The 53,849-nt window shown below is 58.3% G+C and carries 52 protein-coding genes, 3 tRNA genes and 1 other RNA gene; 34 read left to right on the top strand and 22 right to left on the bottom strand.

Annotated features, from left to right (window positions below; all coding sequences use genetic code 11):
* The 12 genes from JRJ26_08475 to JRJ26_08420 form a co-directional block, all read left to right on the top strand.
* A partial coding sequence (locus JRJ26_08475; protein ID MBW2057513.1) for an Lrp/AsnC family transcriptional regulator occupies positions 1-417 on the top strand: 417 nt, incomplete at its 5' end.
* A 490-nt stretch (positions 418-907) separates the two neighbouring features.
* Positions 908-2,737 carry an FAD-binding protein gene (locus JRJ26_08470; protein MBW2057512.1) on the top strand — a complete coding sequence of 610 codons (1,830 nt, stop codon included), beginning with the start codon at positions 908-910 and terminating at the stop codon, positions 2,735-2,737.
* The gene (locus JRJ26_08465) at positions 2,697-4,115 is read left to right on the top strand and encodes a 4Fe-4S dicluster domain-containing protein (GenBank protein ID MBW2057511.1); all 1,419 of its coding nucleotides are present in this window, start codon (positions 2,697-2,699) and stop codon (positions 4,113-4,115) included. Before JRJ26_08470 ends, JRJ26_08465 begins: the two co-directional genes overlap by 41 nt.
* Positions 4,112-5,602: an alpha-hydroxy-acid oxidizing protein gene (locus JRJ26_08460; protein ID MBW2057510.1), complete on the top strand. Its 1,491-nt coding sequence runs from the start codon at positions 4,112-4,114 to the stop codon at positions 5,600-5,602. Before JRJ26_08465 ends, JRJ26_08460 begins: the two co-directional genes overlap by 4 nt.
* A 721-nt stretch (positions 5,603-6,323) precedes the next feature.
* Positions 6,324-8,165 carry a hypothetical protein gene (locus tag JRJ26_08455; protein MBW2057509.1) on the top strand — a complete coding sequence of 614 codons (1,842 nt, stop codon included), beginning with the start codon at positions 6,324-6,326 and terminating at the stop codon, positions 8,163-8,165.
* Positions 8,162-8,494 carry a YggU family protein gene (locus JRJ26_08450; GenBank protein MBW2057508.1) on the top strand — a complete coding sequence of 111 codons (333 nt, stop codon included), beginning with the start codon at positions 8,162-8,164 and terminating at the stop codon, positions 8,492-8,494. The genes JRJ26_08455 and JRJ26_08450 overlap by 4 nt, the downstream gene beginning before the upstream one ends.
* A 71-nt stretch (positions 8,495-8,565) precedes the next feature.
* Positions 8,566-8,660, top strand: a tRNA-Sec gene (locus JRJ26_08445).
* A 113-nt stretch (positions 8,661-8,773) separates the two neighbouring features.
* Positions 8,774-8,971: a twin-arginine translocase TatA/TatE family subunit gene (locus tag JRJ26_08440; protein ID MBW2057507.1), complete on the top strand. Its 198-nt coding sequence runs from the start codon at positions 8,774-8,776 to the stop codon at positions 8,969-8,971.
* 16 nt (positions 8,972-8,987) lie between these two features.
* A complete protein-coding gene (folK, locus tag JRJ26_08435; protein MBW2057506.1) occupies positions 8,988-9,548 on the top strand; it encodes a 2-amino-4-hydroxy-6-hydroxymethyldihydropteridine diphosphokinase in 561 nt (186 codons plus the stop codon).
* Between the two features lie 4 nt (positions 9,549-9,552).
* The gene (locus tag JRJ26_08430) at positions 9,553-9,834 is read left to right on the top strand and encodes a hypothetical protein (GenBank protein MBW2057505.1); all 282 of its coding nucleotides are present in this window, start codon (positions 9,553-9,555) and stop codon (positions 9,832-9,834) included.
* A 263-nt stretch (positions 9,835-10,097) separates the two neighbouring features.
* Positions 10,098-10,385, top strand: a complete 288-nt coding sequence (locus JRJ26_08425) for a hypothetical protein (GenBank protein MBW2057504.1) — start codon at positions 10,098-10,100, stop codon at positions 10,383-10,385.
* Positions 10,386-10,404: 19 nt separating this feature from the next.
* Positions 10,405-11,142 (top strand): OmpA family protein, encoded by a 738-nt coding sequence (locus JRJ26_08420; protein MBW2057503.1) that lies wholly within the window; start codon positions 10,405-10,407, stop codon positions 11,140-11,142.
* Between the two features lie 144 nt (positions 11,143-11,286).
* Here JRJ26_08420 and JRJ26_08415 read toward each other — a convergent pair whose 3' ends face one another.
* The 14 genes from JRJ26_08415 to JRJ26_08350 all read right to left on the bottom strand — a co-directional run bounded on the left by JRJ26_08415 (position 11,287) and on the right by JRJ26_08350 (position 25,139).
* Complete coding sequence (locus JRJ26_08415; GenBank protein MBW2057502.1) at positions 11,287-12,288, bottom strand: dihydroorotate dehydrogenase-like protein; 1,002 nt, start codon at positions 12,286-12,288, stop codon at positions 11,287-11,289.
* Between the two features lie 10 nt (positions 12,289-12,298).
* Positions 12,299-15,883, bottom strand: a complete 3,585-nt coding sequence (gene nifJ, locus JRJ26_08410) for a pyruvate:ferredoxin (flavodoxin) oxidoreductase (protein MBW2057501.1) — start codon at positions 15,881-15,883, stop codon at positions 12,299-12,301.
* 187 nt (positions 15,884-16,070) lie between these two features.
* A complete protein-coding gene (recR, locus tag JRJ26_08405; protein ID MBW2057500.1) occupies positions 16,071-16,667 on the bottom strand; it encodes a recombination protein RecR in 597 nt (198 codons plus the stop codon).
* A 57-nt stretch (positions 16,668-16,724) separates the two neighbouring features.
* Positions 16,725-17,039 carry a YbaB/EbfC family nucleoid-associated protein gene (locus tag JRJ26_08400; GenBank protein MBW2057499.1) on the bottom strand — a complete coding sequence of 105 codons (315 nt, stop codon included), beginning with the start codon at positions 17,037-17,039 and terminating at the stop codon, positions 16,725-16,727.
* A 25-nt stretch (positions 17,040-17,064) separates the two neighbouring features.
* Positions 17,065-18,762, bottom strand: a complete 1,698-nt coding sequence (gene dnaX / locus JRJ26_08395) for a DNA polymerase III subunit gamma/tau (GenBank protein ID MBW2057498.1) — start codon at positions 18,760-18,762, stop codon at positions 17,065-17,067.
* 21 nt (positions 18,763-18,783) lie between these two features.
* Positions 18,784-18,882, bottom strand: an RNA gene (gene ffs, locus JRJ26_08390) — signal recognition particle sRNA small type.
* Between the two features lie 159 nt (positions 18,883-19,041).
* Positions 19,042-19,135, bottom strand: a tRNA-Ser gene (locus tag JRJ26_08385).
* 157 nt (positions 19,136-19,292) lie between these two features.
* Positions 19,293-19,382, bottom strand: a tRNA-Ser gene (locus tag JRJ26_08380).
* A gap of 30 nt (positions 19,383-19,412) precedes the next feature.
* On the bottom strand, positions 19,413-19,913 hold the full coding sequence (locus JRJ26_08375; protein ID MBW2057497.1) for a nucleoside deaminase: 501 nt from the start codon (positions 19,911-19,913) through the stop codon (positions 19,413-19,415).
* A gap of 84 nt (positions 19,914-19,997) precedes the next feature.
* A complete protein-coding gene (locus JRJ26_08370; protein ID MBW2057496.1) occupies positions 19,998-20,954 on the bottom strand; it encodes an ABC transporter permease in 957 nt (318 codons plus the stop codon).
* 2 nt (positions 20,955-20,956) lie between these two features.
* Positions 20,957-21,709: an ABC transporter ATP-binding protein gene (locus JRJ26_08365; GenBank protein MBW2057495.1), complete on the bottom strand. Its 753-nt coding sequence runs from the start codon at positions 21,707-21,709 to the stop codon at positions 20,957-20,959.
* A 1-nt stretch (position 21,710) separates the two neighbouring features.
* Positions 21,711-22,928, bottom strand: a complete 1,218-nt coding sequence (locus JRJ26_08360) for a hypothetical protein (GenBank protein MBW2057494.1) — start codon at positions 22,926-22,928, stop codon at positions 21,711-21,713.
* A 273-nt stretch (positions 22,929-23,201) separates the two neighbouring features.
* Positions 23,202-24,824 (bottom strand): chaperonin GroEL, encoded by a 1,623-nt coding sequence (groL, locus tag JRJ26_08355; GenBank protein MBW2057493.1) that lies wholly within the window; start codon positions 24,822-24,824, stop codon positions 23,202-23,204.
* Positions 24,825-24,938: 114 nt separating this feature from the next.
* Positions 24,939-25,139 (bottom strand): hypothetical protein, encoded by a 201-nt coding sequence (locus tag JRJ26_08350; GenBank protein MBW2057492.1) that lies wholly within the window; start codon positions 25,137-25,139, stop codon positions 24,939-24,941.
* 67 nt (positions 25,140-25,206) lie between these two features.
* Between JRJ26_08350 and JRJ26_08345 the strand changes: the two genes are divergently transcribed.
* The 9 genes from JRJ26_08345 to JRJ26_08305 all read left to right on the top strand — a co-directional run bounded on the left by JRJ26_08345 (position 25,207) and on the right by JRJ26_08305 (position 33,919).
* Positions 25,207-26,409, top strand: a complete 1,203-nt coding sequence (locus JRJ26_08345) for a hypothetical protein (GenBank protein ID MBW2057491.1) — start codon at positions 25,207-25,209, stop codon at positions 26,407-26,409.
* A gap of 68 nt (positions 26,410-26,477) precedes the next feature.
* Positions 26,478-27,800 (top strand): hypothetical protein, encoded by a 1,323-nt coding sequence (locus tag JRJ26_08340; GenBank protein ID MBW2057490.1) that lies wholly within the window; start codon positions 26,478-26,480, stop codon positions 27,798-27,800.
* Positions 27,718-28,119 carry a dual specificity protein phosphatase family protein gene (locus tag JRJ26_08335; GenBank protein ID MBW2057489.1) on the top strand — a complete coding sequence of 134 codons (402 nt, stop codon included), beginning with the start codon at positions 27,718-27,720 and terminating at the stop codon, positions 28,117-28,119. The genes JRJ26_08340 and JRJ26_08335 overlap by 83 nt, the downstream gene beginning before the upstream one ends.
* A gap of 5 nt (positions 28,120-28,124) precedes the next feature.
* Positions 28,125-29,180, top strand: a complete 1,056-nt coding sequence (locus tag JRJ26_08330) for a glycosyltransferase (GenBank protein ID MBW2057488.1) — start codon at positions 28,125-28,127, stop codon at positions 29,178-29,180.
* Positions 29,177-30,118: a glycosidase gene (locus JRJ26_08325; GenBank protein MBW2057487.1), complete on the top strand. Its 942-nt coding sequence runs from the start codon at positions 29,177-29,179 to the stop codon at positions 30,116-30,118. The genes JRJ26_08330 and JRJ26_08325 overlap by 4 nt, the downstream gene beginning before the upstream one ends.
* The gene (locus JRJ26_08320) at positions 30,099-30,971 is read left to right on the top strand and encodes a glycosidase (protein ID MBW2057486.1); all 873 of its coding nucleotides are present in this window, start codon (positions 30,099-30,101) and stop codon (positions 30,969-30,971) included. The genes JRJ26_08325 and JRJ26_08320 overlap by 20 nt, the downstream gene beginning before the upstream one ends.
* A 14-nt stretch (positions 30,972-30,985) precedes the next feature.
* Complete coding sequence (locus JRJ26_08315) at positions 30,986-32,173, top strand: hypothetical protein (protein ID MBW2057485.1); 1,188 nt, start codon at positions 30,986-30,988, stop codon at positions 32,171-32,173.
* Positions 32,170-32,580 (top strand): phosphomannose isomerase type II C-terminal cupin domain, encoded by a 411-nt coding sequence (locus tag JRJ26_08310; GenBank protein MBW2057484.1) that lies wholly within the window; start codon positions 32,170-32,172, stop codon positions 32,578-32,580. The genes JRJ26_08315 and JRJ26_08310 overlap by 4 nt, the downstream gene beginning before the upstream one ends.
* Positions 32,581-32,824: 244 nt before the next feature.
* Entirely contained in the window at positions 32,825-33,919 is a 1,095-nt protein-coding gene (locus tag JRJ26_08305; GenBank protein ID MBW2057483.1) for a mannose-1-phosphate guanylyltransferase, read from the top strand.
* Between the two features lie 119 nt (positions 33,920-34,038).
* Here the strand turns inward: JRJ26_08305 and ftsY are convergent, their stop codons facing one another.
* The 6 genes from ftsY to thiL all read right to left on the bottom strand — a co-directional run bounded on the left by ftsY (position 34,039) and on the right by thiL (position 40,913).
* A complete protein-coding gene (ftsY, locus tag JRJ26_08300; GenBank protein MBW2057482.1) occupies positions 34,039-34,971 on the bottom strand; it encodes a signal recognition particle-docking protein FtsY in 933 nt (310 codons plus the stop codon).
* Between the two features lie 69 nt (positions 34,972-35,040).
* On the bottom strand, positions 35,041-36,963 hold the full coding sequence (gene dnaK, locus JRJ26_08295; GenBank protein MBW2057481.1) for a molecular chaperone DnaK: 1,923 nt from the start codon (positions 36,961-36,963) through the stop codon (positions 35,041-35,043).
* Positions 36,964-37,073: 110 nt separating this feature from the next.
* Positions 37,074-37,730, bottom strand: a complete 657-nt coding sequence (grpE, locus tag JRJ26_08290; protein MBW2057480.1) for a nucleotide exchange factor GrpE — start codon at positions 37,728-37,730, stop codon at positions 37,074-37,076.
* An 8-nt stretch (positions 37,731-37,738) separates the two neighbouring features.
* Positions 37,739-38,770: a heat-inducible transcription repressor HrcA gene (gene hrcA, locus JRJ26_08285; GenBank protein MBW2057479.1), complete on the bottom strand. Its 1,032-nt coding sequence runs from the start codon at positions 38,768-38,770 to the stop codon at positions 37,739-37,741.
* Positions 38,771-38,883: 113 nt separating this feature from the next.
* On the bottom strand, positions 38,884-39,849 hold the full coding sequence (locus JRJ26_08280; GenBank protein ID MBW2057478.1) for an HD domain-containing protein: 966 nt from the start codon (positions 39,847-39,849) through the stop codon (positions 38,884-38,886).
* Positions 39,849-40,913 (bottom strand): thiamine-phosphate kinase, encoded by a 1,065-nt coding sequence (gene thiL, locus JRJ26_08275; GenBank protein ID MBW2057477.1) that lies wholly within the window; start codon positions 40,911-40,913, stop codon positions 39,849-39,851. Before thiL ends, JRJ26_08280 begins: the two co-directional genes overlap by 1 nt.
* Positions 40,914-41,553: 640 nt before the next feature.
* Here thiL and JRJ26_08270 point away from each other — a divergent pair.
* From JRJ26_08270 to JRJ26_08260, 3 genes are read left to right on the top strand one after another with little or no spacing between them, the layout of a single operon-like run.
* Positions 41,554-41,958 (top strand): hypothetical protein, encoded by a 405-nt coding sequence (locus JRJ26_08270; protein ID MBW2057476.1) that lies wholly within the window; start codon positions 41,554-41,556, stop codon positions 41,956-41,958.
* Between the two features lie 38 nt (positions 41,959-41,996).
* The gene (locus JRJ26_08265; protein MBW2057475.1) at positions 41,997-43,172 is read left to right on the top strand and encodes an outer membrane beta-barrel protein; all 1,176 of its coding nucleotides are present in this window, start codon (positions 41,997-41,999) and stop codon (positions 43,170-43,172) included.
* Positions 43,173-43,183: 11 nt separating this feature from the next.
* Complete coding sequence (locus tag JRJ26_08260; protein MBW2057474.1) at positions 43,184-44,023, top strand: polysaccharide biosynthesis/export family protein; 840 nt, start codon at positions 43,184-43,186, stop codon at positions 44,021-44,023.
* On the opposite strand, the gene rfaE2 is transcribed toward JRJ26_08260, so the two are convergent.
* Positions 43,998-44,507 (bottom strand): D-glycero-beta-D-manno-heptose 1-phosphate adenylyltransferase, encoded by a 510-nt coding sequence (gene rfaE2, locus JRJ26_08255; GenBank protein MBW2057473.1) that lies wholly within the window; start codon positions 44,505-44,507, stop codon positions 43,998-44,000. The two genes, JRJ26_08260 and rfaE2, sit on opposite strands and share 26 nt — an antisense overlap.
* A 14-nt stretch (positions 44,508-44,521) precedes the next feature.
* On the bottom strand, positions 44,522-45,508 hold the full coding sequence (locus JRJ26_08250) for a transposase (GenBank protein ID MBW2057472.1): 987 nt from the start codon (positions 45,506-45,508) through the stop codon (positions 44,522-44,524).
* A 243-nt stretch (positions 45,509-45,751) separates the two neighbouring features.
* Between JRJ26_08250 and maf the strand changes: the two genes are divergently transcribed.
* From maf to JRJ26_08200, 10 genes are all read left to right on the top strand, one after another.
* Positions 45,752-46,378: a septum formation protein Maf gene (gene maf, locus JRJ26_08245; GenBank protein MBW2057471.1), complete on the top strand. Its 627-nt coding sequence runs from the start codon at positions 45,752-45,754 to the stop codon at positions 46,376-46,378.
* Positions 46,365-47,060, top strand: a complete 696-nt coding sequence (locus tag JRJ26_08240) for a YggS family pyridoxal phosphate-dependent enzyme (GenBank protein MBW2057470.1) — start codon at positions 46,365-46,367, stop codon at positions 47,058-47,060. Before maf ends, JRJ26_08240 begins: the two co-directional genes overlap by 14 nt.
* A 19-nt stretch (positions 47,061-47,079) precedes the next feature.
* Positions 47,080-48,141: a hypothetical protein gene (locus JRJ26_08235; GenBank protein ID MBW2057469.1), complete on the top strand. Its 1,062-nt coding sequence runs from the start codon at positions 47,080-47,082 to the stop codon at positions 48,139-48,141.
* A gap of 44 nt (positions 48,142-48,185) precedes the next feature.
* Positions 48,186-49,442: a diaminopimelate decarboxylase gene (gene lysA, locus JRJ26_08230; protein MBW2057468.1), complete on the top strand. Its 1,257-nt coding sequence runs from the start codon at positions 48,186-48,188 to the stop codon at positions 49,440-49,442.
* A gap of 67 nt (positions 49,443-49,509) precedes the next feature.
* Positions 49,510-50,331 (top strand): 4-hydroxy-tetrahydrodipicolinate reductase, encoded by an 822-nt coding sequence (gene dapB, locus JRJ26_08225; GenBank protein MBW2057467.1) that lies wholly within the window; start codon positions 49,510-49,512, stop codon positions 50,329-50,331.
* Positions 50,328-51,104 (top strand): fumarylacetoacetate hydrolase family protein, encoded by a 777-nt coding sequence (locus tag JRJ26_08220; protein ID MBW2057466.1) that lies wholly within the window; start codon positions 50,328-50,330, stop codon positions 51,102-51,104. The genes dapB and JRJ26_08220 overlap by 4 nt, the downstream gene beginning before the upstream one ends.
* Before the next feature lie 29 nt (positions 51,105-51,133).
* Positions 51,134-52,423 (top strand): glutamate-1-semialdehyde 2,1-aminomutase, encoded by a 1,290-nt coding sequence (hemL, locus tag JRJ26_08215; GenBank protein MBW2057465.1) that lies wholly within the window; start codon positions 51,134-51,136, stop codon positions 52,421-52,423.
* A 118-nt stretch (positions 52,424-52,541) separates the two neighbouring features.
* Positions 52,542-53,171 (top strand): DUF1684 domain-containing protein, encoded by a 630-nt coding sequence (locus tag JRJ26_08210; protein ID MBW2057464.1) that lies wholly within the window; start codon positions 52,542-52,544, stop codon positions 53,169-53,171.
* A gap of 76 nt (positions 53,172-53,247) precedes the next feature.
* Positions 53,248-53,556 (top strand): AtpZ/AtpI family protein, encoded by a 309-nt coding sequence (locus JRJ26_08205; GenBank protein ID MBW2057463.1) that lies wholly within the window; start codon positions 53,248-53,250, stop codon positions 53,554-53,556.
* Positions 53,553-53,849, top strand: a 297-nt coding sequence (locus JRJ26_08200; protein ID MBW2057462.1) for an ATP synthase subunit I, incomplete at its 3' end; no start/stop codon positions are given. The genes JRJ26_08205 and JRJ26_08200, both read left to right, overlap by 4 nt.

Genomic DNA, 53,849 nt, shown 5'->3' with positions numbered 1-53,849 from the left:
CAAGACGGGAGAATTTCCAACATCAGGATCGCCAGGACCCTCGGGGTCTCGGAGGCGACCGTGAGAAACCGCCTCCAGAAGCTGCTGGAGGAAAAAGTAGTTCAAATCGTCGCGGTCTGCGATCCTTTCAAGATCGGTTTCGGCATCGTGGGAAGCATCAGCATCAACATCGACCCAAAGAAGGTGAACACGGTTCTCAACGAACTCAACAAACTCCAAGAGGTCTGGTACATAGCCCTCACCACGGGCAGTACGGATGTCGACATCGACTTCAACGTCAGGTCTCTCGATGACCTCCGCGTTCTACTTTACGACAAAATAACCAGGATAGACGGCATACTCCGTACAGAGACCTCTGTAATCATGGAATTCGTCAAGAGGAGATACGACTGGGGGACCGCCCTCACCACGAAATAGCCTCTTATTCCGCGGCACGGCAGCAAACGGATAGGGGGATTCTCTTGGGACAGAGGGAGAAACGATCACAAAGCCGCCTACTTCCGGGAACTCTCGCAAGAAGAGGGGAAAGGTCGTGTTCGTGATTAGTGTTCGTGATTCGTGACTCGTGTTCGTGAGTCGTGATTCGTGTTCGTGAGTCGTGAGTCGTGTTACCGGGGAAGGGGCAGGAACCGCCCGCCCGCCGACCTCGGTAGGGTCACCGCCCTGATCTCAGGAGCGAGGGGGCATGGGTGTTCTCCTGCCAAAACAGAAAAAATCGCGAAGTCATATACTTGCAAGAATCCTCGGCCGAAAACTCAGGAAACTTCACGGAATTTTCTATTGAAAAAGGACCCTGTTCTCTAATAGAATACGAGGAATCTTTTGTTTGCGGTCTCCCCTCTGGGAACCTCTCTTTCAGTACGCTTTGCTTCTGCAAGAAACCGATTCCGAGTCTGGAGCCATCCCCTTGAGAAAGGCTGTCCCTGCCGACATCCGAGAGTTCAGCAAGAGAGTCGAACGAGGCCGGATCCTCACCGGTAAATCCGACCGGGCCATATACAGCCACGACCTGGGAGAGATCCCACCCAGGCTGATGAATCTCTTGTTCGGTTCCCTGCCGGCCTGTGTGATTCAGCCAGCCACCGAAGAAGAGGCCGCCGAGGCCATAAGATACGCAAGGACCCGAGGAATTGCCGTGATCACTCGCACGACAGCCTCTTCGGGATTCGGAAACGTCATTCCGACAAAAGGGGAGGTTGTCATCGACGTCGGTGCCCTCAAGGAGATCCTAGACCTCGACAGGTCTGCCCCATCGATCACCGTCCAGGCAGGAGCGAGATGGGCAGATGTGGAAACCTTTTTGAACTCCGAGGGGCTCGCCTTCTCGACCTATCCAAGCAGCTACTATTCCTCTGTGGGAGGCTGGATCGCCACAGGCGGGCTGGGGATCAACAGCCTCGGTTTCGGCCATCTCAAGAGACACGTCCTCGCCATGCGCGTGGTTTTCCCCACGGGAGAGGTAAGAGAGCTTCTGCCCTCTGATCACTGGTTCGATCGCTTTTTCGGCACAGAGGGGCAGTTCGGCTTGATTACCCGGGTCTGTCTCAAGGTGAGACAGCGACCGGAGGGGATCTTTCCGGCCCTCCTCTCCTTCGACGGAGAAGTCGAGGCATTCCGGTGGATGGGATCCCTGACGGGAACGGATAAGGCATGCAACCACGCAAAACTGATGGATCCCCTCATTGCCGCGGAGATCAATCGCTTCTATGGTGAACCCCTGTTGGAGCCCAGGTACTCGGTGCTGGCCGTTTTCGAAAAATCCGGTGACCGGGAGAAGCTCACGCCAGGGCCGGGCAGAAAGGAGCCCGATCACCTCGCCCGTTTCCTATGGCACGAGCGGCTCTTCCCCCTCCGCCTCAGCCGGGTGGGATCGGCTCTCCTGGCGAGCGAAACCCTCCTGCAAGAAAGGGCGGCTGTCCCATACCTGGCAAGGGCTCGCCTGCTGGCACGGCGGTTGGGGTTCGATCTTCTCGTTGAGGCCCACGCAGTCGGCCCCCGGCTTCTCTTGATGATGCCGCACTTTTTCTGCGAGCCGACGAGGCCGCTCCGCTACTCTCTGGCCCTTGTCTTCACCTCCCTGCTCACGCAGATGGCCGTGGACTCGGGCGGGATTCCTTACGGCCTCGGCCTGTGGAACAGCCCATTTATCGGGCGTAGATTCGATGCTTTATCCCTGAAGGCTCTGAAGGAGTGGAAGGCCCGCGTGGACCCGAACCATCGTTTCAACCCCTCGAGGTTCTTCGGGTTCGGGACACGCTTTGTCGACCTTCCACCGTGGTTCTTCCGCGCCCTGATGAGAACCCTCGTCTTTACCTCTCCCCTCTGGTCCGGGCCAGCCGGCCTCCTCTGCTCGGGCGGACCGGCCAGGGTCAGGACCTTCACTCCCATGGAAAAGGCCGCCCTCTTGTGCAGCCGTTGCGGGAGCTGTCTGTCTGCCTGCCCTGCCTACCTGGTCACCGGGGATGAAGCTCTCACCGCCAGATCCAAGCTCGGACTGATTCGAAGGATGTTGAATGGGGAACCCTCCTGCCCTGAGGAACTCCAGAAGGTATTCCTCTGCCTCCACTGCCGCGGCTGCGAACGGGTCTGCCAGAGCAGGCTCGGCCTCGTAGAAGCCTGGAAGGAACTGGAGGAGAGGGTAGCCCGCACCTATGGGACCCCGCAAGACAGAGTCGCGAGGTTCATGAAAGAGATCGATGGAAGTGACGAGTATGAACGGATGGTCGACCGCTGGTAGGACTCGACCGGTACGATACAGCATCGAGACGAGTTGTGCCCTCCCGAGGTATACCCCTGTCGGCCGCTTCAGAGTTCTCAGACACGAAAAGACCTGCATCAACTGCGGCCGTTGCATCAAGGAGTGCATCTACGACGTCCACAGGCGAAAACCCGAGGATCCCAGGCTCATGGACGAACCCCTCTCCCACCTCTGCAAGAACTGCTTCCGCTGCATCCAGCAGTGCCCGACCCGGTCCCTTTCGAAGATACTCAACCCCGAATACCTTCGGCTCGGCGATGAATACTGGACACCGGAGATCATTACCTCCACCTGGCTTCAGGCTGAGACGGGAAGGATCCCCGTCTTCGGAGCGGGTTACAGAGGCCCCTTCTCGGGGCCTGGATTCGATTCCATGTGGACGGACATGTCCGAAATAGTCAGGCCCACCCGGGACGGCATACACGGGCGGGAGTATATCCACACGGGAATCGACCTGGGCAGGAAGCCCGACCATCTGGAGTTCGACGGAGCGGGGAATCTCGCCGGTCTGCCGGCGAGGGTGGTTCACCTGCCCATCCCCGTCCTCTTCGGCGCCTTTCCCGTGGATCTTTACGGAACGAAGGTTGCGGAGGCAGTATGTCTGGCCGCCCGGAGCCTGGGTACCTTCTTCGCTTTCGATCCGGGCAACTGGCCGTCCCTCCTGAACCGATACAGCTCCTCGGGCGTACCCAGAATAGGGGACGACTTGGAGAAGGCTAGGGCGTCGATCCAGGGGGCGGCCATGGTGGAGATCCCCTTTTCCAAAGACTGGGGCAAGAAGCTGGAACAAATCAGGAAAATCAACCCAGATGCACTCGTCTCTGTGGCCCTCCCCTTCACGCCGGATGCAGACACGGCGGTGGAGGCCCTTGCAGCGGGGTCGGCCGATGTGATCCACCTCATGGCGGACCGTCACGGGCGGGCCCCTCTGCTCCCCGGAAGTCCTTTCCTCAAGGATGCCCTCCAGTGGATCCATCTCCACCTTGTTGAAAAGCGGATCCGCGACGAGGTGACCCTGCTTGCCAGCGGTGGAATCGCTGCAGCCGAACACGTTCCCAAGGCGATCATCTCGGGGGCCGACGGCGTCGTCATCACATACCCCCTCTTGATCGGGCTGGAGTGTCTTGCATGCCGGGAGTGCAGCCTACCTGATACCTGTCCCCGGGAGATCCGGCACATCGACCCGGACTGGGGGGCGACCCGCATGATCAATCTCATGGCAGCATGGCAAAACCAGCTTCTGGAGGTTCTCGGAGCCATGGGGCTCCGAGAGGTCAGGCGTCTGAGGGGCGAAACGGGCAGGGCCCTCTACTTCGATCAACTCGAAAGGGAGGTCTTTCAGGAGGAATTCCGGTGAAGCAGGTGGAGAAAAGGATCGTGAGAGCACCCTCCCGGTTCCGGAACGCACTGCCCCGTTATGCCGTGGAACGGACCGTGCGGTGTATCAGGTGCGGCACGTGTGTTGAGCTCTGTCCTCTCGGTGTCCACGAAATCAGGCCCGGCCAGAACCTCGTCACTTCTCCCAATGTCGAGCGGTGCATCGGGATCTCATGCAGGGAGAACGACTTCTTCTGTGTTGCCCACTGCCCCATGGAGGCTCTTTCGATCTCTGAGAATCCTCTCTTGCAGACACTTGGAGACCGGAGGTGGACGCCCGAACTCATCCTTTCGACATGGGAACTGGCGGAAACCGGGTTTCCTCCAGCCAACGGAAAGGCCGTCGAAGGGGGGGATTCGGGGGGCGGTTTTGACAAGCTCCGCTTCAGGTGGAAAAGGGAGGCGCCCCGTCTCGAGTCCTTGCTGGAAGCCCGGATCAATCTCTCGGTCCGGCTCAACCGCCGAGATCGTGGACCGGAAAGATCCATAGGCCTACCTCTTTACGGGGGCGGCATGTCCTTTGGTTCGATCAGTCTTCCCACCATGATAGGCAAAGCAGGGGCGGCTCGCAACATGGGGACCCTTACCTGCACTGGAGAAGGGGGATACCCGGACGAACTCGTCCCCTATGCACCATGGGTCATCACGCAGGTCGCCACAGGGCTGTTCGGAGTGCGGGAGGAAACCATCAAGCTGGCTCCTGTGGTGGAGTTCAAGTACGCCCAGGGGGCAAAGCCGGGCCTCGGAGGCCACCTGCTGGGCGACAAGGTCACCCCGGCAGTGGCGGCACTCAGGGAGACAGTGCCGGGCCACAGCCTCTTCTCCCCCTTCCCGTTTCACAGTGTCTATTCCGTGGAGGACCATAGAAAGCACCTCGACTGGGTTCTGGAGATCAACCCCGATGCATTGGTTTCGGTCAAGGTGTCGACTCCCACCGATGTGGATATGGTGGCCGTGGGGAGCTACTATGCAGGGGCTCACATAGTCCATCTGGACGGGGGATACGGGGGAACGGGTGCGGCCCCCGAGATCGCCAAGAAGAACATCGCCATGCCTATCGAGTACGCCATTCCAAAGGTACACCGGTTTCTTGAGCAGGAGGGGATCAGAGACGAAGTAACCCTCATGGCCGGTGGCGGCATCCGCACAGCCTACGACGCGGCCAAGGCCATCGCCCTGGGAGCCGACGGAGTCGTCATCGGCACGGCCGAACTGGTAGCCCTCGAATGTTGCCGGTGCGGAAACTGCGAGAGCGGCCGCGGATGCCCAAGGGGTATAGCTACTACCGACGAGGAGATGTCCTGCCTCATGGATCCTGAATGGGCGATCCAGCGAATCACCAATCTCTACCACGGGTGGAAGATCCAGCTCATGGAGATCCTGTGGCGGCTCGACCTGGACTCCGTGGAGGAGCTCAGGGGAAGGAGAGATCTTCTGTTCCATGAAGACTACCAAGGGACAAGATGAGCCGGGGGCGGCTCTGACAAGGGGCGGGCCTCTGCGCCATTCCAAGGCCTCGGGCGAAGGGGGGTGCGGCGTTGTCGGGTATGCCTCGACCGTTCCCTTCGGCGGTCGCCATATCCTCCCTCCCTGCATGCAGATGCACAACCGTGGAAATGGAAAGGGGGGAGGCGTTGCCGCTGTCGGGCTCTGCCCGGAGGACTTCTCTGTGTCCCACCGGGAACTGGAAGAGGACTACCTCATCCAGATCGCCCTCCTCGATCCCTCCTGCCGGCCGGATATTGAGGGGAAGTACATATATCCCCACTTTCGAGTTGACCAGGCAGCACGCGTTCCCACCGAAAAGGACTACAGGGATATCCCGGGGTTGGAAGTCAGCCCCCCGGAGGTATGGCGCTATTTCTGCAGAGTCAAGGAGAACAGGCTGGGTTCTTTCATGATATCCCTGGGTTGGGGAGACGAAAGGGCAGCCCAAGCGGAGGACGAATTCGTCTTCCGAAACTCCCTTCGCATCAACGAGGAGTTTTACAGCTCCCTCGGGGAGAAGAGGGCTTTTGTTCTCTCCCACGGCCGGAACATGTTTATTCTCAAGGCCGTGGGATATGCCGAACACGTGATTCTCTACTACCGACTCGGAGACGTGAAGGCCCGCGTCTGGATCGGACACCAGCGCTATCCTACAAAGGGGAGGGTCTGGCATCCCGGGGGAGCCCATCCATTCGCGGGGATGAACGAGGCTCTCGTCCACAACGGGGATTTCGCCAACTATCACTCCCTCACCGAGTACCTGAAGCAGAGGGGACGGGTGCCCCAGTTCCTAACCGACACGGAGGCGGCGGTCCTGGTCTTCGATCTTCTGAACCGGACCTACGCCTACCCCCTGGAGTATGTCATCGAGGCTCTCGCCCCCACGACGGAACTCGACTTCGAACTCCTCCCCGAGGAAAAGAAGCCCGTATACAGGGCGATTCAGCAGGCTCACATCCACGGTTCCCCGGACGGGCCCTGGTTCTTCATCATCGCCCGTAGTATTCCGAGCCAAAGGAAAGAACAGCTAATCGGCATAACCGATACGGCCATGCTCAGGCCCCAGGTTTTCGCCCTCCACGAGGGAGACGTATCCGTGGGACTCATAGCTTCGGAGAAACAGGCCATCGACGCCACCCTGGAGAGTCTCTCCCGGGAAGACGAGAGGATCTGCCCGGTGGCTGACCTGTACTGGAACGCCCGGGGAGGGAGCCGGACCGACGGGGGCGCCTTTGTTTTCAGTCTCCTTCAGGAGGACGGCGCGAGGCGGCTCGTCTGCACCAACAAGTTCGGCGAGGTGGTCTTGCCGCCTACCCCTGGTAAAATGGCGGCTACGCCGCTCCTCCCCAACCTGGTCTCCCTGGAAGTGGGTGAGGCACTCTTCGAAATGGAAGAAGAGACGCTCTACCACAGGCTTTCCGAATCGGTCAGCAGCGGTCGAACCGATGCCAGGGAGATCTTTGATCTCCTCGCCCGGAGTGGAGAGGAGGGTGACGGAGTGACGAGGAGGCGGATCATTGCCGTCCTGACGTTGTTCAATGACCGATGCCCTCCGGCGACTCGGTACCGGAGGAGAGAGATGCTCAACTGGTGCCGTCTGGCTCTGGACCGGGTTTTTGACTCCCTTCCCATGGTCAACGGCAAGCAAGATTCCCTCCTCAGGGTGGACTGGCTCCACCGGCTGGAGCTTGTTCCTCCCACGGGGGAACAATGGTTGGTTATAGATGCACAGGGGTTTCCGGTCGACGGCCGGGATTGCCTGGCCCGGTTCCTCGTGGAGGCCTTTGAAATGGGATGGAGGCGCTTGGTCTGTTACAGGCTGAGGGGTCACCGGTTTGTCGGCTCCGGGCTGGGCCCTGGTACCGGGGGGGTCCGTCTCCATGTCTACGGCAGCTCAGGGGACTATCTGGGCTCGGCCATGGACGGAGCCGAACTGGTGGTCCATGAAAGCTGCCAGGATCAGGTGGGGCAGATCCTCAAATCGGGGAAGCTCGTCATCCACGGGGATGTCGGGCAGACCTTTCTGTACGGGGCCAAGGGAGGATCCGTCTACGTCAGGGGCCACGCCGCGGGCCGCCCCCTGATCAATGCCGTGGGTGCCCCCAGGGTGGTTATCAATGGGACATGCCTCGACTATCTGGCAGAGTCCTTCATGGCGGGTGACCCCCTTTCAGGAGGCGGTTTTGCCATCATCAACGGCCTCCAATTCGCGAAAGAGGGTTGCCTGAAGGAGCTGGATAGGCCCTACCCCGGGGGAAACCTCTTTTCCCTGGCAAGCGGCGGGGCCATATACATCCGGGATCCCAGGGGCACGGTCTCGCCCCATCAGCTCAATGGTGGGGAATTCTCGGAGTTTCTCGACCAGGACTGGCTCCTCATCAGGCCTTACCTCGAAGAGAACCAGCGCCTTTTCGGGATCGAGATCGAAAGGGACCTCCTCAGGGTCGACGGAGAAGACCGCCAGCCCGGGGAGGTTTACAGGAAGGTCGCGCCGGCCAGGCTCACGGTCTTATCCCCAGACCTCGACCGGGGTTCCGAATGAGCGGGACGGATCTGTTCAGAGTCATCGGTTCCACAGAAGACCGAAAGGGCGTCAGATTCAGGGTGCGCGTGCAACCCAGGGCAAGGAGGAACGCAATCCTCGGTACCCACGGAGGTGCCCTCAGGGTTTCCATCACCGATCCGCCCGTGGGCGGCGCGGCCAACCGCGGCCTGAAACGGTTTCTCGCAAGGGCTCTGGAAATACCGGCTTCCAGGGTGGAGATCCTTTCAGGACAGACCTCCAGGGAGAAGACGATCAGGATAACCGGCATGGGAAAAGGCGAGCTTGTCGGGCTCCTCTCCAGGCAGGAGAGAGGAGAGGAAGCATGAGGGTTGCCCGAGAGTCAGGGCCAGGTTCTCCTCTATTGACTTTTTGCCCTCCATCTGGCAATAATAATGTCGGAAGTGGACAGGTCCTGGTGGGCCTCCTGGACTTCAAATCCAGTGGTCCTGTGGAGAGCGGGACGGTGGGTTCGATTCCCATGCACTTCCGCCATCATCTCCTTCCCGTGGCTGAATGAGGGTTGCCGGATGGGTAGCAGCCATGAAGGGCGGGAGATCTTGAGAAGAGGGAACGGTTTTCTGCTCTCTCTTGAAGGTGGAGGGGTAATGTTCGGAATAGGGATGCCTGAACTGCTGATCATCTTGGTGATCATCCTCATCATTTTTGGGGCGGGAAAACTCCCCGAGATCGGAGCCGGCATTGGCAAGGGAATCAAGAATTTCAAGAAAGCCTCCAAAGAACCTGACTCCATCGATGTCACTCCAAAAAAGAACGAGGAGGTGGGAGAGGAGAAGGAAAACTGATCTTCTCTCCCCCTGAATGCCAGAGATCCGACTGGATCGAATCCTTGCCAGAATCAATGGTCTCGATACGTGTTACCTGCGGACCGGAGCTGTGAAGAATATCGCCTGGATCGGCATCGGTTCCAATGTCGGCGATAAGGTCGGCAATTGTCAGGCCGCCATCGATCGGCTTAATAGCTGCAGAGAAAACCGGGTCCTCCGGTGCTCCTCTCTTTACAGGACTGAACCTGTCGGGTACTTGAACCAGGACTGGTTCATCAACTGCGTGGTCAGACTCGAGACGGCCCTGGGCCCGGAGGAGTTTCTCTCACGTCTCAAGAACCTGGAGAAGGCACTGGGCAGGAAAAAGACCTTCACGTGGGGGCCTCGCGTCATCGATCTCGACATTCTCCTTTTCAACAGAGAGAAGCTGAGTACCCAAGACCTCCAGATACCTCATCCCCGCCTTCACGAGAGGGCTTTTGTCCTGGTGCCTCTCTGTGAAATCGATCCGGAAGCCGTTCATCCCGGGTTGAAAAAGACAGCCAGCCGGCTCCTGGCGGACCTGGGAAAGGTGGAAGGAGTGGAGAAGATCTGATTCCATGAGAATTCTCGTTCTGCTGGCTCTCATCTTGATCCTCTATTACCTGCTCAGAGGGCTTTTCCGCCCGCGCACAGGAGCAGGGGATAGGGTGAGAAGGTATGGGGGCATGGAATCCACAGGGAAAAACGAACTGGTAAAGGATCCTTACTGCCAGACATACATTCCCAAGGATACCGCCCTGCGGGCAAGGATAGGGGGTGAGGATCTCTTTTTCTGCAGCGAGACGTGCATGAACAGTTATCTCGAGGAGAGAGAAGAGCAGGGTGCGGCCAAAAAATGAGCGGTCGCGTTTTTTTTCTTGAAAGGACAGGAAATTTTTCATATTATCACATGAAGTCGGTACAGATTGTGGAAGGAGGTGATGGGGGAACAAACCAGTCTAAATTCCATCTGAAGCGACCTTTCCCAGATCGAACCCCGCCAGAGAGCTTGCTGGGGATTGGTCAACATATCTTAATTCTAATTAATGCCCGGAAGGGTGAGAGAGGGACAGGTAATAGGCTAGGGAAGAGACTCTAAGGTTCAAACGAAAGGGGTGAGACTATGACGAAAAGAATCGGAATCTGGGTTTTGGTTTTGGGAATGTCTCTTGCACTCTTCATAGGCTGTGCAGGGCTAAAGTACAAGAAAATGGTCCCAGACTATGAAGCCAGGATCCAGAGACTCAAGGATCTGGGGGGTGAGGAGAAGGCTCCGTATGAAACCACCAAGGCCGAGAACTGGCTGAAGGCCATGAAGTACGAAGCCGACGAACATGACGCCAAAGGTGCCAAGATGGCCAAGGACAAGCTCGATCACTATCTCGAGCAGGGAATGTCTAAGATTCCATAATTCCAAGGGAGGTGAAATCATGGTGCATAAGTACGGGAGGTGGATTTTTCTAGTGACGATATGCTTGGGCCTGGCCATGGCGGGTTGTGCTCCAAAGAAAAAGGCGGGGATCCCCATCGGATTGCAGGCCCAGTATGACGAAGCAAAGAGTCTCTTTCAGCAGGCAACGGAGGTGGGGGCCCGAGAGTGTGCACCTGTGGAGTACGCGGAGGCTCAGGTCTACCTGGAGCGGACCGCCCACGAGTGGGAAGAGCAGGACTACGCCGATGCGGCAAAGTGGATCGCGGTGATCAAGCAGAAATCCATGGAAGCCATCGAAAAGTGCAGGCCAAAGGAGGTCCCTCCGCCAAAGGAGGAGGTCGCTCCGGCAAAACCCGCTCCGCCCCCTGAGAAGCCCAAGGAGGCTGCCAGACCGAGCTTTGCCTTTGCCCCTGTCTACTTTGACGTTGGGAAGGCGGATATCCGTTCAGACGCCATCGTAGTGCTCGATCGAATCGGCATGATCCTCCAGCAGAACCCATGGCTCAAGATCGAAGTGGCCGGCCACTCAGACTCGGGTGGAAGCGAGGAGGCCAACATGGAGCTCTCTCTCAAGCGGGCCAAGAGCGTTGCCACCTACCTCATGGACCACTTCGGCATCTCTCCTCATCGGCTGAAGGTGTTGGGCTACGGAGAGTCGAGGCCGGTTGCCGACAACTCCACCAGAGAGGGCCGCCGTATGAACCGGCGAGTCGAGTTCAGGGCCATCGAGGAATAAGGCTGGGCCTCAAGGTTCCCCTTGTTTTAGAAGAGACTCCGAATCTCTCAGGGTTCGGGGTCTCTTTTTTTGGGAATCGCCTTGTCCGGTTGCGGATCTCCTGAAGGAGGAAGCTGGCAGCGGCTCCCAGGAGGGAAACTCCCCTCAGACCTTACTGGTCCCCCCGAGGAGAACCCGAGTGTAGTTGGCCCGTTCAAAGGATGCCGGGTCAGGAGACCTGAGAAGGTTCATGCTCCCCCGCATCTGTTCCACCGATTCGTAGCCGTGTTTTTCCATCCAGGAGGCCATCTCGTCCCTGACCTTCCCCAGATACTCAGGACCGTTTTCGAGCAGAGCCGACACCATCTGTACCCCGTCGGCTCCGGCCATGACGGCTTTCACCGCGTCCACGGCGGTGTGAACCCCCCCGGTCACACCCAGGCAGAGCCCCACCCGGCCCGAGAGAATGGCGAGCCAGCGCAGTCGCAGGAGGAGCTCAGAGGAGTCTGATAGACGCAGCCTGGGCACGACCTCGAGCTCCTCCACATCGATATCGGGCTGGTAGAAACGGTTGAAGATGACCAGCCCGTCGGCCCCGACCGCTTCGAGGCGCCTGGCAAAATTCGGAAGGGAGGAGAAGAAGGGTGAAACCTTCACTGCCACCGGAATCTTAACGGCAGCCTTCACAACCCGGGCGGCCTCGATCACACGATCCTCCAAGACCTCTCCCCTCTGTTCGGGGTCCGTGGAAAGGAAATAGGCGTTGAGTTCCAGCCCGTCGGCTCCGGCCTCCTCACACCTGCCCGCGTATTCCGCCCACACATTGGCTGAAACCCCGTTGAGAGAGGCGATTACGGGGACGCTCACCGTCTCCTTGATCTTCCGGATCCGCTCCAGATACTGGTCAGGCCCGGTGACAGGGTATTCCCGCCTGTTGGGATAGTAGGTGAGGGCCTCGGCAAACGATTCTTCAGGGATCTCCACATCCTGGACTTCCCGCAGCTCCTCGGCCAGGATCTGTTCCTCAAAGAGGGAGTGAAGGATGACCACCGGGGTTCCCGAATCCTCGAGACGCCGCACCGTATCGAGATCCTCTACCATGGGAGAGGCCCCCGGCATCAGGGGGTGCGGCAGCTTCATTCCGAGATAGGTGGTAGAGAGATCCATGCTTTTCTCCTCATCGATCCGGGGTCTCATCAGGGCCCGGACCGGCAAGCTTGAGGCGGCTGAGCTGCTCGTAGAGGGCGTAATGATGCCTTACCTCCTCCTGGGCCTTGGAGGCAAGGGTCCTTGCCCGGTCGGGGTCGAGTTTCTGGAGCATTCGATAGCGGGTCTCGTTGTAAATGTAGTCGGTCAGAGGCACCTTCGGAGACCCCGAGTCGAGCTGAAGAGGGTTCAGACCCTGAGCCTTGCGGCGAGGATCGAACCTGTACAGGGGCCAGTAACCGGAATCCACGGCGAGTTTCTGCTGTCTCCCCCCGTAGGCCAGGTCGTAACCGTGGGCAATGCAGTGGGAATATGCAATGATCAGCGAGGTTCCAGGGTAAGACTCGGCCTCGATGAAGGCCTTCAAGGTCTGCTGGTCTCTCGCCCCAAAGGCAACCCTTGCCACATAGACGCTTCCATAGGTCGCGGCCATGAGCCCCAGGTCCTTCTTTGGAATCGCTTTTCCCGCCGAGGCGAACTTGGCGGCCGCACCCATGGGCGTGGCCTTGGACTGTTGCCCCCCTGTGTTGGAGTAGACCTCTGTATCGAGGACCAGTATGTTGACGTCACGACCCAGGGCCAGGACGTGGTCGAGCCCCCCGTAGCCGATATCGTAAGCCCAGCCGTCCCCGCCGAGGATCCAGACGCTCTTCTTGACGAGGTAGTCGGCCAGGGTCTCGAGCCATCTTGCCTGGGGCGCATCGATCCGGGCAAGCGCCTTTCTCAAGGCCGCAACCCGCTCTCGCTGTGCCCGGATGCCGGCCTCGGTCGACTGGTCGGCCTTCAGGATTCCCGTAACCAGGTCGTCGCCCACCTGGGAGGCCAATCCCTGGAGGAGTTCCCTGGCCTGCTGGATGTGCATGTCGAGGGCCAGGCGCATGCCCAAACCGAACTCGGCCACGTCTTCGAAAAGGGAATTGTTCCACGTGGGACCCCGGCCCTCCGCGTCGGTCGTATACGGGGTTGTGGGGAGGTTTCCACCATAGATCGACGAACATCCGGTGGCATTTCCAATGAGGGCCCGGTCCCCGAAGAGCTGGGTCAGGAGCTTGACATAGGGGGTTTCACCACAGCCCGGGCAGCAGCCCGAAAACTCGAACAGGGGCCGCAGAAGCTGCGAGTTTTTGACATCCATCTTCAACTGCGTCCGATCAGGCTCTGGCAGTCCGAGGAAAAACTCCCAGTTGACCCTCTCCTGGTCTCTCAGGGGAAGCTGAGGCTCCATGTTGATCGCCTTGTGCTTCGGGTTTGTCTTGTCCTTGGCCGGACAGGTCATTACACAGAGCCGGCACCCCGTGCAGTCCTCGGGAGCCACCTGAACGGTAAACCTCTTTCCCTTGAATTCCTTGCCCTTCGCCTCGACCGATTTGAAGGTCGGAGGAGCGTCCTTCAGATGCTCGGGATCGTACACCTTGATACGGATGCTGGCATGGGGACAGACAAAGGCGCATTTGCCGCACTGAATGCAGATCTCGCTGTCCCAGACAGGAATCTCCAGGGCCGTGTTCCGCTTCTCCCACTGGGAGGTACCCGTAGGCCAGGTGCCGTCCACGGGCATGGCACTCACGGGCAGTTGGTCGCCCTTACCCTCGATCATGACAGCCTCCACCCGCTTCACGAAGTCAGGGGCCTTTTCCGAAACTATGGGCGGGCGAGTGCGGGCGGCCGTAACCCGGCCCGGTACCTTGACCTCATGGAGGTTGGCCAGGGTGGCGTCCACAGCCTCGAAGTTCTTCCGCACCACCTCATCTCCCTTCTTGCCGTAAGTCTTCTGGATGGCCTCCTTGATCTTGGCAATGGCCTCTTCCCTCGGCAGAACCCCCGAGATGGCAAAAAAACAGGTCTGCATGATGGTGTTGATCCGCACCCCCATGCCGGTCTTTCTGGCCACATCATAGGCGTTGATCACGTATGCCCTGAGATCCTTCTCTATGATCTGCTCCTGCACCTCCCGGGGAAGATGGTCCCACACCTCATCCGGCCCGTAAGGTGCATTGAGAAGAAATACGGCCCTGGGAGCGGCGTAGTCGAGCATATCGAACTTGTCGAGAAAGACGAACTGGTGACAGGCGACAAAGCTCGCCTTCTTGATGAGATAGCTCGACCGGATGGGACGCGGGCCAAAGCGCAGATGGGAAATAGTGATTCCTCCGGACTTCTTTGAGTCGTAAACAAAATAACCCTGGGCATAGTTCGGAGTGTCTTCACCGATGATCTTGATCGAGTTCTTGTTCGCCCCAACCGTGCCATCGGCTCCCAGCCCGAAGAAGACGGCCCGTACCACGTCGTCGGGCTCGATGTCGAAGTCCGGGTCAAAGTCGAGAGAAGTATGGGTTACATCGTCGTTGATCCCGACGGTGAAGTGGTTCTTGGGCCTCTCCTTTTCGAGCTCTTCGAAGACCCCCCTCACCATGGTAGGGGTGAAATCCTTGGAAGACAGGCCGTACCTCCCGCCGATCACCTTGGGATCCTCGGCCATGGGCGAGATACCCTGATTCCTGGCCTCCCACAGGGCACTCACCACGTCCAGATAGAGAGGCTCGCCGACGGCTCCCGGCTCCTTTGTCCGGTCCAGCACGGCCAAGGCCTTTACGGTAGGGGGCAGGGCGGCGATAAAATCCTTGACCGAAAAAGGCCTGTAGAGACGGACCTTCACAAGACCCACCTGATCACCCCTGGCAACCATCCAATCCACCATCTCGTGAGCCACCTCGGCTCCCGACCCCATGGCGACGATCACCTCTTCGGCCTCGGGATGGCCCACGTAGTCGAAAAGCCGATACTCCCGGCCCGTGAGACGGGCAAACCTGTCCATCGTCTCCTGGACGATTCCGGGACAGGCCATATAGAAGAGGTTGCAGGCCTCCCGCGCCTGGAAGAAGGCGTCGGGATTCTGAGAGGTGCCCCGGATAATGGGATGGTCAGGGCTGAGAGCGCGCTCCCTGTGGGCCTTGACCAGATCGTCGTCGATCATCTGGCGGAGGTCGTCATCGCCTAGTTCTTCTATCTTGGCCACCTCATGGGAAATACGAAAACCCTCGAAGAAGTGGAGAAAGGGTACTCTGGCCCTGAGGGTCGAGGCGTGGGCTATACAGGCCATGTCATGAGCCTCCTGAACCGATCCGGAGGCGAGCATGGCAAACCCTATCTGCCGGCATGCCATCACATCGGAGTGGTCTCCGAAAATCGAGAGGGCGTGGGTGGCTATGGTCCTGGCGGAGACGTGCATGGTATAGGCGGTGAGCTCCCCCGCAATCTTGTACATACTCGGAATCATGAGTAGAAGGCCCTGGGAGGCAGTGAATGTCGTTGTCAGCGCTCCGGCCTGGAGTGACCCGTGAACAGCGGCCGCAGCACCGGCCTCGGACTGCATCTCCGTCACACTCGGCACAGTGCCCCAGATGTTTTTCCTACCATGGGCCGACCACTCGTCGGCGAATTCCCCCATGGGGGACGAAGGCGTGATCGGATAGATAGCGATCACCTCGCTCAGGCGATGGGCAACAGAGGTGGTGGCCTCGTTCCCATCGACGGTGACAATACGTCGTTCAGGCATCTCAATCCTCCTAACAGGGATTTGAACCTTGGTGATGAGGCGGCAGGAATCTGTTTCTGAAGGTGCCGGATCCCAAGGGGTAAAGTCAGGTACAGGGTCTATTCGGTCTTCCAATCCCCGTTGAAAATACTATCACAGGCGGCGATGACTGCCAAGAACCGAGGGGGGAGAAGACGAAGAAAATCCCCTACATCTCTTTTCGTCCCTCCATGGCCATCGAGAGGGTGACACTGTCCGCGTATTCGATCTCGCTGCCCACAGGAACTCCCGAGGCGATCCTGGTGACTCTGATACCCAGGGGCTTTATCAATTGGGTCAAATAGACCGCCGTTGCCCCGCCCGCTCTGGTAGGGTTTGTGGCGAGGATCACCTCCCTGACCTTCCCCTTCTCCAGCCTTTCCATGAGCTCCTTTATCTTGAGCTGCTCCGGCCCCACTCCCTCCAGGGGACGGAGAGCCCCATGGAGAACATGGTACTTCCCTTTGAAGGATCCCGAGCCTTCGATGGCAAGCAGATCGTTGGGCTCCTCGACCACACAGATCACCTCATCGCTCCTCTCCCTGTCTCTGCAGATGGGACACGGGTCTTCGTCTGTCAGGTTCTGGCATTGACTGCAGAGGCGGATCTTTTCCTTCACCTCCATGATCGCCGAGGCCAGAGCCCCGGCCTCTTCCCTTGAAGAACGAAGAATATGGAAAGCCAGCCTCCAGGCTGTCTTCCGTCCTATCCCGGGAAGCCTTGAGAAGGCTTCCACGAGCCTGTCGATGGATGGAGCCTGCTTCACCGCGACCCCCGAGACATCCTACCGGCGCCCAACCATGCGGGAATCTCCGCCTGTTTGCTAGAAAAGACCGGGAATACTCAAACCCCCGGTGAGCTTCTTCATCTCTTCGGCCACCATCTCCTGGGACTTCCGTATCGCCTCATTGACGGCGGCGACAATGAGATCCTGGAGCATTTCGACATCCTCTAAGTCGATTACTTCCGGATCGATCGTCACGGAGAGCACCTCCTGTTTCCCATTGATCACCACCGTAACCATCCCTCCCCCAGAGGAGGCCTCCGTGGTTTTCTCGGCCATCTCCTCCTGGATACGGCCGAGCTGGGCCTGCAGCTTCTGGGCCTGCTTCATGATTCCAGCCATTCCTTTTGTCATGCCAATCCTCCGCCTCTTCTGTCATTTACGGCTCGGAAGAGGTGTCGACCTTGACCTCCTCCACTTCTCCCTCAAGGATCTCCAGAGCATCCTTGACTATGGGACTCTCCAGGACTTCCCTCCTCATACGGCGCTCCCTGTCGGCCTCTCGGTCTCTTTTTCTCCTGGAGGAAGCTCGGGAAGCCTCTCCCATGATGGAGAAGACGGGCTGGAGATCTCTGTTGAAATAGGCCCGGGTCAGTTCCGCCACGGCCCGCCTGTTCGGTTCCTCCTGCACCTGATCGTAGTAGAAGGACCCCTTCCTGAACCCGATCTCCATGACCCGATCGTTCAGGGCGAGGAGCCTGCCGTGGGAAAGGAGAGCTCCGAGCACCGGGTTTTCCCCGTTGGCAGACGCGAGAAAGCCCTTCCACGTCTTCTCGAGGTCTTCAGACAGGGCGGACGCGCCCCGCCCCTCGCCGTCTCCCTCGGCCCTCTTCGTACCGTCTGACTCCGGCAGGGCCTCTGCCTGTCTGCCAGCCCCCAAACCTTCCCGCCCGGCTTCCCCGGGCCGCTCGCCCGGAGCGGTACGGGTCCCTGTCAGACGGTCCTCAAGGGCCTCGAGTCTCTTCAGAAGCTCGTCCACGGCCACCACGGGTTCCATGTCGACCATCTTCAATAGGGCCGTCTCCAGAATAAGCTTGGGGAAAGGGGAACGGGAAAGATCCCCGTCCACCTGGAGGAGCAGATCAAAGCACTGCTGCAGCCTCCGCAATTCCAATCCCTCGGCCTGGCCCTTGAGCTCGTTGATTTCACTGCCGGGCAGATCGAGCAGGTTTTCGGGATTTTCCGCAATGTGGACTATCATGAGATTTCTCAAATGATTGAGAAGGTCTCTTGAAAACTGGCGAAAATCGTAGCCGTACTGATCGAGGCTGTTCAGGACTTCGAGGCAACCCCGGCCGTCCTGATTGGCAATGGCCAGGGAAACCCTGTACAGGAGCTTCCGGTCCACAATACCCAAGACCTCGGCCACATCCTCATCGCGGATTTCGTTACCTGCAAAAGAGACGACCTGATCGAGCAGACTCTGGGCGTCTCTCATGCTTCCCTCGGCCTGCCGGGCAATCAACTGGAGGCCCTTCGCACTGATTCCGACTCCCTCCCGCTCGGCAATCTCCTCGAGTCTCTCCATCATTCCTTTCAGGGGAATTCGCTTGAAATCGAACCGCTGGCACCTGGAGAGAATCGTAAGGGGGATCTTGTTCGGCTCGGTTGTGGCGAAGACGAAGACCACGTGACCGGGCGGTTCCTCCAGAGTCTTCAGAAGGGCATTGAAGGCCTCGGGAGTAAGCATGTGGACTTCGTCTATGATGAAGATCTTGTACCGCCCTCTGGCAGGAGCGTACTTCACCTTCTCCCTGAGTTCACGGATCTCGTTGATCCCTCTGTTGGAGGCTCCATCGATCTCGATGACGTCCATGGAGACGCCCGAAGAGATTTCCTGGCAGGAATCGCACTTTCCGCAGGGAACAGGCGTCGGTCCGGTCTTGCAGTTAAGGGCCTTTGCAAGAATCCTGGCAGCCGAAGTTTTCCCCACTCCCCTGGGGCCGGCAAAGAGCAGGGCATGGGCCACGCGGCCCGCCCTGATGGCGTTCTGGAGGGTGCGGGTCACCTGGTCCTGGCCGATAACCTCCTCGAAGACCTGAGGCCTGTACTTCCTGGCAAAAACGAGGTACGCCATGGGATTTTCTCATAGGGGGTTGATAGCCAGGCACCCCTGCGGCACACAAAAGGGATTACTACCGCTGCTTCCTTCCGGACCTGACGGGGTTCGTAATCTTTTGTTGCGCAGGACCCGGCTATCAACGGGGCAAACACCGAAAACGTTCAAAACGTTCGAACCGTGAAGGGACGATAAGAACCGCAGCAGGAGAGCAGGCGCCCATCATGGCCTCCACGAGTCGAACGGACGTCAGTGATCGAACGGGCAAAGCGATTGAACGACTCGAACGACTCAATATGGCGGAGAGAGTGGGATTCGAACCCACGGTGCGTTGTTTAGACGCACACACGATTTCCAGTCGTGCCCCTTCGGCCAACTCGGGCATCTCTCCGTGGATCGGCATTCCGCATTCTCCAAAACGTTCAAATCGTTCGAGCCGTTCGAATGGCAACGGAACAGCCAAAACTCTTGTCGAGGAGCAGGCGCCTCCACTTCCTTTCATGAGACGAACAGCAAAACGACTGAACGGCTCAAACGACTCGACAGACCGGAGAGGGTGGGATTCGAACCCACGGTCCCCTGTCAGGGGGACAGCCGATTTCGAGTCGGCCCCGTTATGGCCACTTCGGTACCTCTCCCCGCGCCGTCTCCCTTCCATCGGGTTTCTGTCACACCACGGTGGAACTCCAGCCCCTGAATTCGGAACCGATCCTCCCCCTCTTCTCCCTGAAAAAGGACTGCACCACCCCGCGGCACTCCTCGGCCAGAAGCCCCCCGACAACCGTGATTCTATGATTGAAAAGAGATGAATCGAGAAGGGCCAACCGGGATTGCACCATCCCGGTCTTCTCCTCGGGAGTCCCGTAGACGAGTCTCGCAATCCTCGCCTGGATCATTGCACCGACACACATGGCGCACGGCTCCACCGTCACATAGAGCGCGGACCCCGGAAGGCGATAGTTCCCGAGTCTCCTCGACCCGCTCCGGAGCACGAGGATCTCGGCGTGGGCAGTGGGGTCACAGGTCGACACGCACCGGTTGTGATCCCGGCCGATGACCTCCCCTCCTAAAACCAGAACCGCGCCCACCGGAACCTCCCCGGCCCGGGCTCCTTTCCAGGCCTCCTTGAGGGCCATTTCCATAAACCGGAGATCATCGGGCCGAGCCATGCAAACCATCCCTGGGAGACTGACAACTGGCTAAAAATACTCGAACCTTCGGGGACTTGTCAAGTACCGAACCTCGCGGCCCTGTCAGAGGGATCGAATCTCTTGGCGCATGAAGACGACATAGGATATGGCGAAACAGACCGCCGTGATAGCGATGAGCGAGATGATGTAGGGCAAGACCAAGAGGATGCTCTGGTCGAGTGAGAGGGGACCTGAAAAACGGGACAGGGATATCCTCTCCATGGGCCCCATGAGGACGATAGAATGGGTGGTCTTCTTGGTTGGATCGATGATCGTAGCAGTGGCCTCGGTGTAAAGCTCCATGGGCGAGATGAGGCTGAACCCTTTCTCGATCCGGGCGCGGCGGATAATCCCCTGAGGAGTCGACTCACCAATCTGTGGCGTCATCGCATTGGCCACCACACTCGCCCCGAGGGAGACGAAAAAGGAGAAGAAGATCCACATTGCAAAAGCAGCCAGAGCCGACGTGGCGATGCTCCGAAAGAGAATCGAGAACAGGATCGCCACCCCCAACCAGAAGGAGATATAGATGATGCTTATCACCAGGTAGATCAATATCCTCCAGATCTCCTCGGCTCCGGGAACGACGCCCACCATCTTCAGGCCCAAACCCGTGACCACCAGGACGATGGAGATCATCATGATGCTGATCGTCACCACACCGGCCAGAAACTTCCCGTTGATAACCGCATCCCGGTAGATCGGCTGGGATAGGATCTTGCTCAGTGTCCCCTCGTTCCTCTCCCGGTTGATAGAGTCAAAACCCAAGACAAGTCCGATCCACGGTCCAAACAGGGCCACGAATTGAACCAGGGAGAACAAGGCCCCCCGGGAGGTGAAAAGCATGAGAAATACGAACCGCGGCTTCGCCACGCCCTCCAGCTCGTGCTTGATGTTCAGACCCACCATGTAAGCCGTTATGAGACTGACCATGGCTATCAATGTGAAGAGAATCATGAAGCGGTAGCTCGAGAAATGATCAGCCAGCTCCTTCCTGAAAATCGCCCTTATCCCGCTCACCTCTAAGCCTCCTGGAAATACTTCATGTAGACCTCTTCGAGACTGTACTGCTCCGTCCCTATGCCCAGCTTCTCCCTGGCCAGCCGATCCATGGGTCCCTCGGCAACGAGCTTCCCCTTGATCATGATCCCGACCCGATGGCATATCCTCTGCACCTGGTGCAACAGATGTGAGGAGAGGACCACCGTCATCTTCCTCTCCCTGGACAGCCTCTCGATCAACTCCATCATCCACTTGGTCGCGTCGGGATCCAGCCCCAGGGTGGGTTCATCCAGGAAAGCCAGCTTCGGCTCCTTGATCAGCAGCTCGGCTATGCCCAGACGCTGCCTCATACCCCGGGAGTACGCCCCGACTTTCTTGTGAGCCTCGGCTTCGAGGCCGACCGTACGGAGAGCCTCTTTGATGCGCTCCCGCGCCACCTCGGGCGATAGACCATTGAGCTCGGCCAGAAACTCAAGGGTCTGTTGCGCATCGAGATCCCCGTAGAACCCCGTGTTCTCGGCCAGGTACCCGGTCATCGCCTTGACCTTGATCGGATCGCGGGTGGGGTCGACGCCCACTACCCGGGCCCAACCACCACTCGGCTCTGTCAGGCCCAAAAGCATCAGAAGGGTCGTCGTCTTGCCGGCCCCATTGGGCCCGAGAAACCCGAACACCTCGCCCTCCGATACCTTCAAGGTCAACCCGTCAACCGCCACCTGACCATTGTAGATCTTGGTCAACCCCTCGGTCTCTATGATCGCTCGATCTTCCATCTTACCGCCTTCCCAGCCAACGGAACAGACCCGTCAAACCACCGATCACCACAACGATGATCCCTATGCCTATCCATCCCCACGCAGCCGATGCCTTGACCGTCACCCTGAACTCCAGATTCTTGGAGGCCTTCTCTCCGTCTATGTTCACGCCGACCGAGTAATCCCCCACCAGCGCCTCCTGGGCGGGTGTTATCGTCACCTCGATCTGCTTCAGATCGCCGGGCTCTATGGCCGCGATCTTTTCAGGCTTGAATTCAACCTTCCAGTTCTCCGGCTTGAAAGAGACAAACTTTATGTCATGATTGGTCGCCGACCCCGTGTTCTTCACATAGATCGACATATTGGCGGGCTTGCCCTGTCTCGCATCCAAGGAGAGCAACCCGCTCGGAGTACCGGCCTCGAGCTTGTACGTTCCGGTTATGTTTACCATGAGCTTTGCCTCGGCCTTGGCATCCCCTGAACTGACCCGGATATTGACGGGGTACTTCCCGGCCTTGGCCAAAAGCGACGGCTTCACCTCCACGGCTACGGTCTTGCTCTGGTTCGACTTGAGCCTCACGCTCGATATATACTTCGACTCGTAGGCGGGCTTGAAATTTACCTCCCATCCCTCAGGCCCCTGGGCCCACAAATCGAAGACCGCATCCTTGTCCAGCTTGCTCTCCACCTCTACCGAAAACTCGAACTTCGCATCCGAAGGACCCCGCAGCACCGGGTACGAGGTGGTCAGTTTTATCCCGCGAGATTCCTTGGTCCCCTCCTTCTTCTTGCTCACCTTGACCAGTATGGTCCTGGACATCTTGAACACCCCGTCCGGGGTCTGGGCCGCCACCTTGAACTCATACTCTCCCGGTTTCACCTCCTTGTCGGGTTCGGCCTCGAAGGTGAGAGTCTTGTCGTCGTCAGGAGGAACATGGACCCCCATGACCGTGTACCGGTAGGTCTTGATCCTTGCCTTCCAACCCTTGGGCACGGAGACCAACCTCACGTCGATGGTCTCATCCGACCGCCCGCGGTTGTAGAAGATCAGATCCATGCTGACATCTTCTCCTTCGGGAACCTCGACCCCAGGATACTCGGCAGCCATCTCTACCAATCGAGCGGGCTTTTTCTCCTCATGGTCATCCTCGCTTGCTGCCACAGGCCGCCCGCTCAAAACCAGCCCCACCACAATCAGAAAAACCAAAAAAATCCATCCGAACCCTACTCTCCGCATGCTCCTCCCTCCTAGCATTGTTATTCGGCCTCCCAAGCCAAACAAACAGGACTACTAGATAACCACCATTACCCCATCCGTGTCAAGCCTAAAAGATCAGGGAAATCCTCTATCTTCGTCCCCTACCCCCTGGTGGCTGCCCCGGGGCTTCGGCTCTCCGAAGCGACCTTCCGGCCCTCCCCCGGCTCCTTCTCCCGAGCCGGGCGAACGGCTCAGACAATACGATCTCCCCTCCTCTGGGACATTCCACTGCCGTCGGTCGCCACCGGCCGGCTAGTACATTCCACCCCCGGAAGACCCGGGAGCAGCCGGTGCCTTCTCCTCTGGCTTCTGGGCCACCACCGCCTCGGTGGTGATCATGAGAGAGGCAACGCTCGCCGCATTTTGGAGGGCAAGCCTGACCACCTTGGTGGGATCTATTATCCCTGCCGCAGCCAGGTCGGCATACTCTTCTTTTGCCGCATCAAACCCGAAAGCCCCCTTCTCTTTCTTCACCTTCTCCACGACGACAGACCCATCGTGGCCTGCATTCACGGCGATCTGTCGGGTCGGCTCCTCCAGTGCGCGCTTGACGAGATTGACCCCGATAGCCCGATCGTCTTCAAACTTCAGATTCTCAAGGGCCTCGACGCACCGGAGATAAGCCACACCCCCACCCGGCACGATACCTTCTTCAACGGCTGCACGGGTGGCGTTCAGCGCGTCTTCCACCCTCGCCTTCCGCTCCTTCATCTCTGTCTCCGTCGCAGCCCCCACTTTGATGACCGCCACACCCCCCACGATCTTAGCCAGCCGCTCCTGGAGCTTCTCACGGTCGTAGTCCGAGGTCGTCTCCTCGATCTGGGCACGGATCTGCTTCACCCTCGCCTCGATGTTGCTCGCCGAACCCGCTCCTTCCACGATAGTGGTGTTCTCTTTGTCGATGTGCACCCGCTTTGCCTGGCCCAGATCCTCTATCCTCACGTTTTCGAGCTTTACCCCCAAGTCCTCCGATATCACTCGGCCTCCGGTCAGAATGGCGATGTCTTCAAGCATCGCCTTCCTCCGGTCTCCAAAACCCGGAGCCTTGACGGCTGCCACCCGTAAGGTACCTCTGATCTTGTTCACAACCAAAGTGGCAAGGGCCTCCCCCTCCACATCCTCGGCGATGATGAGGAGAGATTTGCCCGACCTGGCCACGGTCTCCAGCAGAGGCACCAAGTCGTTCATACTGCTGATCTTCTTCTCGTGGAGCAGGAGGTAAGGCTCCTCCAGTTCGACCTCCATCTTCTCCGAATCCGTCACGAAATAAGGGGAGAGGTAGCCTCTGTCGAACTGCATGCCTTCCACCACATCGAGGGTCGTCTCCATGGATTTGGCCTCTTCCACGGTGATTACGCCCTCCTTGCCCACCTTGTTCATGGCCTCTGCAATGATATTGCCGATCGTCTCGTCGTTGTTGGCCGAAATCGTCCCCACCTGGGATATATCCTTCTCCTCCTTGGTGGGCTTGCTCAACTTCTTCAGCTCTTCCACGACCACCTCGACAGCCGCATCGATACCCCGCTTTACGTCCATGGGGTTGGCGCCTGCCGCAACGACCCTGAAGCCCTCCCTGCAGATCGACTGTGCCAGAACCGTCGCCGTTGTCGTGCCGTCTCCGGCCGTGTCGCTCGTCTTACTGGCCACCTCCTTGACCATCTGGGCACCCATGTTCTCGAACTTGTCCTCCAGTTCGACCTCTTTGGCCACCGTCACGCCGTCCTTGGTAACGGTGGGAGAGCCCCACGACTTCTCGAGCACCACGTTACGGCCCTTGGGACCCAGGGTCGCCTTCACCGCCTCGGCGAGGATATTCAAACCCTTCAGGATCGATTGCCTGGCTTCCTCGTCAAACTTGATCTCCTTGGCTGCCATCGCCGTTCCTCCCCTTTGCCGTGATTCTGGCTCCGGGCCTCCCTTGCACCGGAGAAGCTCCCGGAACCTTATCCCTTCCCCATGCCTTGGTGGTCTTTCGTCGATCTCACACTTTTATCTGCTAAGATAATCATCCCTCTTGGCCCTGTCAAATCGGATTCGAGCAGGGTCTTCCCTGAGGCCCATGCCCTTGTAATCCAGGTAGAAACGGGCATTCATCGGGATATGAATGGGTAGAGGGTCCTCCTTGACAGCAATCAAATCGATAACTAAATTTTTGGAGAAATGGTTCGTTTTTTTCACTATTCCGGCCATATGGATCCCTCTGGTTTTCGGGCCTTCTCGTTTAGCGCTACCCGGCCTTTGACGAGACGCAAGGCCGGTGAAAGATCAAACCTATGTGGGCGGGAGGCGGGCCATGAATATCGCCATGATGTCAGCATGGAACACGGATTCCGGGGTTTCGGTCCATGCCGAATTGATCGGGCGGGCCTGGGTGGAGATGGGACACGACCTGAAGGTATTCTCCTTCTCCGCCTCTGACTTTCATGGGACCGCCATAGTCGGAAAAGACGAAGATTATGTGGTCAGGTGTTTTACCACATCGAGGTGTCGCCGGCCCTATCTCGACCCGAGGCCGATTCTGGCTTCCAATTACGAGGTCCTGGTGGTCCAGGATCTGGGCATGTTGCCAATGGACGAGTTGGCCAAGATATTCCACCGCATCCGGGCAAAGGCGAGCACCGTCCATGTGGTCCACGCCAACGGACCTTCCCCCGACCCTTCCTTCTACCAGTTCGACTGGGACCGAATCGTCTGCTTCGATCACAGGTATGAGGAGTTTCTGCGGGAATACTATCCGGAAGAGAGTATCTCCGTAATCCCCTTTCCCTGCCACCCCATGAGGAGGGGCGACCGCGGTGAGGCCAGGAGAAGGCTCGGGCTTCCCCAGAAGAAAAGGATCGCCTTGATCTTCGGCCAGAGGCTGAAGGAACACGTCCCGATCCTGCCGCTGCTCTCCGAGGTCGCATCCCATGTTCCTCTCCTTGTGCTCTTCGTGTCTCAGAAGGATCTCGACGAGCTGGTGGGGATACGGGGGTTCGAGATGGAAGTGCGAAAGGAGTCGCCCTCACTCGAGAGACTCTACGATTACCTGCACGCCGCAGACGTGCTGATCCTTCATCGCCGCCCGTCTGATGGGGTGGTGGTCTCCAGCACGGCTTATCAGTGCCTCGGGTCGGGCTGCCCGATTCTGGCTGCAGCGTCGAACTTCTTCGAGACCCTCGGAGATGCGGTGATCACCTATTCAGGACCTCGGGAATTCAAGGATTCGCTTCTAGACATACTCCACAGGGGCAAGAGGTTTGAAACCTCCCAGAGGGTCCTGGAGGATTTTGTGGGTGCAAATTCGGCCGAAGTGGTGGCCCGCCGCTATATCGAACTCTTCCAAGCGCTCAAGATGAGGAGAGAGGAATCCCTTTCCCATCAGATCTCCCGGATCGTGGCGCAGATCGGCTCAGCCGCCTTTGCCCGGGAGGCAGTGGGATCACGGACGGGCCCGGGTCACCTCCGCATCTCTCCTTGAGGAACCGGTCGAGAGGTTGCACGACGGCAGCAGGCCGCTGCCCGAAGGTGAAAGGGGGTGTAAAGAATATGATCTCCTTTGTATCGACCTTTCCTCCCATCCTGTGCGGAATCGGGACGTATACCCGCTATCTGACCAGCCACATGCCTCCAGACAGATGGAATGTCATCTCCTTTAGGCTCGACGAACTCTCGAGATGCGAGGATCGGCTCCAGGGGAAAGACCCCCAGGTGGACTTTTTCATCTCCCTGGAGCATCCCTCTCTTCCGCCTCTTCTTCGGGGCGACCTCCTGTGGTTCCAGCACTCCTTTGGCATGTGGGGCCGGGTAAATACCCATTTCATAAAGCTGATCGGGGAGGCAAAAGAGAGGGGGAAAAAGGTGGCTGCGAGCTTTCACACCATCCACTTCCAATCCCCAGAGACCCACTGGGGCATGGACAGAAAGGAATGGGAACTCCTGGTGGAAGCTCTCCCCCTCCTCGATCTCGTAACGGTTTTTACTCTGGGGGCTTACCGGGCGGTGGTGGATGCCTTTCCCCAGTACCGGGAAAAGGTGATCGTTCTGAGGCATGGGGTCCACAGATACCCGAAGGTGGCAAAGGAAGAGGCCAGACAGAGACTGCTGAATTACCTCGTCGACCACTCCCATATCCCGAAAAGGCAGAAGGCCGAGCTCAAGGGAATATCGGCCTCCTTGTTCTCGAAGGAGACGGTTTTGCTGGGAAACTACGGTTTTATCACACGAGACAAGGATCCACTCCGACTCTACGAAGTGGGGAGACTCGTGCAGGAGAGGCTCCCTGGTCACCGGGTGGTGACTATCTTCGCGGGAAAGATCCAAGAGAGGAAAGACAGGAACAGGGAGGCGAGCCTGCCGGTCCTCGAGAGCCTCCGGGCCGTACATGACGGCAAACAGAACCTCTTCTTCGAGGATTACATCCCCGAGAGCATCCTGCCATTCGCCTTCAGGGCTCTGGACTTCGCGGTTTTTTGGTGTCATAATGCCACTCAGTCAGGACGGATGGCCCACGCCCAGGGCACGGGGGTAACCGTGGTCGGCCGGAAATGGGAGGGAGTGGGCGAAACGCTGGAGCTGGCCGGCCTGCCGGCTCTAGAAACCGCGGACGAACTGGCGCAAGTGATAGCCGAGATTGTGAGAGAGCCGGCTTTGGCCGAGCAGATGGAAAAGTCGAATGCGAGATATGCGGATCGATACTCCTTCGCCCGCCAGGCTGAAAAACACCTGTTGTACGAGGAAGCCTTGGAGGCTGGCATGAGAATTGCCGCCCCTGTTCCGAGGAGGATGGATGACTTTCGTGCTGGAGAGATTGGCCCTGGGAGATCTCGAAGACCTGGAGAATCCCGCCCGGGGGGTAGGATCCATACTTAACGTCGCCGAAGAGGTCGATGTGGACCCTCCCCGGTGCAGGTATAAGAAAATACCCCTCACCGACGGGCAACCCATCCCCGTGGAGAGGCTCATTGAGGCCGTAGAGTGGGTTCGGGAGAGGATTGCATCGGACAGGGTCCTGGTAGCCTGTCACTACGGGGTAGGAAGGTCCGCATCTGTGGTCATCGCCTATCTCTGCAGCGTCGGATTCGGATACGGAGAGGCCCTGGATTTCGTCTCGTCCAAGAGGCCCAGAGTGGATCCGGTCCCTCACCTTGAGCAGACGATCGTGGAGATTCTTGGCCATCCGGAGGATTAGTATAGATGCACATCGCGATGATGACGGCCTGGAACACGGATTCCGGAGTTGCAGTCCATGCCGAACCGCTCGGTAAGGCCTGGCTGAAGATGGGACACGACCTGACCGTGTACAGCCACGTTCAGGATGATTACCACGGGGAGGGCTTTACAGGGGAAGACGACGACTATGTGATAAGATGCTTGGGAACTCAGCGGACCAACCTGCTCGACCCCCGCCCCATCCTTACCACCGACTTCGACATCCTGGTCGTTCAAGACCTGAGGATGCTTCCAGTCGAGAATCTCGCGCGGATCTTTCCCCTCCTCAAGAACCGGGCTAGAACGGTCCATGTGGTCCATGAAAACACGCTTCCCGAAGAACCCTGGTTCTACCAGTTCACCTGGGACGGTGTGGTCTACTTCGACGAAAGGCAGGATTTTCTGAGGGACGTCTATCCCCACGCCAAGAGGATCCCCTTCCCCTGCTTCCCCATCAGGAGGGGAGATCAGCTCGAGGCGAGAAGAAAGCTCGACCTTCCCCCGGACAAGAAGATAATCTATGTCTTCTGCCACAGGGGATATGAGCCTTTTCTCAGGGACATCCCCGATGAATTGAGAGGCCAGGCAATCCTCCTCTTCGTCGTTCCCCCTGGTTATCAGATGGTCGAGAGGGGAAGGATTCCGCCGTGGATGATAATCAGGGAGGAGGAGGTGCTCTCTGAAGAGAGGTTCGACGATTACCTCTTTGCCTCCGACGCGGTCGTCTTTCACAAGTTCCAGAGCCTCTATCTCGGCGTGGTCTCTTCGACCGGCTTCCAGGCTTTGGGAGCGGGGTGCCCTATCTTCGTGCCCAGCATGTCGGACTACTTCAAGCCCCTGGAGAACGAAGTCATCCATTACCACGATGCCCAGGATCTCGGCGAAAAACTGGTCGACCTGCTCCTCGGAGACGGGAGGAAGCGAAAGTCCCTGCTCGACCGGGCGGACGGTTTCTGCGCGGTCAACTCGCCCGAGATCATCGCAAAGCGGTTCATCGATTTCTTTATCGAACTGGGAAGGCCCTGGACCAGATCCGAATGAAGGCAGGAGACTTCTTCATCGGCCCCTTTGCCGACTACGAGGAAAACCCGATCCTGAAGCCCTCCGATGGCTTCCAGTCAAGGGGCCTCTACAACCCGGCCGTGATCCTGGAAGGAGAGAGCTTCTACATGCTCTACCGGGCAGAGACCGACGACGGGCTGACCGGGAGAATCGGGCTCGCCGTGAGCCGTGATGGATTCCGTTTCACCTGCAGGGCAGAGCCGATTGTCGAACCCGGCGATGATTTTGACAGGGGCGGCTGCGAGGATCCGAGGATCGTGAAGTTGGACGAGCTCTACTGCCTCACTTACGTGGGAAACAGCGGCAGGTATCACGTTTCCAATATCTGTGTCGCCACCTCCCGGGATCTCCTTCACTGGACAAAGCACGGCCCTGTCCTGAGCCCGCGGGAGGGATCGTGGGACACGGGGCAGATCAAAGCGGGTGCCGTGGTCCCGGAGAGGATCGGCGGGAGATACGTGATGTACTTCATGGGAGAGGAGAGGCCGTGGGCTGCGTCCATCGGCATAGCATATTCAGAAGACCTCTTTCACTGGTATGAGCCCCTGGAGCGACCGGTGCTCTCGCCCAGGAAGGGCCGTTTCGACTGCCTGGGCGTCGAGCCCGGGCCAGCCCCTGTAATCCTCCCTGAGGGGATACTGTTGGTCTATAATGGATGGGGAGGGGACTGTCTCTACAGGACGGGGGGAGCCCTCTTCTCCAGGGACGATCCTGCCACGGTACTCCAGAGAAGCGATGAGCCCCTTCTCTCCCCGGCCCGGGACTATGGAGAGGAGTTTGGGACGGCGAACCACTGCGTGGCCGAGGGGCTGGTAAGAAAGGGTGACAAGTGGCTTCTATATTACGGCGCCGCGGATCGGGTAACCTGTGTGGCTACCTACCAAGGGGGAGCGGCCTATGCTGAAGAGGTTCATTAAGAATCCGCTTCTGAAGCCCAAGAGGGAAAACGACTGGGAATCGAGACTCGTCTTCAACCCCGCCGCCGTTCACCACAACGGCCTCTTCCACCTGCTCTACCGGGCAGTGGGGGAGGACGAAATCTCGAGAATCGGCTATGCGGTGAGTGCCGATGGATACGAGTTCTTCCGGTTCGACAAGCCCGTCTTCACGCCCAGGGGTCTGGCAGAGAGCAAGGGCTGTGAGGACCCAAGGTTGGTCTCCCTGGAGGGCAGGTTCTACATGACCTACACAGGCTATTCGGCCAGAGGTGTCAGAGTCTGCCTCGCCTCAACCGACAACTTCATCCAGTGGGAGAGGTACGGGATAGTCCTGCCTGATATGGACAACAAGGACGCTGTCCTCTTCCCCGAAAGGGTCGCCGGAAGGTACGTCATGCTCCACAGGCCCATGTCCCCTCCTCGCAGCATCTGGATCATTTACTCGGAAGACCTCCTCCACTGGACCGATTCCAAGAAGATCATGGCGCCCCGCGAGGGGGGATGGGACGGGGTCGGCATAGGATCGGCCAGCCCCCCTGTGAAGACGGAAAAAGGCTGGTTGCTCATCTACCATGGCGTTGACGGGGAGGGTGTATACAGGCTGGGAGCCGCCCTCCTCGGCCTCGACGACCCCTCTCAGGTGGTGGCCAGGCATCCGGACCCGATCCTGGAGCCCGAAGAGGACTACGAACTCAGAGGCGAAGTCCGGGAGGTGGTCTTTGGATGCGGCATCTGTGAGGTGGAAGACACGTACTTTGTCTACTACGGAGGGGCCGACAGGGTAATCTGCGGGGCGACGGCTAAGAAGCAGGAACTGCTCGACCTGTTCTAGGCCGGAGGAGAGAGATGAAGATAACCATGATGAGCCGATGGAACATCCCCTGTGGAGTCTCGCTCCATGCGGAGCTCATCGGAAGGGCCTGGGTCGAGATGGGCCATGACCTCACGGTCTTGGCTCCAGTGGAGTGGGAAGGCTATCGGAGCAGCCCCGACGAACCTTACGTGCGGCGTTGCTACAGGCTTCCGGAACCCCGCAGAAAAGAGGGATTCTTCTTCGATCCGAAGCCGTTCCTGCATGGCGACCCTGATATCTTCGTGGTGGAAAACCTCGAGATCCTGCCCATGGAGGATCTTCTCAGGATCTACCCCCATATCAGAAAGAGGGCGAAAACCGTCCTGGTGGTCCACGAGGGCAGACCACCTGCAGACCAGACCTTCTATCGATTCGACTGGGACGGCGTGGTCTGTTTTGACCGGAGGTACAAGAGGTTTCTCAAGGAGATCTATCCCGAGGAGAGGATACACATCATACCCTATCCCTGCCATCCCGTCCGGCACGGCGACAAGAGCGAGGCGCGCCAGAAACTCGGCCTGCCCCAGGACAAGAGAATCATCTTCAACTACGGCATAGGTGTATACCGCCACCTCCATCTTCTGCCGTCGATAAAGAGGGTAAATCACGACCATCCGCTCATGCTCCTCACCATGACCCACATACAGGACTGGTACGAGTTGTTTGATGCGGTAAGATGGGCCTATCCGTTCATCGAACTGAGGAAGGGAGAAATTCCAACAGATGAGCTCTACACCTATCTCCATGCATCCGACGTGCTCCTGATTCACAAGGATTCGGCCGAGGCCGTGGTGGTCCCGTCGACGGCCTGTCTCTGTCTGGGGGCGGGACGGCCTATTCTGGCCTACGACACAAACTTTTTCGAGACCTTTGACGGGGAGGTCATCAAGTACAGGGAACTCGAGGTGACCCTTAGAGAGCTCTTCCAGGACAAGTACGACATCGAATCCACCCTGGAGTCTGCGGAGCGGTTTGTGAAGAGAAACTCCTCCGAGGTCGTAGCCGAGACTTTCTTGAGGCTCTTCGAATCGCTCCTTTCTCGATATCCGTTCTCGAGAGCACTACCCTTCAGGAGGGAAGCCCCGAGGGGCTCCCCGTTCCTCCCCAAGGAGACCGGATACGGCGGGGGCGATCCCTTCCTGAGGAGTGGGGGTGGAATCGCCGGGAGGAAGGCGGGTTGAATCGGACAAGACAGGTTCCCTCAGAAGAGAGAAGGCCCTGGGGGGGGTTTCTGGTCCTCGAGGACCGGGCAACCCACAAGGTGAAGCGGATCTGGGTCGACCCCGGCCGCCGTCTCAGCTACCAGAGACACTCCAGGCGGTCGGAACACTGGATCATCATCGAGGGAAAGGCCGAGGTGACCCTGGACGGCAGACAGATTCTCCTCGGCCCAGGTGAGTCGGTGGATATACCCCTGAAGGCAGCGCACAGGATCCGGAATGCGGGAGAGACCACTCTCACCTTTATCGAGGTCCAAAGGGGGGATTATTTCGGCGAGGACGATATCGAGAGGCTGGAAGACGACTACGGTCGTGTGTCTCCCTCCCGGGGGGATGAGATCGTGGGAGGGATCAAGGACGGCGGCTAGGTCCCTTTCCGGCTTGCAGGCTCGTTCCTCGGCTTCGAGTTCCGGCTTTCCTTGCGGCCGATTCCCTCGCTTCCGGCAGGTCTTTTTGCCACTTCGCCGACCAGAAAGCGGGGCAAACCATGTATCGCCTGACGCCCCGCAGAGATCCAGGACTCCCGCGGGGTTTTCTTTTCCCCGACCTTTCTCCATCGCGACCTTTCTGCGGTGACAGGGGGAAAGCCCGCTCCAACACGGAGGTTATCCCATGAAAAGAAACCCGACTCGGAAAGATCCCGCGGTGCTCATCATGGCCGGGGGAATGGGGACTCGTTTCTGGCCTGCAAGCCGGGAGAGACTACCCAAGCAGTTTCTCCCAATCTGCGGTCCGAAACCCATGGTTGAAGAGTCCTTTGACCGGGCGGCCTCGCTGACGGATCCGCAGAGGATCTTTGTCATCATCAACGCGCACCACCGGTCGACTGCCCGGAAGATCCTGGGCGACAGGGGCGCCCGGCTCGTCGAGGAGCCCTGTGGAAGAAACACGGCTCCCTGCATCGGCCTCGGGTGCATCCACGTGATCAGGCGCTTCGGGGACCTCCCCACTATCGCCCTGCCCGCGGATCACTTCATCTCCGGCCGGACCGAGTTCCTCCGTTGCCTGCAGCAGGGGGTCTCCCTCCTGGACAAGGGTGGGCTCGTGACCATCGGGATTACTCCCACCTATCCAGAAACCGGGTATGGATATATCGAGAAAGGGGTTTCTCTCTCCGATGGAGAAGCGTACAGGGTCGACCGATTTGTCGAAAAACCGAATCTTGAAAGGGCGGGGGAGTTCCTCGCGAGTGGACGCTATCTCTGGAACTCCGGCATCTTCATCTTCAAACCCTCAACCATGCTCAAAGAGATCGCCCTCCACCTTCCCCGCCTGGGCGAAGGGCTCGGCAGGATCTCCGAGTCCCTCGGAACAGAGCGCTATCCGGAGATCCTGGAGGAGGTGTACGGCGGGATCGAGCCGATCTCCATCGACTACGGTGTCATGGAAAGGACAAAAGAGCCGGTCTACGTGGTAGAGGGAAGATTCGGCTGGAGCGACGTAGGCAGTTGGGCTGCCGTGCGCAAGCTCCGGGAAGCAGAAAAAGACGCTGAGGGCAACATCGCCTCTGGAAAAGTCCTCTTCCTGGACACGACAAACACCTTCGTCCATTCCCAGACAGAGCGGTTGATCGCTGTTCTCGGTCTCGACGACCTGCTGGTGGTGGACACAGAGGACGTATTGCTCCTGGCCGACATCAAGAGGTCCCAAGAAGTCAGGCGTTTCTCAGAGATGGTGCGCCGGAAAGGCCGGACCGAGTATGTCTAGAATCCCGGGGGTGAGAGGTTCCCTCTTCCCCGCCGGTCGTATCCGGGCATCTCAACAGGACCCGGCCATTTTGCCGGCCCGATGTGTCTGGAAGACCATGCAGCCGGGCAGTCGATTTCTCATTGGAACAAGGCCTCGACAAAGGCCTCGGCCTTGAAGGGTTGGAGATCTTCGAGACCCTCACCCACCCCAACGTAGTAAACGGGGAGCCCGAGGTCGTGGCAGATGGCGACTACGATACCCCCCTTGGCCGTCCCGTCAAGCTTGGTCAGGGCTATCCCTGTGACTCCAAGGGCCTCATGGAAGAGGCTGGCCTGGGAGATGGCATTCTGCCCCGTAGTGGCGTCGAGAACCAGGAGTGTCTCATGGGGAGCCTGCGGCATCTCCCGGTTCACGATTCTCTTCACCTTTTTCAGCTCCTCCATCAGGTTGACCTGGGTGTGGAGGCGTCCTGCGGTGTCTATGAAGAGCAGATCAGCGCCACGGGAGCGGGCGGCGTGGACGGCATCGTAGGCCACAGCAGAAGGATCCGCTCCGCTTTTGTGTTTGATCACCTGGGCCCCCACCCTCTGGGCCCAGATCTCGAGTTGCTCGATCGCCGCGGCCCGGAAAGTGTCGGCCGCGGCAAACAGGACCTTCTTCGACCCGTTTCGGTAGTGGTTGGCCAGTTTTCCAATGGTCGAGGTTTTTCCGACCCCGTTCACCCCGACCACCAGAAAGACAAAAGGCCTTTGATCAACGGAGACCGTCCTCTCGGCCCCCCTCAAGATCTCCAGGATATCCTTCTGGAGAACCTCCTTCACCCTCTCGGGAGAGGCGGCGGCCCTGGGGGGAAGCGCCTTCCGGACGCCATCGAGAAGCTCCGAGGCGGTCCGGACGCCGAGGTCCGCGGTGATGAGGATCTCCTCGAGTTCATCCAGGAGGTCGGGATCCATCCGGCTCTTCCCGGAGAAGATTCTCTCCAGGCGGCCTACGAGGCCCTGATGGGTTTTGGACAGCCCCTTCCTCAGGGTGTGGAGGAAACCGGATTTGTCCACGAATCGACCTTTCACCACTCCGAGTGGAAAGAGGGCGGGAAATTCCCCTGGTGGGAGACGAGAACCTCACACGGGGGGAGGGTTCTACTTGTTGTCCTTCACCTCTTCGAATTCTGCCTCTACCACGTCCTCGTCGGGTTTCTTTTGGCTCTCCTGCCCCTGTCCCGCACCTCCGCCGGTCCCGGCCTGCTGCCCTGTCTGAGAGGCCTTGGCGTACATGGCCTCGGCGAGTTTATGGGAGACCTGGGTCAGGCGGTCAGCCGCGGATTTGACGGTATCCACATCCTCCGATTCGAGAGCCTTCCTGGCGTCTTCAAGGGCACTGTCGATGTTGCTCTTCTCCGAGGAGTCGATCTTGTCCCCGTATTCCTTCAGGTTCTTTTCGGTCATATAGATAAGGCTGTCCAGGTTGTTCCGGGCCTCTGCCAGTGCCCTCTTCTTCTTGTCTTCCTCGGCGTGGGCCTCGGCATCCCGGACCATCCTCTGGATCTCCTCCTCCGACAGCCCGCTGGAAGCTGTGATCTTGATCGATTGTTCCTTACCCGTTGCCAGATCCTTGGCCGAGACATGGACTATCCCGTTCGCGTCGATGTCAAAGGTCACCTCGATTTGTGGGACCCCTCTGGGGGCCGGAGGAATGCCTACCAGGTCGAATCTCCCCAGTGTCTTGTTGTAGGCAGCCATCTCCCGCTCTCCCTGCAGGACATGAATACTCACCGCAGGTTGATTGTCCGCAGCGGTCGAGAAGATCTGGCTTTTTCGAGTAGGGATAGTGGTATTCTTCTCGATCAGTTTGGTGAACACACCGCCGAGAGTCTCAATACCCAGGGAAAGGGGAGTCACGTCAAGAAGCAACACATCCTTTACATCCCCCTTGAGAACGCCCGCCTGGATCGCGGCTCCAATGGCCACTACCTCGTCGGGGTTGACGCTCTTGTTGGGTTCCTTACCGAAGATCTCCTTGACCTTCTGCTGGACTCTCGGCATGCGGGTCATGCCCCCAACCAGAATCACCTCATTGATCGCCGAAGCATTCAGGCCCGCATCTTCCAGAGCGGTCCTGCAGGGCTCTTCCACCATGTCGATAAGATCTTCCACGAGTTTCTCGAGCTTTGCACGGGTCAGTTTTATGTTGAGATGCTTCGGCCCACCGGCATCGGCAGTGATAAAGGGGAGGTTGACGTCTGTCTCCAGGGAAGAAGAAAGCTCCATCTTGGCCTTTTCGGCCGCCTCTTTGAGACGCTGCAACGCCATGCGGTCAGACCGGAGGTCGATTCCCTGATCCTTCATGAACTCGTCGGCCAGGTAGTCGATGATCCGCTGGTCGAAGTCCTCGCCTCCCAGGTGGGTATTGCCGTTGGTCGACTTGACCTCGAAAACCCCATCTCCCAACTCCAGGATCGAAATATCGAAGGTCCCCCCGCCGAGGTCGAAGACCGCGATCTTCTCGTCCTTCTTCTTTTCGAGGCCGTAGGCCAGCGAGGCGGCCGTGGGTTCGTTGATGATCCTCTTCACTTCCAGCCCGGCTATTTTGCCGGCATCTTTGGTTGCCTGCCGTTGGCTGTCATTAAAATAGGCGGGAACCGTCACCACGGCCTCCTCCACCTTCTCACCGAGGTAGTCCTCTGCCGTCTGTTTCATCTTCTGGAGGATCATACCCGAAATCTCGGCCGGGCTGTAGTCCTTACCCCTGGCCCTCACCCAGGCATCTCCGTTCTTTGCTTCCACGATCTTGTAGGAGACGATGTCTATATCCTTCCTCACCTCGGGATCGGTGAATTTCCGTCCGATGAGCCGCTTCACGGCGTATATGGTATTCTCTGAATTGGTGATGGCCTGGCGCTTGGCGATCTGCCCCACCAGTCTCTCTCCCTTATCCGTAAAAGCCACTACAGACGGAGTCGTACGGCTTCCCTCCTGGTTTGCAATGACCACGGGATCCCCGCCCTCCATCACCGCCACACAGGAGTTCGTGGTTCCCAAATCGATTCCGATAATCTTGCCCATTTTCGTCTCCCTCTCTGTTGTCTAGAAGTCCCTAAGGTCCCGCCTCCACAACGGTCACTGCCTCTCGAATCGGCAAGAAAGGCCTAAGCCAACTCCTGCACCTCCCATTCTCAAGCTTCGTCTTCCGGAGAGGGGGATGGGCCTTCTCCCTCGGTTCGTCCCTCCGCAGGACTGCCCGGTCTGGTCGCCACGGAGACCCTGGCAGGGCGGAGAAGACGGTCTCCCAGGAGGTATCCCTTTTGAAACTCCTCCACAATGGTCTGAGGCTCGTGGTCCTCGGTTTCGACCTGCATCATGGCTTCGTGGAGATTAGGGTCAAAAATCCCGCCCACCGACTCTATCGGCTTAAGGCCGTGCTTTTCCAGGACTCTCATCAGATCTTTCAGGGTCAGTTCCACACCCTGGATCAAGGCTTCGGGGCTGTTGTTCTTCTCCCCTGAAGCGTGCTCCACCGCTCTCTGAAGATTATCGATAAAGGGAAGCAGATCTCGAATCAAGGCCTCGTTGCCGTACTTCAGAAGATTCGCCTTCTCCCTCTCGACTCTCTTCTTGTAGTTCTCGAGCTCGGCGTAAGCGCGGAGAAACTTCTCGTAGTTGTCCTGGGCGAGCCGCTTCTGCTCCTCCAGAGCCCTTTTCAGTTCCTCGCTGGTTGCGGCTCTCCGCTTCTTTTTCCGGGAGGCCTCATGAGCGGTCTCTGCCTGATTAGACTCCCCGCCTTCCTCCATGGGTTTCCCCTGACTCCCCCCCTTGACTGGCATCTCTTCCATGATATCCCCTAGGCACCAGCCTCAGCCATGCTCTCTGTCAACAGCTGAGCGGTGTAACTCACGAGTGGAATGATTCTGGAGTAGTTCATGCGCATAGGGCCGATGACTCCCAGGGTCCCCCGAGAGGAATCAGGCGTGCCATAGGTGGCAGCGACAAGGGTACACTCCGCCATATCGCTCCGGTCAAACTCTGTCCCGATTATGGTCTGCACCCCCCGCGACTCCAGACTCTGGTCCAGGAGCTTGAGGAGAAAGCTCTTCTCTTCAAGGGTCTGGAGAAGGCGCTTCATCTTTTCGGTGCTGCTGAACTCGGGAGCATCGAAGATCTTGACCTTCCCCTCCATATACAGCTCTCTATCTTCGGTCTCCAGGAACGCCCTTTCGCCGAGCTTGAGGGCTCTTTCCATTAGCCGGTCGTATGCGATCCTCTCCTTCTCCATCTCTTCCAGGATCCTCTTGCGCACTTCGGACAGGGTCAAACCCGAAAGGATGGAATCGAGATACCGGGTAATCTTGTCGAGATAGTCCTGGCCCAGATCCTCGTCGGTATCGAGGCGCTTGTTCTGGATGGTCCCTGAAGTGGTAACGAAGATAGCCAGGACCTGAAACGGGCCCACGCGGACAAACTGGATATGTTTGAATCTCATCTTGCCCAACTCTGGAGCGATGACCAGGCCGAGATAGTTGGAAGTGGCCGAAAGGATACGACAGGTCTCTTTGAGGGTTTGCGTCATGTCGAGCTTCGAAGGATGATAGTTCCGTCTGATCCGGTCTCGCTCGTGCCGGGTCAGTTTCCTCACATTCAGTATGGAATCGACATAACAGCGAAAAGCCTTGTCGGTTGGAACCCTCCCCGCCGACGGATGGGGCTGCGAAAGATATCCCATCTCGGTGAGGTCGGCCATAACGTTTCTAATGGTGGCCGGACTCAGGTCCAAGCCGTATCGCCTCGCCAAACTCCTCGAACCAACCGGCCCGGCCGAGGCCACATACTCGCGGATTATGGCCGTCAGGATCTTCCGCACCCTCTCGGAGTCCATCAGGTTGTCGGGCAGTTTCGAACGGGAACCCATAGGCTTTGTTATGAAAATTCCTTAGATATTAGATAATTATACCCAAACCTCCCTTAAAATAACCATCTCCGAGGGCTTTGTCAAGTTTCGCTCTCCTCAAAATCCGGGTGGTAGAAAAACTGATCAAACACCCGGTGGTGTTCCGTCCAGCGCGAGTTTGAGCGGCTCGATTTCTCGAGAAACTCCTGGACCCCGTTGAACTTAGCGTCCATGTCATCGAGATGATGGAGGACGATGGCCTCCAGGGTCTTCGGCCTCTTGGGCGAACCCCAGGCATACTGCCCGTGATGACTGAGGATCATGTGTTTCAAAATCAGGGCCAATTCTTCGGAGAAACTCTCCAGGCCGGCGATCTTCTCATCCAGCATCTCGACTCCTATCACGAGATGGCCGAGAAGGCGCCCCTGGTCGGAATAGTCGAAGGATCTCTCAGAGGTGAGCTCTTGGACCTTGCCGATGTCGTGGAGGATAGCCCCGGCGATCAACACGTCCCTGTTCAATCCTTCGTAGATCTCACTCACGGCGAGCGCCAAGCGGCACAGATTGAGGGTATGTTCGAGAAGGCCCCCGATATAGACATGGTGGAGTTTCTTGGCAGCCGGTGCTCTCTTGAAGCTCGAAGCGAATTCCGGATCACCAAAGAAAGCGTCGAGTAGTTCCCGTAGGTCCCGGTTTTCCACACCCCTCGCAACGGTTCTGAGTTCATCCCACATGCCCTCAATGTCCCGGTTGCTTCTCGGAAGAAAGTCGGAGGGATCAACCGAAGTGCCGCAGAGGCGCTGGATGTGGCGGATGGAAATCTGCAACGTGTCCTGGTACCTGCTCACCCGGCCCTTGACTCTGACAAAATCGTCCCTCTCGAAGGCCTTTGCGGTCTCAAATGCCTGTTCCCAGACTCTCCCCTCGATCTCACCGGTCCGATCAGAAAGTCTCAACCTGAGATATGGAGCTCCCGAGCGGGTCTCGGCCATGCGCTTTTCGCTCACCAGGAAGACGCCGTCTATTGCCTGGTCCTCAACCATTTCGCCCACGTAGACCCCTTTCATCACTTCCTCCTCGTCCTGTCCCTGAAATGGTCGTACCCCAGACCAGCAGGGTGGTACGGCTTTTGATCCCCTCCGACAAGGGTAAGATTCCCGGCACGAGCCGTCACCTCGCCTATCGGGTGGACCGGAAGACCATCGAGTCGTGCGCAGCTCGGGTCCCCTTCAAGGAGGTCCCGGGGAGCCGTGAAAACCAGTTCATAGTCCTCCCCCCCTGCCAGAACCAGATCCATGGGACTGTGATGGTAGTGGGACGCCCATCTTTCAAAGGCCTCGGACCGGGGTACTTTCTCGACCCAAACCCGCGCTCCCACTCGACTCTCCTCCATTATGTGCCCCAGATCCGCCAGAAGCCCATCGCTGATATCGATCATCGCGCTCGCACACCCCGACTCGGCGATCTTTCTTCCCTTGAGAACCTGTGGGACCGGCGCCAGGTGCTTCCGGACAAGCCCCAGAAGATCTCCGTCCCTTCCCCTGATCTCGCCCCTGTAGGTGAAATCCCTCGGTCTCAACCCCCTTTGGCGAAGGATCTCCAGACCAAGGGCCGAATCCCCGAGGGGGCCCGTCACGTAGATACGGTCCCCGGGTTGAGCCCCTCCTCGGCAGACCATCTCCCCGGGGGGGCTGTGACCGATGGCCACCCCGGTGATCACGAGGTTCGCCGCAGCCGTAATGTCCCCACCCACAAGCAGAACACCGTAGGTCTCCGCCGACTCGCCGATCCCCTGGAAAAAGCGCTCTACAAAAGAGAGTGAAAGACCTTTGGGAATCCCCAACGAGAGGAGGAAGAACCGAGGCGTACCTCCCATTGCAGCCAGGTCACTGAGATTGACGGCCAGGGATTTCACACCGAGAAGGTAGGGCAGAGTCGACTGGCGGCTGAAGTGTACGTTCTCGACGAGCGTGTCCGTTGTGACAAGGACCGAATGGCCCGGGGGGAACCGGAGAGCAGCCGCGTCATCTCCGATCCCGGACAGAACAAAGGGCGAAGCCCTCGAGTACCTCTTCCGGATTCTCCGGATCAGTCCGAATTCGCCGATCTCTGTGATTTCGGTCTTTCCCATCAGCCGCTGTTGGTTCTCGCCCCCCAATTTCCTGCCGCGCTCCCCTGCCCTGCATCCGCCTTCCCGCTGTCCCTACAGGAGGCGGGCAGAACACAGGTGATTCGATAAAACAATTTTACCCTCATCAGCCGATCCCGGCAAGGTTCGCCCATCAGGGCAGAGGCTTACTGGTATGGATCTTGCTAGAGAAGAATACCGAGCAACAAAGAGGAAAGATCCCATGACCAGGAGAAAGTTCGCTCTTTCTCTCGGGGGTGCCGTGGGGCTCATGCTTCTCCTCTCCCTGTGCTTCGGGAGATCCAACCCCCCCGGGGAGACCATCGTCTCAAGAAATCCGGCGCACCAGCCCCGTAGCTCTCGACAGACGAACCCGAGCGCCCTTCCGGAGGTGACCCGGTCGGTTCCAGTGGTCCGCGCAAACCCACCCCCCCCACAGGGGATTCCAGAAGAGGCTTTGAAGGATGTACGTCCTGTCGAGCCGATAGAGGTTTCATCGAGGGCCTTTCGGCCCGCCTTCCCGGAGATCCAACCAGGCCTGAAAGACCGGGCCGAACCACGCATGGATCTTGCTGTCTCGAAACCTCCGCCGGTGGTCCCGCATCCCGGACGCCAAACTGTGGCAAAGCTCTGTGGAGGCTCGATGATTTCGTCCTGTGCGGGCCGGAATTTCACCCAGTGTGAGTTCGCCCTTCTCCTCCTCGACCTCTTGGACCTGGAAACTCGGGAGACCTGTGAGGGCGCCTTCGCCCTTCTCGAATCCCTCCACATCGGCCCTGTCGGAGGTTGGGCAAAGGCCGATCCTACGAGGATCTTGACCCCACAGGAGATGGAAGAGGTGCGATGTTCCGCCTCTTTGGCGGCTGACCAAGGCTTGATCTCGGCGTCGTCCTCGGTGATTGTCGCTCGCCTGAACAGATTCTGCGAGGAATTGAAGGCAAGCCTCGAGGCCGTGCGCGAGTCGGGCATCATAAGGGGTAAGACCGACGTACCGCCGATAACAGGCTACCAGGGAGGAACAGAACGTGTGGCCAGTCCGCCGTTCTAGAGACCTCTTTTCGGAGAGAAATACGATATAGGCGCCTCATGGTCAGGGCAAAGGGAATATGGGCAACCTGTGCCGCGGTTTTCTCCATCTTTACTCTGTTTTCCTACGGGGCCGCCGGTAACCTTCATGTGGGGCCGCTCAGGATCCACCCCTATGCTACGGTCTCTGCGGCGCATACTGACAACGTATACCTTACAAGAGCCGATAGAGTGAGCGACACCTTTTTCCTGATTTCTCCGGGTGTCGAGCTGCTTTTGCCCATGAAGAAAAACGCCCTTAGCTTCAACTATACCGCTGACAGCTACAACTATAGAGAAGAGAAAAAGGCAGATCGGACGGTTCACAATGCCACGGGGACCCTCAGCCTGAATCAGTGGAAAAGGCTGAAGGTCCAGGCAAGGGACGGGTTTACCCGCGGGGCCGATCGACCGTACTTCAAAGGGGACCAAACCCATCCCTTTACGTGGAACAGTCCGGGCCTGAGTGTCGACTACGATCTCAACAGATGGCTCGGCGTGGGAGCGGCTTACACGGGCGAAACAAAGAAGTACGACCGTTCATTGGATCAGATCGATGATTACAAAGGGACCGAGCTGACAGGGAGTCTCTATCTCAAGATGCTTCCGAAGACGTCTCTGGTGGCGTCTTACGGATATCGAACCCGCAGCTACGACAACCGCGAGTCGGAGGACAGCTACTCCAACAGAATCGAGGGAGGAATAACCTGGGAAATCGCTGCCAAGAGCACGGGAACGGCCCGGGTGGGGTATATGCGGACAGACTACCACAGGCTCAGCAGGAGCGACAGTGCCTTCTCCTATCTTATCAGTATTACTCATCGGTTGCGGCCAAAGACCACCCTGTCGGTCGAGGGGGTCCGGCGCATCCTCGACACCAGCCGGGCCGACAGGAATCTCGCCTTCGGCAGCGGTTACGTTTCCACTCAGATCAGGGCAACCCTCTCCCACCGCTACCGGAAGCTCACCGGAAGGCTTAAGGTGGGTTACATCCATGACGAATATCTTCACGACGATAGCGGCTTGGGAAAGAAGAGAAAAGACGATCTCTACACAGGAGAGCTCTCCGTCGACCATGCCCTGCGCAGATGGTTGAGGCTTGGCGGAGCCTATCGGTACACTCGACTTAATTCCAACTTCCCAGCAGAGGAATACGGTGAGAACACTATCATGATCTACGTCTCCCTTATCCTCTAGACAGGTTCTCCATGGGGTTTAGGAACACGGTTTGGATTCTCATATTCTCTCTGGTTCTTGCGGCCCTCCTCCCGGCCCGCCGGTGCAGGCCGGAGGCCGACTACACCATCGGGCCGGGTGACGTCCTGGCAATCAGGGTGTGGGGCAACGATGACCTGACCAGGGATGTAGTGGTATCACCAGACGGGAGCTTCTGCTTCCCTCTGGTAGGAGAGGTGCAGGCACGGGGACGCTCCTCGGACGAGGTGGGTAGAATCCTTTCCCGGAGGCTGGCCGACGGGTACCTCGTCGATCCTCAGGTCGAGGTATCGGTAAAGGAATACAGGAGCAAGAAGGTATACGTTCTCGGGGAGGTAGTCAGGCCGGGGGCATATCCGCTCGAAAGCCGGGCCTCTATCATCGAAATCATCTCGAAGGCCGGAGGCCTCGGTGAGAATGCGGGAGATATGGTCGAGATTATCCGTGCCCGGAAAGACTGGAAAAAGAACAAGCCCCTCAGGCCGGATGAGGAAGGTGTAGGGCAGGTAATCCAGGTTGACCTCCGGGGGCTTCTTGCGGGTAAGCTCACCGGACAGGATCTGGAAATCAGGGACGGAGACACGATTTTCGTTCCCCAAGGGCAGGTTTTCTACATTTTCGGGCAGGTGGACCAGCCGGGAAAGTACCGGTGGGAAAAGGAACTCACGGTCCTCAAGGCCGTGATCATTGCCGGAGGATTCACGGACATCGCCTCCAAGAGGAGAATCAAGATCCGCAGGAAAGACCCCCAAGGAGAGAAGAAGATCCGCGCACGGCTGGACACCCCGGTGGAGCCCGGGGATACCGTCATCGTTCCGGAGAGCTTCTTCTGAGGGCGCCTCCACGGCTTCTGACTATCCGGTCGATGAGACCCGTTGTCGATATGCCTTCCACATAGGGAACGATAACCACCTCACCTCCGGCCTCCTCTACGATCTCTCTTCCTATGGTGGTCTCCCTTGTCCAATCCCCTCCCTTTACCAGCACGTGGGGTCTCAAAAGGGATATGATCCTGTGGGGATCGATCTCGTCAAAGACGGTCACGTAGTCCACGCAGGCCAAAGCCGCGACCACCTCAGCCCTGTCCTGCTCGCCGTTGATAGGGCGGGAAGGGCCTTTCAGCCGAGCAGCCGAGCGATCGCTGTTAACGGCCACTACCAGGATGTCTCCAAGGGATCTTGCTTTCTCCAAGTACCGGACATGCCCCACATGGAGAAGATCGAAGCAGCCGTTGGTGAAGACCACCTTCCTCCCGGCAGCCCTGTGCCGATCGATAACCTCCGCGAGCTCCGCCTCACTCTTGATCTTGTCTCTCATACAAAAACAAGGGGTCAAGTCTCGTTTTGGGTCTTTCTCAGGGAAGAAAGGACTCCCTCAACCCTCTCCCTCAACCTCGGATCTTCGGCAACCCGCCGCTTCGTTCTCCTGAAGATACCACTCACGGTAGTGTATTTGGGAACCTCGAAATTTTCGCCTATCTCTTTCAAGCTGTCCCCTCGCAAGCGCCGACAAAGATAGATGGCAACACTTCTTGGCTCGTTGAAGACCCCCCTCCTCGTTGAAAACAAAACGCCTCGATCGATCCTATAGTGCTCACATACCACCTCTTTGATTCGATCCGGTTCAGGTGCCAGTCGCTTCGATTCGGGTATCTCTTCATTCAGTTTCTCTGTGAAAAACCGATTCCTTATCGAATCGACAAAACCCTCGGAGCCGAGAACTGAAGGCACCTTCTTACCTTTGAACAATCTATCTAGCCGCTCATCCTTTTCATCAGATACTGACATAAACTCGCAGTATCGTCTCAGCCTTTCTGACTTGTGCGTGGAGAGCATAGAAAGAACGTACTCCTTGTAAAGCCACTTCCACCCGTCATCTGCCGAAAGGTATCCCTTATGGCTACTCCAGGTATATCCATCTGGATCTTGCGTCAGTCCGGCCCGCACTGGATTTCGATGAATATATCTGACCAACTGCAGCAGATAAGCATCAGCCTCTATCAGAATCGATCTGTACCGGCCCCGAAACACCTGCCCGTCACAATCGTGAACCCTGTTGAAACGCTGGGTGTAGACCCCATCTATATGACGCATGCATCTAGATATATTGGCTTCCGGTGTCTGGACGAGAAGATGGTAGTGATTCGGCATCAAACAGTAGGCGGCTATCCGCAGATTCCACATATCCCTGGCCTCTTTGAGGAGGTCGATAAACCGAGCATAATCCCCTTCACCGGCAAAAGCGACCTCACCCCGCCTCCCACGATTCAAGACATGATACCATGCGTCCCTGTACTCTATTCTCAACGGTCTGGACATGTCTGGATTCATAAACGAATCGACCCGAAGAGTCAAGTCAAACCTGGGCCTAGTTCCCCACTAAGACTCAAGTCGAGATTTGATCCCTTTGTCTTTTGGTCGGCTAGGGGTTCCCGGCTGTTGACAAAAGTCACCGATTGTTTTAGTGTTCTGCCTTGGTCCGGGAAGTGTTTGCACCCCTCTGCGGAGGCAGGTCGCCCTTGTTGCCGGCGGTTTTGGGTCCGCTCCTCTTGGTGAGATTTTCTGATGGATAGGCCATTGATCCTGGCATCTGCCTCTCCCAGACGGCGGGCTCTCCTTGAGAGCGTCGGGATTGAAATCGAGGTCGTACCGAGCAGCGTCGAGGAGGTTCTGAAAGGGAAGGAGGATCCAAGGAGCCACGTGCTGCGCCTGGCAACGGAGAAGGTGGAGGATGTGGCCGCTCGTTTCTGGGACAGGTGGATTATCGGCGCGGATACGGTCGTCGTGGCCCGTGGAGAGATCCTCGGAAAACCTCAATGCCCAGAGGAAGCCGAACACATGCTCTCTCTTCTGAGCGGCAGATACCACCGGGTGTTGACCGGATACGTCATTACCAGGAAGAGGGAGCCGGCTTTTGCCAGCGGGGTCGTGGAGACAAGAGTGAAAGTGAAAGACCTCAGCCCGAGCGAGATCAAGTGGTACGTCCGGACAGGTGAGCCCTTTGGCAAGGCCGGAGGGTATGCCATCCAGGGTGCAGGGGCCTTCATGGTCGAGAGAATCGAAGGATCCTACACGAATGTGGTGGGCCTTCCCCTCTGCCAGGTCTTGGAGTCCCTCCGTGCCTTGGGAGCGATCGACTGGAGTACCCGGCACGAACACCAAGGGAGGCCGCAAGATGAGTCTGATTAGGGAGAACGTCCTGAGAGTCAAAGAGGCCATAGACAAAGCGGCGCAACGGGTGGGACGCAATCCAGCCGAGGTGCGCCTGGTGGGTGCCTCAAAGACCGTCGACGTGGAGAGGATCAAGGCGGCCATCGAAGCGGGCGTCACCATCTTCGGAGAAAACTATGTCCAAGAGGCGGCAAGAAAGATTGAAGCCCTGGCCGGACAGGGGGTCTCGTGGCATCTCATCGGGCATCTCCAGAAGAACAAGGCCAGGCACGCCGTGAGACTCTTCGACATGATCCACTCCGTGGATTCCGTCAGCCTGGCTGAGGAACTCGAAAAAAGGGCCCGCCTTGCAGGCCGGAGACTCGAGGTGCTCGTGGAGGTCAATCTCTCAGGTGAGACCACCAAGTGGGGAGTGAGAGAAGAGGAGGTAATCCCTCTAATCGGGGAGATCAGCAGGCTCCCGAATCTCTCTTTCAAGGGATTGATGACCATGCCTCCTTTCTTCGACGATCCTGAAGATTCACGGCCATACTTTGTCCGGCTCAGAACCCTCGGAGAGAGGATCGTGTCGGAAAAGATCCACACGGGCCCCCTGGACTTGTCCATGGGGATGTCAAACGACTTCGCAGTGGCCGTTGAGGAGGGGGCGACATTGGTCCGAGTGGGGACGGCCATCTTCGGTCCGAGGCCGTTGAAATGACGGGACAGGGGAGAGACCCGTGAACCTCTTTTCACCCCTTTTGAAGAGGTATCTTCTCTGCCAGGCAATCCTGCTCATCCCTGTGGGATGCGGCAAGAAGGGCCCGCCTATCCCCTACGACGTAACAGTGCCGAGGGCGATCTCAGATCTTGAGGTGCTGGTCCGTGAGGCAAAGCCTCTCCTGGAATGGTCGATACCCCGGAAGGCGGTCGATGGGTCCGAGGTGAGGGAACTCGGAGCATTCCGCATTCTGAGAGAAGAGACTCCCCTTCAAGAGAAGTGGTGCGAGGAATGCCCGGAACGGCTGGAGCTCCTTGACGTGCTTGAGTTGGGAGAAGACAAGAAGAAGGGGGACTTCTCAATAGTGGGCAATAGGGTCGTCTACCAGGACAAGCGGGTTGCCTATGGTCACGTCTATGTCTACAGGGTCATCTCGGTGACGACTAGGGGGTATGAAAGTGCTCCCTCGAATCGGGCCGTTCTTTACTGGGATACTCCACCGGCGCCTCCCGCACATGTGGAGGCAACACCCGAGGACAGGGCTGTGAGTCTTGTCTGGGATCCTGTGGAAGGCGCCCAAGGGTATCGCATCTACCGTGGGCACGAGGAGGGTGGGTTCGGCGAACAGCCGACTGCAAGGCTGGGACCGAATGAGCTTTCCTATCGGGATACAGGCCTCACCAACGACGTCACCTATGTCTATGCTGTCCGCTCTGTCAGGAAGATCGGGCAAACCTGGCTTGAGAGCCTGAACTCGTCGCTTTCCACCTGTACGCCAAAGGACATGACACCGCCGGCCCGCCCCCAGGGGCTCCTCGCCGTCCCTTTGGCCGGAGGAATCGAGCTGAGCTGGCAGAGAAATCTCGAGGAGGATCTACTCGGGTATTTTGTCTACCGGAGGGGTCTGGAAGAAGGGGCGTACAGCCGTCTGAACGAAACCCCCTTGAAAGTCCCCCTTTACCTGGACAGGACCGCCCTCTTAGGAGAGACTTACCTTTACACGGTGACGGCTGTGGACGGTTCTCCCCAGAGAAACGAGAGCCCATTTTCCGAGCCGGTGAGAGTGAGATACGTGAGATAGCAAGCCCGAGTCCCGGCCTGAGAGGCCGAAGGTGGAGATGGATCGTGCACTTTTTCGACTATCGCAAAGACCTGCTCCATTGCGAGTCAGTTCCAGTTGACGCCGTCGCCCAGAAGGTGGGGACCCCTTTCTATCTCTACAGCTTTGCCACGATGGAGCGCCATTTCCGTGTCTTTGACGATGCCTTTCGGTCCGTCCCCCACCTTGTCTGCTATTCCCTGAAGGCCAACTCGAATCTTGCGCTCATACGGATCTTTGAAAGGATGGGAGGCGGCGCCGACGTGGTGTCCGGAGGGGAGCTTTTCCGTGCTCTCCGGGCGGGCGTCCGACCTGCCAGTATCGTCTTTTCAGGTGTCGGAAAGACCTCGGGTGAAATCCACTACGCCCTGGAGAAGCGGATTCTCATGTTGAACGCCGAGTCATCGCAGGAGCTTGCCGCCGTGGATGATCAGGCCGGTAGGCTGGGAGTGCGGGCGCCTGTGGCACTGCGCATCAACCCGGACGTCGACCCGAAGACGCATCCCCATATCGCCACAGGGCTCAGGGAAAACAAGTTCGGCATTGAGTTCGGCCGGGCCCTTTCCCATTTCAAGATGGCGAAAAGCCTGAAAAACCTCGAGGTCGTCGGGGTCGACTGTCATATCGGGTCCCAGTTGGTCGAAGTCGGGCCTTTTGTAGAGGCATTGAAGAGATTGAAGGACCTGGTGGCCGCCCTGGAACAGGAAAACATCAGGATCCGCTATCTCGATCTCGGCGGGGGCCTGGGCATCACTTACGGGTCCGAGGCACCGCCTCTTCCCTCGGAATACGCCCAGGCGATTCTGAAGGAGACCGAGGACCTTGACGTCACCCTCGTCTTTGAACCCGGCCGGGTAATCGTAGGAAACGCGGGGATCCTGGTTACACGGGTGATATATACCAAGGAGACCTCCGAGAAGTTCTTCGTTATCGTCGATGCGGGAATGAACGACTTCATACGCCCCTCCCTGTACGGGTCATTCCAGGCCATTCTGCCCGTCGAGAGGCGGCCGGGAAGGGAAGTAGTGGCCGACGTGGTGGGACCCATCTGCGAATCCAGCGACTTTTTTGCCAAGGGGAGGACCATCGTCGAGCCCAAGCAGGGGGATCTTCTTGCCGTCATGAGTGCCGGGGCCTACGGGTTGTCAATGGCCTCCAACTACAACTCCCGGCCCAGGGTCTGCGAGGTCTTGGTAAAGGGTTCCACCCCCTATCTCATTCGCCAGAGAGAGACCTACGAGGATCTGATACGGGGTGAAGAGATCCCGGATTTCCTCCACTAGAGGAAGGCTTCAGGTCACCGAAGCAGCAGACTCAGGAAACTCCGAGTCTTCGTAAAGGAGAATGATGATGGTCAAGGCGATCGTTGTAGGAGCCGGCGGAAGGATGGGGAAGAGGATAATCCATACGATCCTCCAGACTCCAGGAATCACCCTGGCGGGGGCCGTGGAGAAGGAGGGCCACCCCGCAGTGGGAAGGGATGTGGGTGAGCTTGCAGGAGAGGGTGGAGTAGGGGTGTTTGTCGAATCCGACCTCGACCGTGTGGCCGGATTGGGAGAGGTCATCGTGGATTTCACCATCCCTGAGGTCTCCATGAAGAGTCTGGAGACTGCAGTCCGAGGCCGGATGGCACTGGTTATCGGCACCACCGGGTTCTCTTCGGACCAGGTGGAGCGGATCAGAGCCGAGGGGAGCAGGACTCGGTGTGTGGTGGCTCCCAACATGAGTGTGGGGGTAAACGTCATGTTCAAGATCGTCGAAGAGGCGGCCAGGGCCTTGGGACCCGACTACGACGTGGAGATCATCGAGGCCCATCACCGCTTCAAGAGGGATGCCCCCAGCGGAACGGCCATGAAGCTCGGCGAGAGGATCGCGAGGGCTCTGGGAAGGGACCTCGAAAGGGTTGCGGTTTGGGGCAGGAAGGGCATGGTGGGAGAAAGAAAGCCCGCCGAGATCGGCATAGCGGCCGTCCGCGCGGGGGACATCGTGGGGGATCATACCGTAGTGTTTGGAGGGATCGGGGAACGGCTGGAGTTGACCCACCGGGCACACAGCCGGGACAACTTCGCCCGGGGCGCCGTCAAGGCGGCTCTCTGGGTGGTCAAACAGCCCGAGGGCCTCTATGATATGCAAGACGTCCTCGGCTTGAGAGAGAGAAGGGAAAGAGCATGAGATTGATTCGCTACCGCCATGGAAATCGGATCTCTTACGGCCTGTTCAAGGGCGAAGATGTCTTCTGCCTTGCAGGAGACGTTTTCGGAGAGTTCAGAGAGGGCCAGAGGGTCGCCCCTCTTGACGGGGTCACCCTCCTCTCCCCTGTACCGCCCAGCAAGATCGTGGCCGTGGGGTTGAACTACCGGGATCACGCCGAGGAGGTGGGGGCCAGGATACCCGAAGAACCCCTGATCTTCCTGAAACCCTCGACCGCCGTCATCGGCCCCGGAGAGCCGATCATCTATCCCCCTATGAGCTCTCAGGTCGATTACGAGGGAGAACTCGGCGTGGTGGTGAGGAGGCGGGCTGCCCGCATCTCGCCGGATGAAGCCGGGAATTTCATCCTCGGATACACGTGCATCAACGACGTTACAGCCCGGGATCTCCAGAAGAAGGACCGCCAGTGGACAAGGGCCAAGGGCTTCGATACCTTTGCCCCTTTGGGACCCTGGATCGAAACGGATCTCGATCCACGCAGCCTCAAGTTGGAAACCTTTCTGAACGGGGAACTCAAACAGTCCTCTAACACCGCGAACCTCATCTTCGACTGCCACCAACTGGTCAGCTTCGTTTCGCACGTCATGACCCTCATGCCGGGCGATGTCATCGCAACGGGCACCCCTTCCGGGATCGGCCCCATGTCGGTAGGAGACAGGGTGGATGTAGTCATCGAGGGGATAGGGACGCTGACAAACACGGTTACAAAGCAGCACGATACGCCGACCGGCTGAACAGGGGAGCCGACCCAAAGGAGGCAACCATGGAAACCGAAAGATCCGAAGCACTCTTTGCCCAGGCTCAAAAGTGGATTCCCGGCGGAGTAAACAGCCCAGTACGTGCCTTCCGCACCGTTGGAATTCCGCCGCGCTTCATCGATCACGCCCGAGGCTCGAAGCTCTACGATTCCGACGGAAACGAGTATATCGACTATGTTGGGTCCTGGGGACCCATGATCGTCGGCCACTCCCACCCGGACGTGGTCAGGGCGCTGAATGAAACAGCGGCACGGGGGTTGAGTTTCGGTGCCCCCACGGCCCTCGAGGTGGAACTGGCCCACAAGGTGATCGATGCAGTCCCCTCGCTCGAAATGGTGAGGATGGTCAACTCCGGGACCGAGGCCACCATGGCCGCCATCCGCCTGGCCAGGGGCTATACGGGACGGGACAAGGTCATCAAATTTGAAGGGGCCTACCACGGCCACGGCGACTATCTGCTCGTCAAGGCGGGCTCAGGGGCGACGACCCTGGGGGTCCCGGACAGCTTGGGTGTTCCCGCCGACTTCGCAAGGCACACCCTGACGGCCCGCTTCAACGACCTCGATTCGGTGAAGGCGCTGGTCGAAGCCCACCCGGAGGAGGTGGCCTGCGTCATCCTTGAGCCGGTGGCGGGAAACATGGGTGTCGTGGCACCGAGACAAGGGTTTCTCCAAGGCCTGCGCACGATTTGCGACGAAAGAGGCATTGTACTCATCTTCGATGAAGTCATGACGGGCTTCCGCGTGGCCTACGGCGGGGCACAGAGTCTGTACGGCGTCATCCCGGACATGACTTGCCTGGGAAAGATCATAGGCGGCGGTCTCCCCGTAGGTGCCTACGGCGGAAAAAGGGAGATCATGGAGCTCGTTGCACCTCTCGGGGGGGTCTATCAGGCCGGCACCCTTTCGGGCAATCCCCTGGCCATGACCGCGGGGTTGGAGACCTTGAAGATCCTTGAGGCAGAGGGTGTCTATGAGAGCCTGGAGATGAAGGCCGAATTCCTCTGCGACGGCATCTCCCAGGCCGCCCGTGAAGCGGGAATCGAGATCCGGTGCTCCCACGTGGGTACCATGCTCACGGTCTTTTTCACGCCCTCCCCCGTGGAGAATTACGAGGAGGCAAGAAAGAGCGATACCAAGGCCTTTACTCGCTATTTTCTCCTCATGTTGGACCAGGGTATCTACCTGCCGCCCTCTCAGTTCGAGGCGGCCTTCATCTCCCTGGCCCACACCGAGGAGGACCTGGAAAGAACCGTAGGAGCCGCACGCAAGGCCTTCAGGAGCATGGGCGGGTAGGCCCTGAGAGCGCAGGGGGGCTGCCCACGGGCTTCTTCCCGTGCCGGCCCCGGATCCTGTCGGACCGACAAAGCCCGGTGCGGACAAGGCCGGGCTCCTGTAGGGAGTTCAAGGAAAGATGACCAGAGGACTTCTCCTGTTAAGCCTGGTTCTCGGATGCCTCTGCACCGTCTCCCATCTCTCTCATGCCTCTGAACCCGTGGGGGATGAGGGGACGTTCGAGGTCGAGAGGATCCAGAGGGAGCGGGAGGAGAAGAACCGGTTTTTCCGTTGGGACCCGAGGTCTCCCCTGAGACCCGAGGATCAGAGACGCTTCCGGGGACTGGCCTATTATCCCGTCGACCCCGGCTGCGTCTTTTCCGGCCCCCTCGAGAGAAACTCATCTGGAAAAACCGAATACGTGAGGCTTCCCACCAGCAGAGGTAATTTCCGAACCTACGTCAGAGTGGGTACCTTCAGGTTTCGGATGCACCACAGGGAGTTCTCCCTAGCCGTCTACCGTTTCGTGGGAAGGTCGACCCTGTTTCTGCCCTTCAGAGACAAGACAAACGGCCACGAGACGTACGAGAACGGACGCTATGTCGATGTGAGGCTTGCAGGGGGCGACATGATCGTTGTCGACTTCAACAGTGCTCATAATCCCTACTGTGCCTACAACCCGAAGTACACATGCGCCTTTGCCCCAGAGGAGAACGTTCTGGATACAGCGGTCCGCTGCGGCGAAAAGACGTTTCTACCCCTCCCCTGAGCCAACGGCTTTCCGCTTTTGCAAGGACAGCAAAAATTCGGTTGACACGGAGGGGAGCGTATGTTAATAAAATCACATGCTTCCCGGACTCTCTCCGGGAGGAAAAAACCTTACAAATCAATGCATTGCAATTAGCTTGAAGGCTGACGGCACAAAAAGGCTGATCTTCCTGGTAGGTCACTACGGCACTATCGGCCTTGAAATGGGCCTTTCGGTAGCCATCGGGCTCTTTATAGGGATCGTCCTTGACCGTTATCTCGGTACAAAGCCATGGATGGCTCTCATCTTCTTGATTCTAGGTGTGGTGGCGGGTTTCCGAGCTCTTTTCCGCGTTGTCAAGGAGATCCAGAAACAAGACCGGCCTGCCAACAAGGGGAAGGAATGAACACGGCCTGGACGCTTTCTAGGATCGACTCGATCGAGAGGATCAACCTCTATGTGGCAGGAGTCCTCTGTGCCGGAAGTCTCCTGTTCAGGTCTCTCTCGGTGACCATTGGTGTGGCCTTGGGGGCATTCATCGTGGCAGCCAACTTCTGGTGGCTGAGGCGGCTGGTGGAACGGGCGATGGCCAAAGGAGAAGGGCGAAAGAAAAGTCTGTACGGGCAGTATGTGCTCAAGCTTCTGCTGTTTCTTGTCCTTCCCTGTGCGATCGTCTACTATAGGGAATACCTATTCAAT

This window comes from Deltaproteobacteria bacterium (genome assembly GCA_019308905.1).
Lineage (GTDB): Bacteria > Desulfobacterota > BSN033 > WVXP01 > WVXP01 > JAFDHF01.
The sequence above is the reverse complement of the archived record's forward strand: the minus strand, read 5'-3'. Positions and strand labels throughout refer to the sequence as shown.

Excerpts from the sequence above, each read along its gene's own strand:
- JRJ26_08360 (MBW2057494.1), bottom strand. The coding sequence starts at position 22,928 with ATGCGGAGAGTAGGGTTCGGATGGATTTTTTTGGTTTTTCTGATTGTG.
- JRJ26_08265 (MBW2057475.1), top strand. The coding sequence starts at position 41,997 with ATGGTCAGGGCAAAGGGAATATGGGCAACCTGTGCCGCGGTTTTCTCC.
- JRJ26_08420 (MBW2057503.1), top strand. The coding sequence starts at position 10,405 with ATGGTGCATAAGTACGGGAGGTGGATTTTTCTAGTGACGATATGCTTG.
- hrcA (MBW2057479.1), bottom strand. The coding sequence starts at position 38,770 with ATGGACTCCGAGAGGGTGCGGAAGATCCTGACGGCCATAATCCGCGAG.
- JRJ26_08325 (MBW2057487.1), top strand. The coding sequence starts at position 29,177 with ATGAAGGCAGGAGACTTCTTCATCGGCCCCTTTGCCGACTACGAGGAA.
- JRJ26_08270 (MBW2057476.1), top strand. The coding sequence starts at position 41,554 with ATGATTTCGTCCTGTGCGGGCCGGAATTTCACCCAGTGTGAGTTCGCC.
- JRJ26_08305 (MBW2057483.1), top strand. The coding sequence starts at position 32,825 with ATGAAAAGAAACCCGACTCGGAAAGATCCCGCGGTGCTCATCATGGCC.
- JRJ26_08340 (MBW2057490.1), top strand. The coding sequence starts at position 26,478 with ATGATCTCCTTTGTATCGACCTTTCCTCCCATCCTGTGCGGAATCGGG.
- JRJ26_08220 (MBW2057466.1), top strand. The coding sequence starts at position 50,328 with ATGAGATTGATTCGCTACCGCCATGGAAATCGGATCTCTTACGGCCTG.
- rfaE2 (MBW2057473.1), bottom strand. The coding sequence starts at position 44,507 with ATGAGAGACAAGATCAAGAGTGAGGCGGAGCTCGCGGAGGTTATCGAT.
- JRJ26_08375 (MBW2057497.1), bottom strand. The coding sequence starts at position 19,913 with ATGGCTCGGCCCGATGATCTCCGGTTTATGGAAATGGCCCTCAAGGAG.
- JRJ26_08430 (MBW2057505.1), top strand. The coding sequence starts at position 9,553 with ATGAGAATTCTCGTTCTGCTGGCTCTCATCTTGATCCTCTATTACCTG.
- nifJ (MBW2057501.1), bottom strand. The coding sequence starts at position 15,883 with ATGCCTGAACGACGTATTGTCACCGTCGATGGGAACGAGGCCACCACC.
- JRJ26_08415 (MBW2057502.1), bottom strand. The coding sequence starts at position 12,288 with ATGGATCTCTCTACCACCTATCTCGGAATGAAGCTGCCGCACCCCCTG.
- JRJ26_08425 (MBW2057504.1), top strand. The coding sequence starts at position 10,098 with ATGACGAAAAGAATCGGAATCTGGGTTTTGGTTTTGGGAATGTCTCTT.
- JRJ26_08400 (MBW2057499.1), bottom strand. The coding sequence starts at position 17,039 with ATGACAAAAGGAATGGCTGGAATCATGAAGCAGGCCCAGAAGCTGCAG.
- JRJ26_08250 (MBW2057472.1), bottom strand. The coding sequence starts at position 45,508 with ATGTCCAGACCGTTGAGAATAGAGTACAGGGACGCATGGTATCATGTC.
- JRJ26_08260 (MBW2057474.1), top strand. The coding sequence starts at position 43,184 with ATGGGGTTTAGGAACACGGTTTGGATTCTCATATTCTCTCTGGTTCTT.
- dnaK (MBW2057481.1), bottom strand. The coding sequence starts at position 36,963 with ATGGGCAAGATTATCGGAATCGATTTGGGAACCACGAACTCCTGTGTG.
- JRJ26_08465 (MBW2057511.1), top strand. The coding sequence starts at position 2,697 with ATGGAAGTGACGAGTATGAACGGATGGTCGACCGCTGGTAGGACTCGA.
- JRJ26_08440 (MBW2057507.1), top strand. The coding sequence starts at position 8,774 with ATGTTCGGAATAGGGATGCCTGAACTGCTGATCATCTTGGTGATCATC.
- JRJ26_08320 (MBW2057486.1), top strand. The coding sequence starts at position 30,099 with ATGCTGAAGAGGTTCATTAAGAATCCGCTTCTGAAGCCCAAGAGGGAA.
- JRJ26_08350 (MBW2057492.1), bottom strand. The coding sequence starts at position 25,139 with ATGGCCGGAATAGTGAAAAAAACGAACCATTTCTCCAAAAATTTAGTT.
- JRJ26_08365 (MBW2057495.1), bottom strand. The coding sequence starts at position 21,709 with ATGGAAGATCGAGCGATCATAGAGACCGAGGGGTTGACCAAGATCTAC.
- JRJ26_08330 (MBW2057488.1), top strand. The coding sequence starts at position 28,125 with ATGCACATCGCGATGATGACGGCCTGGAACACGGATTCCGGAGTTGCA.
- JRJ26_08335 (MBW2057489.1), top strand. The coding sequence starts at position 27,718 with ATGACTTTCGTGCTGGAGAGATTGGCCCTGGGAGATCTCGAAGACCTG.
- JRJ26_08240 (MBW2057470.1), top strand. The coding sequence starts at position 46,365 with ATGAGTCTGATTAGGGAGAACGTCCTGAGAGTCAAAGAGGCCATAGAC.
- hemL (MBW2057465.1), top strand. The coding sequence starts at position 51,134 with ATGGAAACCGAAAGATCCGAAGCACTCTTTGCCCAGGCTCAAAAGTGG.
- grpE (MBW2057480.1), bottom strand. The coding sequence starts at position 37,730 with ATGGAAGAGATGCCAGTCAAGGGGGGGAGTCAGGGGAAACCCATGGAG.
- dapB (MBW2057467.1), top strand. The coding sequence starts at position 49,510 with ATGGTCAAGGCGATCGTTGTAGGAGCCGGCGGAAGGATGGGGAAGAGG.
- thiL (MBW2057477.1), bottom strand. The coding sequence starts at position 40,913 with ATGGGAAAGACCGAAATCACAGAGATCGGCGAATTCGGACTGATCCGG.
- JRJ26_08205 (MBW2057463.1), top strand. The coding sequence starts at position 53,248 with ATGCTTCCCGGACTCTCTCCGGGAGGAAAAAACCTTACAAATCAATGC.
- folK (MBW2057506.1), top strand. The coding sequence starts at position 8,988 with ATGCCAGAGATCCGACTGGATCGAATCCTTGCCAGAATCAATGGTCTC.
- JRJ26_08450 (MBW2057508.1), top strand. The coding sequence starts at position 8,162 with ATGAGCGGGACGGATCTGTTCAGAGTCATCGGTTCCACAGAAGACCGA.
- JRJ26_08455 (MBW2057509.1), top strand. The coding sequence starts at position 6,324 with ATGAACGAGGCTCTCGTCCACAACGGGGATTTCGCCAACTATCACTCC.
- JRJ26_08210 (MBW2057464.1), top strand. The coding sequence starts at position 52,542 with ATGACCAGAGGACTTCTCCTGTTAAGCCTGGTTCTCGGATGCCTCTGC.
- groL (MBW2057493.1), bottom strand. The coding sequence starts at position 24,824 with ATGGCAGCCAAGGAGATCAAGTTTGACGAGGAAGCCAGGCAATCGATC.
- JRJ26_08315 (MBW2057485.1), top strand. The coding sequence starts at position 30,986 with ATGAAGATAACCATGATGAGCCGATGGAACATCCCCTGTGGAGTCTCG.
- JRJ26_08280 (MBW2057478.1), bottom strand. The coding sequence starts at position 39,849 with ATGAAAGGGGTCTACGTGGGCGAAATGGTTGAGGACCAGGCAATAGAC.
- dnaX (MBW2057498.1), bottom strand. The coding sequence starts at position 18,762 with ATGGCGTACCTCGTTTTTGCCAGGAAGTACAGGCCTCAGGTCTTCGAG.